54 protein-coding genes and 1 riboswitch (1 of these 55 only partly in view) are annotated in these 56,061 nt (G+C 70.1%); of the genes, 26 read left to right on the top strand and 28 right to left on the bottom strand.

Annotated elements, in window-relative coordinates:
• A protein-coding gene (locus tag GUY59_RS16870) for a GNAT family N-acetyltransferase (protein WP_138200667.1) crosses the window boundary here: on the bottom strand, window positions 1-346 show its 5' portion. It extends 146 nt beyond the left edge of the window; 346 of the gene's 492 nt are visible here — the first part of the coding sequence; it begins with the start codon at window positions 344-346; its stop codon lies beyond the left edge, outside the window.
• A gap of 80 nt (window positions 347-426) precedes the next feature.
• On the opposite strand from GUY59_RS16870, the gene GUY59_RS16865 reads away from it, so the two are divergent.
• Window positions 427-1,080, top strand: coding sequence for a class I SAM-dependent DNA methyltransferase (locus GUY59_RS16865; RefSeq protein ID WP_138200668.1), 654 nt, complete (start codon window positions 427-429; stop codon window positions 1,078-1,080).
• 139 nt (window positions 1,081-1,219) lie between these two features.
• Here the strand turns inward: GUY59_RS16865 and GUY59_RS16860 are convergent, their stop codons facing one another.
• On the bottom strand, window positions 1,220-1,627 hold the full coding sequence (locus GUY59_RS16860; RefSeq protein WP_138200669.1) for a RidA family protein: 408 nt from the start codon (window positions 1,625-1,627) through the stop codon (window positions 1,220-1,222).
• Between the two features lie 78 nt (window positions 1,628-1,705).
• Here GUY59_RS16860 and GUY59_RS16855 point away from each other — a divergent pair, with 78 nt between their 5' ends.
• Complete coding sequence (locus tag GUY59_RS16855; RefSeq protein WP_138200670.1) at window positions 1,706-2,317, top strand: TetR/AcrR family transcriptional regulator; 612 nt, start codon at window positions 1,706-1,708, stop codon at window positions 2,315-2,317.
• 118 nt (window positions 2,318-2,435) lie between these two features.
• On the opposite strand, the gene GUY59_RS16850 is transcribed toward GUY59_RS16855, so the two are convergent.
• Entirely contained in the window at window positions 2,436-3,200 is a 765-nt protein-coding gene (locus GUY59_RS16850; protein ID WP_138200716.1) for a PhzF family phenazine biosynthesis protein, read from the bottom strand.
• A 168-nt stretch (window positions 3,201-3,368) separates the two neighbouring features.
• On the opposite strand from GUY59_RS16850, the gene GUY59_RS16845 reads away from it, so the two are divergent.
• On the top strand, window positions 3,369-3,752 hold the full coding sequence (locus GUY59_RS16845; RefSeq protein WP_132331033.1) for a cell division protein SepF: 384 nt from the start codon (window positions 3,369-3,371) through the stop codon (window positions 3,750-3,752).
• A 504-nt stretch (window positions 3,753-4,256) separates the two neighbouring features.
• On the opposite strand, the gene GUY59_RS16840 is transcribed toward GUY59_RS16845, so the two are convergent.
• The 5 genes from GUY59_RS16840 to GUY59_RS16820 all read right to left on the bottom strand — a co-directional run bounded on the left by GUY59_RS16840 (window position 4,257) and on the right by GUY59_RS16820 (window position 11,560).
• Window positions 4,257-5,546 (bottom strand): hypothetical protein, encoded by a 1,290-nt coding sequence (locus GUY59_RS16840; protein WP_138200671.1) that lies wholly within the window; start codon window positions 5,544-5,546, stop codon window positions 4,257-4,259.
• Between the two features lie 161 nt (window positions 5,547-5,707).
• Window positions 5,708-7,435, bottom strand: a complete 1,728-nt coding sequence (gene argS / locus GUY59_RS16835) for an arginine--tRNA ligase (protein ID WP_132331037.1) — start codon at window positions 7,433-7,435, stop codon at window positions 5,708-5,710.
• Entirely contained in the window at window positions 7,432-9,744 is a 2,313-nt protein-coding gene (locus GUY59_RS16830; protein ID WP_330849170.1) for an HAD-IC family P-type ATPase, read from the bottom strand. Before GUY59_RS16830 ends, argS begins: the two co-directional genes overlap by 4 nt.
• Before the next feature lie 42 nt (window positions 9,745-9,786).
• Window positions 9,787-10,806 (bottom strand): phosphate acyltransferase PlsX, encoded by a 1,020-nt coding sequence (gene plsX / locus GUY59_RS16825; RefSeq protein WP_138200673.1) that lies wholly within the window; start codon window positions 10,804-10,806, stop codon window positions 9,787-9,789.
• Between the two features lie 190 nt (window positions 10,807-10,996).
• A complete protein-coding gene (locus GUY59_RS16820) occupies window positions 10,997-11,560 on the bottom strand; it encodes a DUF1707 SHOCT-like domain-containing protein (protein WP_138200674.1) in 564 nt (187 codons plus the stop codon).
• Window positions 11,561-11,731: 171 nt separating this feature from the next.
• Here GUY59_RS16820 and GUY59_RS16815 point away from each other — a divergent pair, with 171 nt between their 5' ends.
• Both GUY59_RS16815 and GUY59_RS16810 read left to right on the top strand, forming a co-directional pair.
• On the top strand, window positions 11,732-13,048 hold the full coding sequence (locus tag GUY59_RS16815; RefSeq protein ID WP_138200676.1) for a KamA family radical SAM protein: 1,317 nt from the start codon (window positions 11,732-11,734) through the stop codon (window positions 13,046-13,048).
• 447 nt (window positions 13,049-13,495) lie between these two features.
• On the top strand, window positions 13,496-14,365 hold the full coding sequence (locus tag GUY59_RS16810) for a hypothetical protein (protein WP_138200678.1): 870 nt from the start codon (window positions 13,496-13,498) through the stop codon (window positions 14,363-14,365).
• Window positions 14,366-15,171: 806 nt separating this feature from the next.
• Here the strand turns inward: GUY59_RS16810 and GUY59_RS47500 are convergent.
• The 3 genes from GUY59_RS47500 to GUY59_RS16800 form a co-directional block, all read right to left on the bottom strand.
• A complete protein-coding gene (locus GUY59_RS47500; RefSeq protein ID WP_165959494.1) occupies window positions 15,172-15,327 on the bottom strand; it encodes a hypothetical protein in 156 nt (51 codons plus the stop codon).
• 174 nt (window positions 15,328-15,501) lie between these two features.
• A complete protein-coding gene (locus GUY59_RS16805; protein WP_171055365.1) occupies window positions 15,502-16,368 on the bottom strand; it encodes an ABC transporter ATP-binding protein in 867 nt (288 codons plus the stop codon).
• The gene (locus GUY59_RS16800; RefSeq protein ID WP_132331047.1) at window positions 16,361-17,296 is read right to left on the bottom strand and encodes an ABC transporter permease; all 936 of its coding nucleotides are present in this window, start codon (window positions 17,294-17,296) and stop codon (window positions 16,361-16,363) included. The genes GUY59_RS16805 and GUY59_RS16800 overlap by 8 nt, the downstream gene beginning before the upstream one ends.
• A 603-nt stretch (window positions 17,297-17,899) precedes the next feature.
• Between GUY59_RS16800 and GUY59_RS16795 the strand changes: the two genes are divergently transcribed.
• From GUY59_RS16795 to GUY59_RS16775, 5 genes are all read left to right on the top strand, one after another.
• Window positions 17,900-19,408 carry a peptide ABC transporter substrate-binding protein gene (locus GUY59_RS16795; protein WP_236667215.1) on the top strand — a complete coding sequence of 503 codons (1,509 nt, stop codon included), beginning with the start codon at window positions 17,900-17,902 and terminating at the stop codon, window positions 19,406-19,408.
• Window positions 19,409-19,534: 126 nt separating this feature from the next.
• A complete protein-coding gene (locus tag GUY59_RS16790; RefSeq protein ID WP_132331051.1) occupies window positions 19,535-20,479 on the top strand; it encodes an ABC transporter permease in 945 nt (314 codons plus the stop codon).
• The gene (locus GUY59_RS16785) at window positions 20,472-21,440 is read left to right on the top strand and encodes an ABC transporter permease (RefSeq protein WP_132331053.1); all 969 of its coding nucleotides are present in this window, start codon (window positions 20,472-20,474) and stop codon (window positions 21,438-21,440) included. Before GUY59_RS16790 ends, GUY59_RS16785 begins: the two co-directional genes overlap by 8 nt.
• A 13-nt stretch (window positions 21,441-21,453) precedes the next feature.
• Window positions 21,454-22,500 (top strand): ABC transporter ATP-binding protein, encoded by a 1,047-nt coding sequence (locus GUY59_RS16780; RefSeq protein WP_138200681.1) that lies wholly within the window; start codon window positions 21,454-21,456, stop codon window positions 22,498-22,500.
• The gene (locus GUY59_RS16775) at window positions 22,484-23,500 is read left to right on the top strand and encodes an ABC transporter ATP-binding protein (protein WP_138200682.1); all 1,017 of its coding nucleotides are present in this window, start codon (window positions 22,484-22,486) and stop codon (window positions 23,498-23,500) included. Before GUY59_RS16780 ends, GUY59_RS16775 begins: the two co-directional genes overlap by 17 nt.
• Window positions 23,501-23,553: 53 nt before the next feature.
• On the opposite strand, the gene GUY59_RS16770 is transcribed toward GUY59_RS16775, so the two are convergent.
• The 5 genes from GUY59_RS16770 to GUY59_RS16750 all read right to left on the bottom strand — a co-directional run bounded on the left by GUY59_RS16770 (window position 23,554) and on the right by GUY59_RS16750 (window position 27,786).
• Entirely contained in the window at window positions 23,554-24,738 is a 1,185-nt protein-coding gene (locus GUY59_RS16770) for a lipid-transfer protein (RefSeq protein ID WP_138200684.1), read from the bottom strand.
• Entirely contained in the window at window positions 24,735-25,139 is a 405-nt protein-coding gene (locus GUY59_RS16765; RefSeq protein WP_138200686.1) for a Zn-ribbon domain-containing OB-fold protein, read from the bottom strand. The genes GUY59_RS16770 and GUY59_RS16765 overlap by 4 nt, the downstream gene beginning before the upstream one ends.
• Before the next feature lie 25 nt (window positions 25,140-25,164).
• Window positions 25,165-26,316 (bottom strand): S8 family peptidase, encoded by a 1,152-nt coding sequence (locus tag GUY59_RS16760; protein WP_138200687.1) that lies wholly within the window; start codon window positions 26,314-26,316, stop codon window positions 25,165-25,167.
• Window positions 26,313-26,897, bottom strand: a complete 585-nt coding sequence (locus tag GUY59_RS16755; protein WP_138200689.1) for a hypothetical protein — start codon at window positions 26,895-26,897, stop codon at window positions 26,313-26,315. Before GUY59_RS16755 ends, GUY59_RS16760 begins: the two co-directional genes overlap by 4 nt.
• Before the next feature lie 82 nt (window positions 26,898-26,979).
• On the bottom strand, window positions 26,980-27,786 hold the full coding sequence (locus tag GUY59_RS16750; protein WP_138200690.1) for an SAM hydrolase/SAM-dependent halogenase family protein: 807 nt from the start codon (window positions 27,784-27,786) through the stop codon (window positions 26,980-26,982).
• 117 nt (window positions 27,787-27,903) lie between these two features.
• Between GUY59_RS16750 and GUY59_RS16745 the strand changes: the two genes are divergently transcribed.
• On the top strand, window positions 27,904-28,206 hold the full coding sequence (locus tag GUY59_RS16745; protein ID WP_132331069.1) for a DUF3263 domain-containing protein: 303 nt from the start codon (window positions 27,904-27,906) through the stop codon (window positions 28,204-28,206).
• Between the two features lie 39 nt (window positions 28,207-28,245).
• The gene (otsB, locus tag GUY59_RS16740) at window positions 28,246-29,016 is read left to right on the top strand and encodes a trehalose-phosphatase (RefSeq protein ID WP_171055366.1); all 771 of its coding nucleotides are present in this window, start codon (window positions 28,246-28,248) and stop codon (window positions 29,014-29,016) included.
• A gap of 295 nt (window positions 29,017-29,311) precedes the next feature.
• On the opposite strand, the gene GUY59_RS16735 is transcribed toward otsB, so the two are convergent.
• Entirely contained in the window at window positions 29,312-30,736 is a 1,425-nt protein-coding gene (locus tag GUY59_RS16735) for an alpha,alpha-trehalose-phosphate synthase (UDP-forming) (RefSeq protein ID WP_138200691.1), read from the bottom strand.
• Window positions 30,737-30,914: 178 nt separating this feature from the next.
• Here GUY59_RS16735 and GUY59_RS16730 point away from each other — a divergent pair, with 178 nt between their 5' ends.
• The 6 genes from GUY59_RS16730 (at window position 30,915) to GUY59_RS16705 (ending at window position 36,015) form a co-directional block, all read left to right on the top strand.
• Window positions 30,915-31,469, top strand: coding sequence for an RNA polymerase sigma factor (locus tag GUY59_RS16730; RefSeq protein ID WP_132331073.1), 555 nt, complete (start codon window positions 30,915-30,917; stop codon window positions 31,467-31,469).
• A 79-nt stretch (window positions 31,470-31,548) separates the two neighbouring features.
• A riboswitch (SAM riboswitch) is annotated at window positions 31,549-31,690 on the top strand.
• A gap of 13 nt (window positions 31,691-31,703) precedes the next feature.
• On the top strand, window positions 31,704-32,936 hold the full coding sequence (gene thrC, locus GUY59_RS16725; RefSeq protein WP_138200693.1) for a threonine synthase: 1,233 nt from the start codon (window positions 31,704-31,706) through the stop codon (window positions 32,934-32,936).
• Window positions 32,937-32,961: 25 nt separating this feature from the next.
• The gene (locus GUY59_RS16720; RefSeq protein ID WP_138200694.1) at window positions 32,962-33,237 is read left to right on the top strand and encodes a MoaD/ThiS family protein; all 276 of its coding nucleotides are present in this window, start codon (window positions 32,962-32,964) and stop codon (window positions 33,235-33,237) included.
• 240 nt (window positions 33,238-33,477) lie between these two features.
• Window positions 33,478-33,678 (top strand): cold-shock protein, encoded by a 201-nt coding sequence (locus GUY59_RS16715; protein ID WP_106250594.1) that lies wholly within the window; start codon window positions 33,478-33,480, stop codon window positions 33,676-33,678.
• 353 nt (window positions 33,679-34,031) lie between these two features.
• Complete coding sequence (gene groL / locus GUY59_RS16710; RefSeq protein WP_132331079.1) at window positions 34,032-35,660, top strand: chaperonin GroEL; 1,629 nt, start codon at window positions 34,032-34,034, stop codon at window positions 35,658-35,660.
• A gap of 151 nt (window positions 35,661-35,811) precedes the next feature.
• Window positions 35,812-36,015 carry a hypothetical protein gene (locus GUY59_RS16705; protein WP_138200695.1) on the top strand — a complete coding sequence of 68 codons (204 nt, stop codon included), beginning with the start codon at window positions 35,812-35,814 and terminating at the stop codon, window positions 36,013-36,015.
• Between the two features lie 48 nt (window positions 36,016-36,063).
• Here the strand turns inward: GUY59_RS16705 and GUY59_RS16700 are convergent, their stop codons facing one another.
• Together GUY59_RS16700 and GUY59_RS16695 are read right to left on the bottom strand one after the other, a co-directional pair.
• Window positions 36,064-36,594: a YbhB/YbcL family Raf kinase inhibitor-like protein gene (locus GUY59_RS16700; RefSeq protein ID WP_138200697.1), complete on the bottom strand. Its 531-nt coding sequence runs from the start codon at window positions 36,592-36,594 to the stop codon at window positions 36,064-36,066.
• Between the two features lie 66 nt (window positions 36,595-36,660).
• Entirely contained in the window at window positions 36,661-38,676 is a 2,016-nt protein-coding gene (locus tag GUY59_RS16695) for a HelD family protein (protein ID WP_138200698.1), read from the bottom strand.
• Window positions 38,677-38,795: 119 nt separating this feature from the next.
• Between GUY59_RS16695 and GUY59_RS16690 the strand changes: the two genes are divergently transcribed.
• The gene (locus GUY59_RS16690; RefSeq protein WP_138200700.1) at window positions 38,796-39,131 is read left to right on the top strand and encodes a hypothetical protein; all 336 of its coding nucleotides are present in this window, start codon (window positions 38,796-38,798) and stop codon (window positions 39,129-39,131) included.
• Window positions 39,132-39,352: 221 nt separating this feature from the next.
• Here the strand turns inward: GUY59_RS16690 and GUY59_RS16685 are convergent, their stop codons facing one another.
• The 3 genes from GUY59_RS16685 to GUY59_RS50020 form a co-directional block, all read right to left on the bottom strand.
• On the bottom strand, window positions 39,353-40,999 hold the full coding sequence (locus tag GUY59_RS16685) for a DNA repair helicase XPB (RefSeq protein WP_138200702.1): 1,647 nt from the start codon (window positions 40,997-40,999) through the stop codon (window positions 39,353-39,355).
• A 129-nt stretch (window positions 41,000-41,128) separates the two neighbouring features.
• Window positions 41,129-41,311: a hypothetical protein gene (locus tag GUY59_RS16680; RefSeq protein WP_138200704.1), complete on the bottom strand. Its 183-nt coding sequence runs from the start codon at window positions 41,309-41,311 to the stop codon at window positions 41,129-41,131.
• Between the two features lie 97 nt (window positions 41,312-41,408).
• Window positions 41,409-41,531 (bottom strand): hypothetical protein, encoded by a 123-nt coding sequence (locus GUY59_RS50020; protein ID WP_269128812.1) that lies wholly within the window; start codon window positions 41,529-41,531, stop codon window positions 41,409-41,411.
• Between the two features lie 56 nt (window positions 41,532-41,587).
• On the opposite strand from GUY59_RS50020, the gene GUY59_RS16675 reads away from it, so the two are divergent.
• A complete protein-coding gene (locus GUY59_RS16675) occupies window positions 41,588-41,821 on the top strand; it encodes a hypothetical protein (RefSeq protein WP_138200705.1) in 234 nt (77 codons plus the stop codon).
• On the opposite strand, the gene GUY59_RS16670 is transcribed toward GUY59_RS16675, so the two are convergent.
• On the bottom strand, window positions 41,818-42,177 hold the full coding sequence (locus GUY59_RS16670; protein ID WP_138200706.1) for a DUF4190 domain-containing protein: 360 nt from the start codon (window positions 42,175-42,177) through the stop codon (window positions 41,818-41,820). The genes GUY59_RS16675 and GUY59_RS16670 overlap by 4 nt on opposite strands.
• 96 nt (window positions 42,178-42,273) lie before the next feature.
• Complete coding sequence (locus GUY59_RS16665) at window positions 42,274-43,752, bottom strand: AMP-binding protein (protein WP_138200707.1); 1,479 nt, start codon at window positions 43,750-43,752, stop codon at window positions 42,274-42,276.
• A 341-nt stretch (window positions 43,753-44,093) separates the two neighbouring features.
• Between GUY59_RS16665 and GUY59_RS16660 the strand changes: the two genes are divergently transcribed.
• Complete coding sequence (locus tag GUY59_RS16660; protein WP_138200708.1) at window positions 44,094-44,774, top strand: hypothetical protein; 681 nt, start codon at window positions 44,094-44,096, stop codon at window positions 44,772-44,774.
• A 4-nt stretch (window positions 44,775-44,778) separates the two neighbouring features.
• Here the strand turns inward: GUY59_RS16660 and GUY59_RS16655 are convergent, their stop codons facing one another.
• Entirely contained in the window at window positions 44,779-47,166 is a 2,388-nt protein-coding gene (locus GUY59_RS16655) for a helicase-associated domain-containing protein (protein WP_138200709.1), read from the bottom strand.
• A gap of 45 nt (window positions 47,167-47,211) precedes the next feature.
• On the opposite strand from GUY59_RS16655, the gene GUY59_RS16650 reads away from it, so the two are divergent.
• Window positions 47,212-48,171 (top strand): hypothetical protein, encoded by a 960-nt coding sequence (locus GUY59_RS16650; protein ID WP_138200710.1) that lies wholly within the window; start codon window positions 47,212-47,214, stop codon window positions 48,169-48,171.
• Here the strand turns inward: GUY59_RS16650 and GUY59_RS16645 are convergent.
• Window positions 48,164-48,781 carry a TetR/AcrR family transcriptional regulator gene (locus tag GUY59_RS16645; protein ID WP_132331099.1) on the bottom strand — a complete coding sequence of 206 codons (618 nt, stop codon included), beginning with the start codon at window positions 48,779-48,781 and terminating at the stop codon, window positions 48,164-48,166. The genes GUY59_RS16650 and GUY59_RS16645 overlap by 8 nt on opposite strands.
• A gap of 61 nt (window positions 48,782-48,842) precedes the next feature.
• Entirely contained in the window at window positions 48,843-49,238 is a 396-nt protein-coding gene (locus GUY59_RS16640; RefSeq protein WP_138200711.1) for a hypothetical protein, read from the bottom strand.
• Between the two features lie 101 nt (window positions 49,239-49,339).
• Between GUY59_RS16640 and GUY59_RS16635 the strand changes: the two genes are divergently transcribed.
• Together GUY59_RS16635 and GUY59_RS16630 are read left to right on the top strand one after the other, a co-directional pair.
• Window positions 49,340-49,960: an HAD family hydrolase gene (locus GUY59_RS16635; RefSeq protein WP_138200712.1), complete on the top strand. Its 621-nt coding sequence runs from the start codon at window positions 49,340-49,342 to the stop codon at window positions 49,958-49,960.
• A 90-nt stretch (window positions 49,961-50,050) separates the two neighbouring features.
• Window positions 50,051-50,446: a cold-shock protein gene (locus tag GUY59_RS16630; RefSeq protein ID WP_132331104.1), complete on the top strand. Its 396-nt coding sequence runs from the start codon at window positions 50,051-50,053 to the stop codon at window positions 50,444-50,446.
• Between the two features lie 5 nt (window positions 50,447-50,451).
• On the opposite strand, the gene GUY59_RS16625 is transcribed toward GUY59_RS16630, so the two are convergent.
• Window positions 50,452-51,987 (bottom strand): MFS transporter, encoded by a 1,536-nt coding sequence (locus GUY59_RS16625; protein ID WP_138200713.1) that lies wholly within the window; start codon window positions 51,985-51,987, stop codon window positions 50,452-50,454.
• A 125-nt stretch (window positions 51,988-52,112) separates the two neighbouring features.
• Between GUY59_RS16625 and GUY59_RS16620 the strand changes: the two genes are divergently transcribed.
• Window positions 52,113-52,913 (top strand): DUF3027 domain-containing protein, encoded by an 801-nt coding sequence (locus GUY59_RS16620; RefSeq protein ID WP_132331108.1) that lies wholly within the window; start codon window positions 52,113-52,115, stop codon window positions 52,911-52,913.
• Between the two features lie 113 nt (window positions 52,914-53,026).
• On the top strand, window positions 53,027-56,059 hold the full coding sequence (locus GUY59_RS16615) for a sacsin N-terminal ATP-binding-like domain-containing protein (RefSeq protein ID WP_138200714.1): 3,033 nt from the start codon (window positions 53,027-53,029) through the stop codon (window positions 56,057-56,059).
• Window positions 56,060-56,061: the final 2 nt, after the last annotated feature.

The raw sequence follows: 56,061 nt of genomic DNA, 5'->3' as shown, positions 1-56,061 counted from the left end.
GGTGGTCGGTGCCGAAGGTGACCACCTCAACGCTGCCTGGGCCGCGTACGAACCTGTGCATCGCCTCTGCCAGCAGTGCCCGGCCGACCCCCTGACCCCGTGCCTGCTCCGAGACGACGAGCCAACGGATGTGGTAGGTCGGCGGACGCGTGGTTCCGAACATCAGCCCGCCGAGAAGCCCCGGGCCTGACGAGGTCGCGACCAGCGCCGTCGAACGGAGGAGATTCTTGCGCACGGCGTCATGGAAGCCCGGTTCGGAGACCATGGGGCCGAACCACTGTTCGACCTCGGCTGCCAAGTGCAGGAAACCGGTGAAGTCCTGCTCGACTGCGACTCTGACCTTCATTCGGGCAGTGTGCCACTGAACGGGGTGCGCGTCGTCGAGGGGAAGCGACACGCCGGCGCCAGGCTCTAGCATGGCTGTCCATGACAGAGCCGGACCTTATTACCGCAACCCGAGAGGCGTACGACGCCGTCGCCGCTCGCTATGCCGAGGACATCCCTGAGCGGTACCATGCTGAGCCGCTCAACCACGCGATGATCCCCGTCTTCGTCGAGCTCATCCGGACCCACGGCGGAGGTTTGGTGGCTGACGTGGGATGCGGCCCCGGCCATGTCACCGCGCATCTGCATGCACTCGGCCTGAGCGTGTTCGGGGTTGACCTTTCGCCGGAAATGATCGTGCTCGCTCGGAGCCGGCATCCGGAACTGCGCTTCGAGGTTGGAGCGATGGAAGCTCTCAAGGTCGATGACGCTGCTCTGGCCGGGGTGCTCGCCAACTACTCCATCATCCACACCCCGCCCGAACGGCTTCCCGAGGCGTTCGCGGAGTTTCACCGCGTGCTCGCGCCCGGAGGCCACCTGCTGCTCGGCTTCCAGGCGCACGACGACGCCACCGAGGTGGCCGAATCGTTCGACCACCTCGTGTCACTCGCCTACAGATATTCGCCCGACCACATCGCCGGACTGCTCCTCAGCGCCGGGCTCACGGAGGTGGCCCGGTTGGTGATCTCTCCGGAGGAGGATCCCAGGCGGGGCTTCCCGCAGGCGTACCTTCTCGCCCGCCGCGCGGTGAACTGAGTTTCCGACGCGGTACGGCCAGGACCAAGTGGCGGGCTCGACGTTGGTGGCTCCGCCCGCTGTCTCTGTTGACATGTGCGGACATCTCAACGGTCTCGAGCCCCACGCTTGTCGAGGGCCGGGTGCGGGGGGTCGCGGCTCAGTCGATGACGGCGGTGGCCTCGACTTCTACCAGCAGGTCGGGTTCGCCCAGCGCCGCAACGCCCAGCAAGGTGATCGGCTTGACCGGGTCGACCCCCAGCTTGGCCGCCGCCCGAGCGACGCCCTCTCCCAGCAGCGGCATCTTGTCGGGTGTCCAGTCGACGACGTAGATGGTCAGTTTGGCCACGTCATCGAAGGATCCGCCGATTCCGGCGAGGGCGGTGCCGATATTGAGGTAAGCCTGCTCGACCTGAGCGGCCAGATCCCCCTCACCGACCGGCCGGCCCTCGGCATCGCGAGCCACCTGGCCGGCCAGGAACACCAGTTTCGATCCGGTGGCGATCGACAGCTGGCGGTAGACGTCGGGTTTCGGCAGCCCGTCGGGGTTGACCAGGGTCACGGTCATGTCCGCTCCTTGCTCGCTCATCGGCACAGCCCGTTCGGTGCCTGTCGAGAACATAGCAAAGCTATGTATTGTGGTGCCATGGTGAGGACGAAGGACCCGGCGGTCCGCTCCCTGCTGATCGACCGAGCGGCACAGATGCTCGCCGCCCGGCAGCCGGTCACGCTTCGCTCGCTGGTGGCCGGCACCGGGGTGTCCACCATGGCCGTCTACACCTACTTCGACGGCATGGACGGTCTGTGGACAGCGATGCGACAGGAAGGTTTCACCCGCCTGGCCGCTCATCTCGCCGCGGTCGCGCCATCGAAGGATCCGGTGCGGGACCTGGCCGCCCTCGGCGCCGCGTACCTGTCCAACGCCCTGGCCAGTCCGGATCTCTACCAGGTCATGTTCGACGCCGGGTTCGAACTGGAGGACGCCACGGCCGCGGATGACACGCTGCACTGTCTCGTACGGGCCGTCGAACGGGCGACTGACGTCGGCCGCTTCCGCGACGACGTCGACCCGCTGGAACTGGCCACGCAGAGCTGGACCATCGGCCATGGACTGGCATCGCTCGTCGTCACCGGTCCTCTGCCCCGTCAGTCGCTGGACCATGGCGTGCCGCTGCTGACCGCCCTGTTCACCAGCGCGGGCGACGACCCCGACCAGTGCCGTCGGTCGGTCGAACGAGGCTGGCGCCCTGACCTCTGATCGCCGCTTCACGTTGTCTCGCAGCGATGGTGACTGTTCATCCACCTCAGCGTCTCGAACCGCCGCGAGCACAGTCACCGCCTGGCCGCTTCCGTTCGCACCTCGTGGGATGCGGCCTTCAGAGGTGCAGGGTGCCGGAGAACACCGTGACGGCCCGGCCGGCCAGATGGACGCGGTCACCGTCGTGGGTCACGTGGACGAGGCCCCCTCTGGCCGACACCTGGGCTCCCACCAAGGACGGGCGGCCGAGGCGGGACGACCAGTACGGAGAGAGCGCGCAGTGGGCCGAGCCCGTCACCGGGTCCTCCGGGACGCCGACATTGGGGGCGAAGAAGCGGGAGACGAAGTCGGTCTCCGTGCCCCGCGCGGTGACGATCACGCCTCTCGCGTCGACGGCGGCCAGGGCTGGAATATCGGGGGTCAGCGACCGTACCGATTCCTCTGAGTCGAGCTCGACGAGCAGGTCGAGGTGGCTTTTTCCGACCTGAACCGGGGTCGCCCCGAGCGCTTTCTCGAGGGCGGCGGGAACGCCGGAGGGGGTCACCTCCTTCGCCGGGAAATCCATGGTGATCATGGCGTCGGAGCGGCGATTCACGGTAAGCGTGCCGCTGGCCGTCGTGAATTCGACCCGGCCGCTCGCCGCCCCGGTCGAATACAGGACGTGAGCGGTCGCGAGGGTGGCGTGGCCACAGAGTGTGACCTCGACCGCAGGCGTGAACCAGCGCAGAGAATCTCCGAGCAGGAAAGCGGTCTCGGAGAGGTTCATCTCGGCGGCTACGCTCTGCATCCATCGGTCAGTAACCGGAGAGTCCAGCAGGCAGACCGCTGCGGGATTACCCTTGAAAGCTGTGTCCGTGAAGGCGTCCACAGTGAAGAGGCGCATGTGCTCGATGCTATCCAGGGGTCGGATATCCAGCTGCAACCGGGCTGCAAGCCGTACAAAATGGAATTAGTCCTGGGCGTGTCGCGTGGCGAATGCGGAATCGTCGGTTACCGTCCAATGTGTAGGGACGTGCCGATTACGGTGAGTTCCTGAGGAAAGGACAAGCCGATGGGGGCAGTGCGCAAGGTGGTGAGCTACCTTGGCCTGGGCGGAATCGACCAATACGACGAGGGCTACGACGACGACGGGCACTACGAGGACGAATACGTGCCCGCTACGGAGCGTGCCGCCAGGCGGTGGCGCGCGAACGTCGACTCGTCACGCATCGTGATGGTCCAGCCGCTCAAGTACAACGACGCGCCGATGATCGGTCAGCACTTCCGTGACGGGCAGACGGTCATCATGGACGTCACGGGCATGCCCATGCCCGAGGCGACAAGGATGGTCGACTTCGCCGCAGGGCTGGCCTTCGGGTGTGAGGGAAGGATCGAGCGCATCGCCGACCGCGTCTTCCTGCTCGCACCGGCACACGTGGAGATCGAGGTTTCGTAGGAGACCCGCTGTGATGCGGGCCGCGGGTCTCCTGACGGGACTAGAGCTTCTTGTCGCGTGCGGGCGCGACGGGACGGCGGCCGGGTCACTCCGGGAACGGGCTGCGGCGGTGTGTTCGCCCCTCCAGCCCAGCAGGTCAGGCCGCGACAGCGAGCCGGTGAACGCCCCACGTGTGCGGGCCATGACCCACGTGCGGGTAGAGAATCCCCAGTACGAACCCGGTGGATACCCGGGTCGGGGAAGCCGTTGATTCCACTGCGGACAGGGATTCCGTATTTCAGATCCAGGCGGGGTCGGGTTCTGGGGCCCGCTGCTGGTGGGTAAGCCGGTGCGGGTACGAAGTCCGCCGCGGGCGGGTGAGCCGGTAGGTTCCGCAGTTCACTGCGCGGGGCCGCCGTGGGCGCGACAGTCAGGTGCCGGCCCTGACGCCATCCCGGACGGGTCGGCCCGCAAGCCTGGCATGGTGGTGGTGCCGTTGTACGCGCCTGTGCGGGGACAGGAGGGTCAGCCCGCGCGTGGGCCGCGGCGGATCAGCCGGGTCAGTTCCACGGCGTCGTCGGCGGCCTGCGTGGCGCGTGCGTCGGCTTCGCGGGCGTAGGCGTGCAGAGCCCACACCGCCCCCTCGGCCAGCTCTTTCAGCTCGCTCACCTGGGCCGTCACGAAGCGGGCGTCGGCTTCGACGAGTTTGCGGCGCAGCCAGAGTTGCCAGCCGGCCAAGCCGATCATCGCCACGGCGGCCGCGACGAGCAGGTTGTTGAGGAAGGCGGCGCCGATGAGACAGGCGACGCCGGCGACGATCAGCACCATGGCGGCCCACGGCCGGCCGCGGGGAACGACTCCGTCGGCGACGATGGCGTCCTCGGCGGCGGCCATCGATTGCTGGTCGGGACCCTCGGGACGCAGGTGGATGCGGTGGCCGAGCAGCGGAACCGTCAGCGTCTCCGGCGGCTCCAGGCGGCTGTCGGCCTCCAGTTCCTCGCAGACTCCCCTCAGGATGGGCGCTGCCACGTGCAGGGCGATCGCCGCCAGGTGCGGGTCGGCGCCGGGGCGCAGGTCGTCGAGCAGGTGTGAGCTGAGCGAGGCCATCGGGCCGGCCGGTCCGCTCTGGCCGATCAGTGAGCGCAGCACGGCGAGTGGTTCGTCCTCGGCCCACGACGTGGCGGGGCTGCCGGTGCTGTTGTCGAGCGGAGCGGAGGAGTCGTGGTCGGACTGGCGGGCCGAGGTGATCTCGGCGACCCGGCCGCGCAACCGCGCCAGGCGGGCGGCGGCCATCGCGGGCCTGGCCAGTTCGGGGAGTTCGGCCATTTCGGGGAAGTCGACGAGGGACGGCGGCACCACGACCGACGGCTCGTCGGGGACCAGCGCCTGCACCCACTGCTTCGGGTCGGCGTGTTCCTGCACGGCCAGCACGTCGAGCTTGCGCAGGACGAAGATCTTGCCGGCGGGGCCGTAGGCGCCTCTGGCAGCGGCCAGCCAGAGCGAGCGTTGTCCGTGGGTGACCGGCCGGTCGAGGGACAACTCGCCGAAGGCGGTGCCGAGCCATGAGGCGTGGATGCGGCTGCCCTGCCCGGACACGGCCAGGGCCAGGCAGAGGAAGAGCGCGGTCTGTTGCTGGTCGCGCCCGGCCGCCCTGCTCAGCGGCTCAAGGGGGTCATCGCCGGCGAGGATGGCGACCAGCGCCTCGACGGCAGGTGGCAGCCAGTAGCCGGGGACGTCGCGGAAGCCCGGGGCGGCGGGAGGTGCGGAGCCGTTGGCGGCGAGGTGCGTGAGCAACGCCTCCGCGTAGCGATGCACCTCCGTCGCTGCCTGGGGGCTCGCAGTCAGGTCCGTGCTCAAGGCAGAGAACTCCCCCATTTCGGCCTCAGTTCATGACCGCGTAAAGCCTAGCCGCTGGGGCGCGCCAACGAGGTGAAGGCGCGCCCACGACGGAACGGGAGCTTTGCGTCAACTGCCTGTTACATGCGCTCGGGGACAGGGACGCCCAGAAGGTCGAGCCCGGTTTCCAGCACGGCCGTGGTCAGCGCGCACAGGGCGAGGCGGGAGACGCGCGTCTCCGGCGGGACGTCCGGCCGCAGCACCGGGCACTGCTCGTAGAACGTGCTCAGGAGGCTGGCCGTCTCGTAGAGGAAGGCGCACAGCCGGTGGGGCTCGGACTGCTCGGCCACCTGCTCGACGAGCGAGCCGAAGCCGAGCAGGTGGAGAGCCAGGGCACGCTCGGCGGGGTCGCCCAGCAGAATCGGGCCCTTCGCGTCGGACGTCTCGATGCCGGCCCGGCGGAAGATGGAGCGGATCCGGGCCGTGGCGTACTGCATGTAGGGGCCGGTGTTGCCGGTGAAGGCGAGCATGCGGTCGAAGTCGAAGACGTATTCGCTGTCGTGGCTGACCGACAGGTCGGCGTATTTCACTGCGCCCATGCCGACGGCCCGCGCGATCTCGCTCTTGGTGGCCTCGTCGTAGCCCCGGTCGGAGATCGCCGCCGTGGCCCGGTCGACGGCCTCCTGCAGCAGGTCCACCAGTTTGATGGACTCGCCGGAACGGGTCTTGAACCGGCGGCCGTCCTTGCCGAGCATCATGCCGATCTGGACGTGCTCGGCCGAGACCGTGTCGGGCAGCCAGCCCGCCACCCGCGCCGCCGCGAACACCATGCGGAAGTGCAGCGCCTGGTCGGAGCCCACGACGTAGAGGATGCGGTCGGCCTTGAGGTCGTGGACGCGGTAGCGGATGGCCGCCATGTCGGTGGAGGCGTAGCCGTAGCCCCCGTCGCTCTTCCTGACGATGAGCGGCAGGGGCTTGTCGTCGGAGCCGGTGAAGCCGGGCGGGAACACGCAGAGCGCGCCGTCGCTGACGACCGCCGTCCCCGAGGCCTCCAGGTCGTCGCACGTCTTCTGGAGCATGGGGTTGTACATGCTCTCACCGGCGATGTCGGCGTCGGTCAGCGTGACGCCGAGCAGCTCGTAGATCTTGTTGAAGTAGCGGACGGTGGCGTCCATGAACACGTGCCAGAGCCGCATCGTGTCGGGGTCGCCGGACTGCAGCGTGGTCACCCGCACCCGGGCCCGCTGCTTGAAGCCCTCGTCGTTTTCGAACTTGACCCGCGCCGCCTGGTAGAACTCCGTGCCCATGCCGGCTTCGAGCTGCTCGACGGCGGCCCCCTCGCCGATGTCGAGCAGGTGCTCGATGAGCATGCCGAACGGGGTGCCCCAGTCGCCCAGGTGGTTCTGCCTGATCACGGTGTTGCCGAGATGCTCGTGCAGGCGGGCCAGCGAGTCGCCGACGATCGTCGTGCGCAGGTGGCCGACGTGCATCTCCTTGGCCGCGTTGGGCGCGGAGTAGTCGATCACCACGGTCTGCGAGGGGGCGGTCGAGCCGACGCCGAGCCGGGGGTCGGCGAGCATCCGCCGGGCCTCGGACTCGATCCACGAGTCGTCGAGCGTGATGTTGAGGAAGCCGGGGCCGCTGACCTCGACCGTGCCGGGGAAGTCGGACAGCGCGCCCTCGATCGCCTCCGCGACCTCCCGCGGCGCCCGTCGCAGCCGCTTGGCCAGGCTCATCGCGACGTTCGCCTGGAAGTCGGCGAACTGGGAGGGCCGGATCAGCGGGTCTGCGTCGGCGTGCTCGGGGCCGAACGCGTGCGCCAGCGCCTGCTGGACGCGCTCGGTGAGCACAATCTGCGGGTCGGTCATGTTCTAAGGGTACCGGCGAGCCTGACCGCGATACTGATCGCCGCGGCCGCCACGACGGCGATGCCGACGGCCGTCAGATCCCTGGCCACGTCGCCCGGCCGGAGCGCGAAGAACTCCCTGACGAAGGGCAGCGTCAGGCTGACGGCGAACAGCACGGCCATGGAGCCGACGAGGACCGTACGCCACCAGTTGAGCGGCCTGGCGATCAGCACGAGCACCCACCACGTGGTGAGGAAGAGGGCGAGCACCGCGGACGTCTGGGTCTCGACGAGCGTGGAGGTGCTGTCGTGCGCGGACCAGAACGCCAGTATCACCGCCGCCGCGCACACCACCCCGGCGGGTACGGCGAAGCGCAGCACCCTGGGCACGAACCCCGGTCGCGGGCGTTCGAGCGTGGGCGTGAGCGCGAGGAAGAGGACGGGGATGCCGATGGTCAGGGCGTTCGTCAGGGTCGAGTGGCGCGGCGCGAACGGGAACATCGTCCCCGAAAGCCCGACGAGCACCGACAACACGATCGCGTAGAAGCTCTTGACGAGGAACAGGTGGGAGACGCGTTCGATGTTGGCCAGCACCCGGCGGCCCTCGCCCACGAGGTGCGGCAACGTGGCGAACCTGTCGTCGAGCAGCACCACCTGGGCGACCGCCTTGGTGGCCGGACTGCCCGCGCCCATCGCGATGCCGAGGTCGGCGTCCTTCAGCGCGAGCACGTCGTTGACGCCGTCGCCGGTCATGGCCACGGTGTGGCCGCGGGCCTGGAGCGCGGCGACGAACGCACGTTTCTGCCGCGGGGTGACCCGGCCGAACACCGTGTGGGTGTCGAGCAGCTCGCCGAGCTCGGCGGGGTCGTCGTGCGGCAACGTCCTGGCGTCGATCGAGTGTTCGCCGCCGGGGATGCCGAGGCCGGTCGCGATCGCCGAGACCGCGTCGGGGTTGTCGCCGGATATGATCTTGACCGTCACGCCCTGCTCCTCGAAGTAGCGCAGGGTGTCGCGCGCGTCCGGCCTGATCCGCTGAGTGAAGGTGACGAGCGCGACGGGCTCCGGCCGCGCCGGGATCGCGCCCGCAGGAAGGCCGTCCGTACGGCACAGCAGCAGCACGCGGGTGCCGGCGGCGGCCAGCTCGGCGGCGCGGTCGTGACACTCGCCCGCGTCGAGCAGCACGTCGGGAGCCCCCAGCACCCAGGTGCCGCGCTCGCCGAAGTCGGCGCCGCTCCACTTGCGCGCGGAGGAGAACGGCACGGTGGCGCGGGCGGCCCACCCGTCCTCGACCTGCGGGTAGCGGGCGCGGATGGCCTGGGCGGTGGCGTTGGGCCGCTGGCCGAGGTGGGCCAGGGCGGCCAGCGCCGCCTCGGTCGGCTGGTCGTCGCGCAGCGGCAGCACCTGTCCGAGGTCCATCCCGCCGGAGGTGAGGGTGCCGGTCTTGTCCAGGCATAGCACGTCGACCCTGGCCAGCCCCTCGATCGCGGGCAGCTCCTGGACCAGGCACTTGCGCCGCCCGAGGCGGACGACGCCGACGGCGAAGGCGATCGAGGTCATCAGCACCAGCCCCTCAGGGATCATGGTGACGATGCCCGCGACCGCGCCGGTGACGGCGGTGCCGATGTCGGCGGAGTTGCTGAGCTGGCTGTAGAGCAGCAGGCCGCCGACCGGGACGAGCAGCCAGGTGACGTACTTGATGAAGCCGGCGATGCCGTCGCGCAGCTCGGATCGGGCGAGGTGGAACGTGCTGGCCTCCTCGGCCAGGCGCACGGCGTACGCGTCGGTGCCGACCTTCGTGGCCACGAACGAGCCGGAGCCCGCCACCGCGAAGCTGCCCGACAGGACCCCGTCACCCGGGCGTTTGCGCACGGGGTCGGCCTCGCCGGTCAGCAGGGACTCGTCCACCTCCAGCCCGTCGGACTCGACGACCTCGCCGTCGACCAGCAGGCGCTCGCCGGGGCCGAGCAGGACGAGGTCGCCCAGCACGATGTCGCGGGCCTCGATCCGCTCCTCCCGGCCGGCGCGGCGGACGCGTACGGGCGCCTCGTTGATCACGGCGAGACGGTCGAGCGTGCGCTTGGCGCGCAGCTCCTGGACGATGCCGATCAGCGCGTTGGCCACGATGATCAGCCCGAACATGACGTCCTGCCACTCGCCGAAGACGAGCACGAGGACGCTGAGCACGCCGATGACCAGGTTGAAGAGGGTCAGGACGTTGGCTCTGAGAATCGCGCTCAGCGACCTGCTCGAGCGGCGCGGGACTTCGTTGGTCCGCGCCCGCGCCACCTGAGCCGGAGTCAGGCCCCGCATCGTTGAGGCAAGACCGTCCACCTATCCCCCTGTTGCTGTGGATCGGTCTCACACCCTAAAGGGTCACCACAATCGGTGGGAGCGATGTGTGGCGGCGACCCGCTCCCCGACCTCGGTCACGACGCCGCTCCAAGCAAGGTCGGCCGCGAGCCGGCAGGCCGCGCTGACGCCCTGGGCCTTGGACGAGCCGTGGGCGATGACGACGGTGCCGTTGAGCCCGAGCAGAACGGCTCCGCCGTACGCCTCCGCGTCGAGGCGACGGCGCAGCTCGCGCAGGCGCGAGCGCTGCATGGCGGCGCCGAGCCTGGCCAGCCTGCTGTCGCCGATGCTCCCCTGCAGCTCGGTGAACGCGTAGCGGACCGCGCCCTCCATGGTCTTGAGCGCCACGTTGCCGGTGAAGCCGTCGGTGGTGATCACGTCGGCCCTGCCTGTCAGCAGGTCGTAGCCCTCGACGTTGCCGGTGAAATGCAGGCCGGGCGAGGATTGCAGCAGCTCGTGGGCACGCTTCACGAGCTTGTTTCCCTTCTCGGCCTCGCTGCCGATGGTGAGCAGGCCGACCCTGGGCTGCTCGACGCCGTGGGCCAGCTCGGCGTAGGCGGAGCCGAGATGGGCGAACTGGACCAGCATCTCCGGCTTTGCCTCGGCGTTGGCCCCGGCGTCGAGGAGCAGGGTGGGGTGGGGGAGCGTGGGCAGGGCGACGGCTATGGCCGGCCTGAGCACACCCTGCTGGCCCTTGAGGCGCAGCCTGCCGGTCGCCACGATGCCCGCGGTGGAGCCGGCGGAGACCACCGCGCCGGCGTCGCCGCGGCGTACGAGGTGGCAGGCGACCGCGAGGCTGGAGCGGGGGCGGCGCAGGCTGGCCAGCGCGCCCTCGTCCATGGTCAGGGCCTCCTCGGCGCGGACGATGGGGATCTCCTGGGTCGCGTCGTGGTCGGCGAGCGCTTCGTAGAGCACGCGCGGCGAGCCGACGAGCACAATGCGCAGGCCGCGCTCGCGTACGGCGTGGACCGCTCCCGCCACAATTTCGTGGGGTGCGTGGTCGCCGCCCATCGCGTCGAGCGCGATGGGCCTGCTGTCGGACAATGATCACCTCGTACGGCTTCGAGCCCGCCGTCATGGCTTTGGCCGGAACGCGGGCTCGGACGTCCGCATCGCAGGCACGGCAGGTGCCAGGTTAACCGGCGGGTAGGCCCTCCTGGTTCCCGCATGGGCGGGTTCCAGTCGTGCCCGGCCTCGGAGGGGTCGCGCGCGGAAGATCAGGGGCGGGACGCGGTCAGCGCAGATTCCAGTCGGAGACCCCGCGCGACACGATGACCTTGGAGAACTTCGACGCACCCGTGACGCGGATCAGCGGACCGTCGGCCTCGGAGCCGCCGGTCACGTTACGTTTGCCGAACACGGAGCTGCCCTCGTCGATCACGTGGGCGTTCTCTGGGACGCGCACGATCATCTTGCTGAACCAGGCGTTCGTCTCGATCGTGATCTCGCGGCCGGGCAGCACGGCGTCGGACAGGTCGATGATCAGGGCGCCGAACCGCGCGGACAGCCTGGTGTTCCTGGAGGCGACCCAGCGGCCCTTGCGTATGACCTTGCTGAACTTCGAGTCGATGACCTGCTGTTCGATGGCGGTCGGCACGTTCCCCGCGGACACGTCGGGCAGGTCCTTGGTGATGGGGGCGAGCTCTCCGACCGTCTTCGCCGTGTAGGCGAGGTCGAGCCGGTCGGCGTGCTCCACACTGGTGAGTCTTCCTGCGGCGAGCGCCTCCGAGAGCACGGCGGCCACGCGGTCGCGGTCGGCGTCGGAAGCGCGGAGGTCCGGAGAGTCGGTCACGGACATGAGTGTAGGCCTATTCGCGATATGTCGCGAATGTCGGCAAACCTCCAGAGAAACTTGGAGCCCGGTGGAACCAGTGACGCGACTGGGAGCGTCCGGGTATTAAGAACCGTAGACGCGCGACAAGGTCGTGAGGTTTACATCAGATCGAACAAAAAAGATGGGACAGGCCTAGTGATCTTGAACCAGGCAGGCACCCGACGCTTCAAGGCGTACACGTCCAAGCATCTCGACGAGTTCCTCCAGCGTGCGGGGCTCGGCGACGAGGAGCGGCTCAAGGTTCGCGCCGTGGCCACGGTGCTGCCGTTCCGGACGAACGCCTACGTCGTCGAGGAACTCATAGATTGGTCGGCCGCGCCCGACGACCCGATATACCGGCTCGTCTTCCCGCAGGAGGACATGCTGCCCGCCGAAGACGTCGCCCGGCTCGCCGACCTGCTCAAGGCCGAGGCGCCCAATGCCGAGATCCAGGCTGAGGCCAATCGCGTCCGCGCACAGCTCAACCCGCATCCCGCGGGGCAGAAAGAGCTCAACGTCCCGAAGATCGACGACGAGCCCGTACCTGGCCTGCAGCACAAATATCCCGAGACTGTGTTGATCTTCCCCAAGCAGGGGCAGACCTGTCACGCCTACTGCACCTACTGCTTCAGGTGGGCGCAGTTCGTCGGTGACGCGGACCTCAAGTTCGCCTCTGACGACATCGGCCAGATGGTGAGCTACATCCGCAGCCATCCCGAGGTCACCAGCGTCCTGATCACCGGCGGCGACGCCATGATCATGGGCGAGCCCGTCATCAGGCGATATATCGAGCCGCTCCTGGAGCTGGAGCAGCTCGAGTCCATCCGCATCGGCACCAAGGCGCTTGCCTACTGGCCGCAGCGCTTCGCCACCGACCCCGACGCCGACGCCACGCTCGGCCTGTTCGAGGAGGTCACGAACGCCGGCAAGAACCTCGCGTTCATGGCTCACTTCTCGCACCCGCGCGAGCTGGAGTCGCCGCTGGTGGAGTCGGCGGTCAAGCGCATCCTCGGCAGCGGCGCCACGATCCGCACCCAGGCGCCGCTGATCAGGTCGATCAACGACGACCCCGCCGTGTGGGCGCGCATGTGGCGGCGTCAGCTCAGGATGGGGCTGATTCCGTACTACATGTTCGTCGAGCGCGACACCGGTCCTCAGGACTACTTCGCGGTGCCGCTGGCCCGTGCGTACGAGATCTTCCGGGACGCCTACGCGTCCGTCTCAGGGCTCTGCCGCACGGTCCGCGGTCCGTCCATGTCGGCCACGCCGGGCAAGGTGTGCGTCGACGGCGTCACGGAGATCGCCGGGGAGCGGGTCTTCGTGCTGCACCTCATCCAGGCGCGCGACCCCTCACTCGTGGGGCGGCCGTTCTTCGCGCGCTACGACCCGTCCGCGGTGTGGCTGAGCGACCTCCGCCCGGCCTTCGCCGACCGTTTTCCGTTCGAGCAGGAGGAAGCCCTGCTGCCCGCCTGAGGGTCGCGCGCGTCCGGCGCGACAGTCGTCCAACGCGACAGGAAAATTACACCCCGGCCCGTGACATTTGTATTCGCGAACCATTGTTCACGGGCCGGAGGGTGGTGATAGGGAGGCCCGAGCGAGGGCGCGCACTATCAGAAACTAGGCCCTCCTATTTCCCGTTTTGTCTTCCCGCTCAACGCTCCCCCCTCACTCGGTAACCGAGCTGCAAACCCCTTCTACATGGGCATTCATGAGCCTGCGGCCGATCACAGCGAGTGATAGAACTGCTGGCGTAGCTCAGCCGTGACGGCACGCCCGATGTGGTGCCCATAGCGCGTACGCCACGGCATTCGGGGGTTATCGATTCGCATTTCCACCGCATTCGAGAGCGATCGATCACGAGCCGGGAAGGCAATCATGAATCGAGTAGTCAAGGCGGCTGTAGCCGTCACAACATTTGGCTTGGCGGCGGCTTTGGCCGGGCCCGTCCAAGCGGAAGTCCTGGACAGCCGGGGCGGAGGCACCACCACCGCGACCAGCCCGCTCGGCGGGATCCTCGGCGGCGGGGTCGCCGCCGGCCTGGTGGGCGCGCTGTTCGGCGCCCCGGCCCAGCCGGAGGCCCTGACGGAGGCCGAGAAGGACGCCCTGGCAGAGGCCAGGAGGAGGGCCGACAACCAGCGTCGGACCGTGGGCACGGCCAACTCGGCCGAGGACGTCGTCAAGGACGGCGACCCGCTGGCCGAGCTGTCGCCGATCGTCGGCGGGTTCTCTCCGCTCGGCAACGGCCGCGGCAGCGTGACGTCGTCGCTGCCCCTGCTGTCGGGCGCGGCCCGCATGGCGGAGACCGCGACGCCGTCGGTCAAGACCTTCAATCAGGGCCGCAGCGAGGTCGCCACCCAGTCCGCGGGCGTGCACGGCGTCGTCGCCGCCATGGCGGGCCTGGCCGAGTCGTCCTTCGGCACCACGCTGGGCAAGCTGCCGACCAGCGGTGGCGCACCCGTCAAGGGCATCGAGTCCCTGTCGGCCGAGGCCTCCATGACCGGTCTCACGCAGGCGGCCAAGAACGCGCTGCCCGGCATTCCCGGCGGACGGCTGTCCACGGTCCTCGGCAAGGTCGCGCCCGCCGAGGCGGCTCCCGTCGCCGAGGCGCTGCCCGGCCTCACGCAGGCCGCCACGCTGGACGGGGTCGCCCCCGTCGTCGAGGAGGTCGCCGGCACCGTCGAGAGCAGCGGCGCCAAGGCCGCCGCGTCCTACCGCGACGTGGTGACCGCTCTGGGGTGGTCCACCAGCGCGCTGACCAGCTCGGTGCGGCAGTCCTGGGACCGCGACTAGCCACGACGGAGGCGCCGGCGAGCGTGGCTCGCCGAGGGCCGGCATGAGGGTTCGCGGGCGTCACAGGTGCCGACGCCGGGAACCGTATCGTGCCGGTGACGCGTACGCCGTCCCGCGGCCGGAGCAAACGACCTCCGGCGGGGACAGCGCCGTCCACGGAACGGTGTCTCACCGTGGCCGGGACGCCGCCGCACCGACCTGCCGGACCATGAGGGGCGCTCACAGGTGCCGAGCGCTCCGGGTCCGCCGGGCGGTGGTTCGCCCGCAGGTGCCGGGCGGCCCGCTGGCGTGGATTGCTCGCAGGTGCCGGGCGGTTCCGGGTGTGGCGAGGCGTCGTGCGTACGGGCCGCGCACGCGGGTGGTCTCACGACGGGCCAGGGCGGACGCGCCCCGAGCCCGTGGCGAGCTCGCGCACCGCGCCGCCACTGCAGGGCGGCGGCGCCGCACGAGCCCGCCCGCCGCCGACCCCACTCCGGGGTCGGCGGCATGCTTTTCCCACTATGTACGGCACCGCCACCGTCCCCCCACCCCCGCACACGGCCGGAGGCCTCCAGGGTGACGCCTTCTGACAGAGATGATGTAGGTGAGCACCTCCCGCCAGGGTCTGACCCACCCTCTGACAGACACGGGGCGGGCCGCCGACACGCGCGCACAGTGGGCCGTCCAAGGCCGGACGTGCCGGCCCGCACGAGCCCCCCGAGCATGGCCCACGTGACGGACGTGGGAGAGCCGGCGGGCGGCGAGCACGGCAGGCGGGCGCGTGACGTGGTGGAACGATCGGGTCGCCCGGACGGCGTGTCGCGATGTCAGAGGAGACGGACGCCGGTGCGGCGGGCTATCTGTGCCTGGAGCCTGGCCATCTGCCAGTGGAGCTCCAACAGCTGCTCGGCCAGCTGCAGCCGCGGGATCTCGGACACGTCTTCGGTGGCCAGGTGGTCAATCGCGGCCGAAAGCTCTCCCATCGCGCGCTCCCACTCCATCGCCGTTCCCCAGATCGAATTGGCGTTCGAATTCTATCGGAACGGCAGGCTCGCTGTCAGTCATTAGCCCCTCGCGTCGCGCGAGTTTCGCACACACGGTCGATTTCGGGCATGACAAAAGGCGCCGCACGGCGACGGCGTCGGTGCGGCGGGGGATCAGCCCTTGTTGTAGGCGGCGATGACCTCTTTGGGGTCGCCGTCCATCTTGATCTTGCCCTTGTGCAGCCAGATGACGCGGTTGCAGGTCTCCTCGATGACCTTGTGGTCGTGGGCGACGAGGAAGACGGTGCCGGCCGACTCGCGGATCTGGCGGATGCGCTCCTGGCTCTTCTTGCGGAACTCGCGGTCGCCGGTCGCCAGGGCCTCGTCGATGAGCAGCACGTCGTGCGTCTTGGCGGAGGAGATGGCGAAACGCAGGCGGGCACCCATGCCGGAGGAGTAGGTGGACATGGGCAGCTGGACGAACTCGTCGATGCCGGAGAAGTCGACGATCTCCTGGTATTTCTCGCGCACCTCGGTGGGCGTCATGCCCATGGCGTAGCAGCCGAGGACGATGTTGCGCTCGCCGGTCAGCTCACGCATGAGAGCCGCGTTGACGCCGAGCAGCGACGGCTGGCCGTCGGTGTAGACGGCCCCTTTGTGCGGCGGCAGCAGACCCGCGATCGCCCGCAGCAGCGTGGACTTGCCCGAGCCGTTGCGCCCCACGATGCCGATGGCGTCGCCGTGGTAGGCCACGAACGTCACGCCTTTGACCGCGTGGACCTCTTTCATCTGCGGGCGTCCCTGGCGCTTCAGAAGGCGCGTCAGGGCGTTGACCGCGTTGCCCTTCTCGGCCTCCGAGGCCGCGCCGTAGACGCGGTAGACGATGTGGAGGTCGTCGACGATGACGGTGGGAGTGCCCGTGGGGACGTCAAGAGGCCGCTTGCCCGAGGGCTCCGGGTTGGGATGCACCCTGACATCCTTGCCCGGGACGGCGGGCTTCTCGCCCTTCACCTGTGACAGCTCCTTGGTCAGTTCAGCCACGCCCGTACCTCTCCTCGGACCGCCAGAAGTACCAGAAGCCGAAGCCGAGTGCGAACACCGCCCAGAATACGCAAGAGAGCACCACCGTCGCCGGGGGGTGGTGGCCGTACCCGGGGTTGTGGGTCCCCATGAGGATCTCGCGCATCCACTCGATGTAGGAGGCGGCGGGGTTGAGGTACATCACGTCCGCCACCCACTGCGGCAGCCCGGCCGTCCCGACGACCTTGTTCTGGATCGAGAAGAACACGCCCGAGGCGTAGAGCCAGGTGCGCGAGATGAACGGCAGCAACTGGTTGAGGTCACGCATCTGCGCGCCGAGCCGGGCGACCACCAGGCCCATCCCGACGTTGAACATCGTCTGGAGCAGGAGCACGACCGGGATCATCAGCCAGTACCAGGTCGGCCACTCGCCTGTCGCCCACACGATGGTGAGGAGCACGCCCATGGAGATGGCGAGTTGCTGGAGCTCCTGGATCGTGTAGGCGAGCGGCAGCGAGGCCCTGGGGAAGTGCAGGGCCCGGATCATCGACAGGTTGCCGGAGATCGACTTGGCGCCGGCGGTGACCGTGCGCTGCGTGTAGGTGAAGATGAACATCCCGGTCAGCAGGAACGCCGGGTAGTTGTCGATGCCGTCTCTGCCGCCGAGGACCACGCCGAACATCACGTAGTAGATGGCGGCGTTGAGCAGGGGAGTCAGCACCTGCCACAGCTGGCCGAGCGCCGAACTCGAGTATTTCGAGACGTTGCGCGAGGTCGCGTATGTCAGGATGAAGTGGCGGCGCTGCCACAACTGGCGCAGGTAGACAGGGAACCTCGGCCGCGCGATGGCACGGCGAAGCCCATATCGCTTGGCGAGCTTGGCCAGCGGCTCCTGCCCGCTTCGGCCGCCCGCCTGGGCGTCCGCGACAGCGGATTCCGGCTGGCTCATGGCAAGGACTCTATTGGATCCCGGTCGGTGGAGTGCCTGTCGCGCGGGTCGGCGACAGTCAGTTGGACGGAGTCTCGGGACGCTGGGTTCCAAGGCGTCGTCAAGACCTGCTCAACCGTAGCCCAGCCGGGCGGGGCGTGGCGGCAAGGGCACGAGCACCGTCATGTAGGGGGTAATTTTCATCGACTGTTCACGTCCATGCAGGGCCTGCTTGGGATGTTTTGTACCGTTGCATACCGATAGCGATAAATGTCTGTGACGGTGGATAGGCGTACGTGTGACCGAACTGCAACGCGCCAGAGACGTCCTGGTGGCAAGTAGTGAGGGATAGTCGCGATCGACTGGCAGGGCGTCGGCTGGTTTGACCATGTCAGCCAAACCCGGGGGAAACCAGGAACCCCCCGTCAGGCTGCTCACGATCACCGCAGCTCAGCGCTTACGCCCACCTGTAGAGGGAGGATTTCTTTCACCATGCGTGTTACTAAGGGCGCACAGATCGTCGCCGGTACCGCGCTGCTCGCCCTCGCGGTTGCCGCGTGTGGCGGCGGTGCCTCGGACAGCGGTGGCACTGCCGCGGGCGGCGGGGACACCACGCCGGTCCGCATGGAAGTCGGTGAGCCTCAGGAGCTCCTGGTTCCGCAGAACACCACGGAGACCGAAGGCTCCGAGGTTCTCGCCGCGCTTTTCTCTCCGCTCGTCGGCTATGACGAGAACAAGCAGCCAGTCGAGGAGGCCGCCGAGTCGATCACGACGGAGGACAGCAAGGTCTGGACGATCAAGCTGAAGTCCGGCTACACGTGGCACGACGGCACCGCCGTGACGGCAGCCGACTACGCGCGCGCGTGGAACTATGCGGCGCTGCAGGACAACGCCATGAGCGCGTCCTACTTCTTCGGCCGCATCGACGGTTACGAGGACGTCCACCCGGGCGAGGGCAAGAAGCCGACGGCCAAGGAGATGAAGGGTCTCAAGGTCGTCGACGACCTCACGCTCGAGGTCACGCTCGCGGCGCCGTTCTCGCAGTTCAAGACCATGCTGGGTTACACCGCCTTCTATCCGATGCCCGAGTCGGCCATCGGCCCCGACGGCAAGGTGACCCAGGCCTACGGTGAGCAGCCGATCGGTCAGGGCCTGTTCAAGCTGGACAAGCCCTACAAGAAGGGCACCGACGCGACCATCGAGGCGTCGGTGTACGACAAGTATCCGGGCAAGAAGCCCTCGAACTGGACGAAGCTCCAGTTCAAGGTCTACACCAGCTCCGAGACCGCGTACAACGACCTCCAGGCCGAGAACCTCGACGTCCACGACTCGCTGCCTCCCTCCGCGATCGCCAGCGCCAAGGCCGCGCTCGGTGACCGCTACTTCGACGAGCCCGACGCCTCCATCGGCTACATCGGCGTTCCGCTGAAGTACAACCCCGACTTCCAGGACGTGCAGGTCCGCCGGGCCATCTCGCTGGCCATCGACAGGAAGACCATCGCCGAGACGGTCTTCTCCGGCACCCGCGCGCCCGCCGACGACTTCATCAACCCGGCCATCCCCGGCTACCGCCAGGGTGCGTGCGACGCCTGCACGTACAACCCGGCCGAGGCCAAGAAGCTGTACGACGAGGCGGGTGGCCCGAAGACCATCGAGATCGGCTACAACGCGGACGGCGGCCACAAGGAGTGGATCGAGGCTGTCGCCAACAACCTCCGCGCCAACCTGGGCATCGATGTCACGCCCAAGCCGTTCGAGAAGTTCCAGGGCATCCTGGACGCGCTGGACAGCAAGGAGTACAAGGGCCTGTTCCGGATGGGCTGGGCGATCGACTACCCGGCGGCCGAGAACTACCTGACCCCGATCTTCGCCACCGGGGCCATCGCGTCCGGCTCCAACTACGGCGGCTACTCCAACAAGGAGTTCGACGAGCTGCTGAAGAAGGGTGACCAGGCGACCGACGCCGCCGAGGGCCTGAAGTTCTACCAGCAGGCCGATGACATCCTGATCAAGGAACTGCCGTACATCCCGGTCTACTTCTACCGGAGCAACTTCGGGCACTCCACTAAGGTGAAGAACGTCAAGCTCAACCTGCTCAACCAGATTGACTGGGCAGACGTCGAGAAGGCCTGACGTCGTTCGCCGGGGTGGACGGCCGCGCCGTCCACCCGTCGGAGGGCTGAACTTGGAGGCAGCCTCTCGAGCCGGGTAACCCACGGACTCCGAGGGCTGCCTCCAGGTGTGTACCGGAGGGCTTGAATGGGCCGTTATGTCATCAGGCGCTTGATCCAGGCGATCCCCGTCCTGTTCGGCGCCACGCTACTGATCTTCTGCATCGTCTTCGCGCTGCCCGGTGACCCCATCGCGGCGATGTTCGGGGACAAACGCCCCGACCCCGCGATCGCCGAGGTCCTGCGCGAGCAATATCACCTGAACGATCCGCTGCTGCTGCAGTACTGGTACTACATCAGCGGTGTGCTCTTCCAGGGCGACTTCGGCGTCAACTTCGCCGACGTGCCCGTGTCCCAGATCATGGCGGGCAAGTTTCAGGTCACCCTGAACCTCGCACTGACCGCGCTGGTGATGGAGGCCGTCATCGGCGTCGGGCTCGGCCTGTGGGCCGCGCTGCGCCGGGGCAAGGCCACCGACACCATGATCCTCGCCTCGACGCTGCTGTTCATCTCCGTCCCCACGCTGGTGACGGGGTTCGTGCTGCAGCTGTTGCTCGGCGTGAAACTCAAACAGTGGACGGGCGCGGACATCTTCCCCGTCGCCGGCACGTTCGCGGGCTGGCGCAGCTATCTGCTGCCCGGCTTCGTGCTGGCGGGCACGTCCATCGCCTATCTGACCAGGCTCACCAGGACCAGCCTCGCCGAGACCCTGCGGGCCGACTACATCCGCACAGCCACGGCCAAGGGCCTGTCGAGACGCCGCGTCATCGGCAGGCACGGGTTGCGCAACGCGCTGATCCCGCTGGTCACCTTCCTGGGCGCCGACCTCGGTAACCTGATGGGCGGCGCGGTCATCACCGAGACGATCTTCAACCTGCAAGGGATTGGAAATCAGCTCTTCCAGTCGGTTTACTTGCGGGAACAACCGGTGGTCGTGGGCATCGTCACCGTCCTGGTGCTGATCTACATCCTGGCCAACCTGGTCGTCGACATGTTGTACGCCCTGCTCGACCCGAGGATCCGCTATGAGTAACCCAACCCCGCCGGTCGGGACCGGGCTCCCGGATACGCAGACCTTGGTCACCGAGCCCACCCAGGCGCCGGAGCGCGGAGGCAAGAAGGCCAAGGACGGCAAGCCCGCCAGCCTGTGGACCGACGCCTGGTACGACCTCAGGCGACGGCCGATGTTCATCATCTCGGTGATCATCATCTTCGTCCTGCTGGTCATGTCGTTCTGGCCGTCGTTGTTCACCTCGATCGACCCGTTCAACGCCAGGAGCTGCGACCTGTCGACGGCGCGGCAGGGGCCGAGCCCCGGCCACCTGTTCGGCCGGGACAACCTGGGTTGTGACCTCTACTCCAGGACGATCTACGGCGCCCGCAACTCGATCATCATCGGCGTGTTCACCACGATCGTCACCACGTTGGTCGGCAGCCTGCTCGGCATCGTCGCCGGCTACCGGGGCGGCGCCGTCGACGCGGTGTCATCGCGGTTCACGGAGATCTTCTTCGCCATCCCCGCGATCCTCGGCGCGCTGCTGATCGCGGCCACCTTCCGCGGCAAGGCCAACAGCATCCTGCTGGTCATCGTCGCACTCGGGGTGCTCGGCTGGCCGATGACGTACCGCATCATGAGAGCGGCGGTGATCACCGCGAAGAGCCAGGACTTCGTGGTGGCCGCCAGGGCGCTGGGCGCCGGAGCGGGACGGATCATGTTCCGCCACCTGCTGCCCAACTCGCTCGCGCCGGTCATCGTCGTGGCCACGATCAACCTGGGCGGCTTCATCGCCGCCGAGGCCGCGCTGTCGTTCCTGGGCGTCGGCGTGTTGTCCCCGGACATCTCGTGGGGTCTGATGATCGCCGACGCGCGCAACCGGTTCCTGGAGGCACCGCTGCCGCTGGTGTTCCCCGCCGCGTTCCTGTGCGTCACCGTGCTCGCGTTCATCATGATGGGCGACGCGGTGCGCGACGCGCTCGACCCGAAGCTCAGGTAGAAGGGGGGATCACGTGAAGAAGACGTCAGCGGACGTGCTGCCTGGGCTCTCCGAAGGAGGGGCGCCGGGCGACCACCCACTGCTCGCGGTCGACAACCTGCACGTGGAGTTCCAGACCCGTGCCGGGGTCGTACGCGCGGTCAACGGGGTGAGCTACACCGTCGGCCCCGGCGAGACGCTCGCGGTGCTGGGCGAGTCGGGTTCCGGCAAGTCCGTGACCGCGCAGGCGATCATGGGCATTCTCGACATGCCGCCCGCGGTGATCCCCAAGGGGGAGATCCGCTTCAAGGGCACCAACCTGCTCAAGCTGTCGGAGGAGGCCCGCACGCAGGTGCGCGGCCAGCGGATCGCGATGATCTTCCAGGACGCGCTCTCCGCGCTCAACCCGGTGTTCACCGTGGGCTGGCAGATCAGCGAGATGTTCCGGGTGCACCGCGGCATGTCCAAGGCCGACGGGCTGAAGAAGGCCATCGAGCTGATGGACCGCGTACGCATCCCGGCCGCCAGGCAGCGCGTCCACGACTATCCGCACCAGTTCTCCGGGGGCATGCGGCAGCGCATCATGATCGCCATGTCGATCGCGCTGGACCCCGAGGTGCTGATCGCGGACGAGCCGACCACGGCGCTCGACGTGACCGTCCAGGCGCAGATCATGGAGCTGCTGGCCGAGCTGCAGCGCGAGAGCCAGATGGGTCTCATCCTGATCACGCACGACCTGGGCGTGGTCGCCGACGTGGCCGACAAGATCGCCGTCATGTACGCGGGGCGCATCGTGGAGAACGCCCCCGTGCACGACATCTACAAGGGGCCCGCGCACCCGTACACGAAGGGGCTGCTGGAGTCGATCCCCCGGGTCGACCTCAAGGGCCACGAGCTGTACGCGATCAAGGGCCTGCCGCCCAACCTGCTCGACCTGCCGACGGGCTGCGCCTTCCACCCCCGGTGCCCGTACCGGCAGGACAACTGCGTGACCGACGCGCCACCGCTCCACGACGTCAGCGGCACGCGGAACAGCGCCTGCCACTACTGGAGGGAGGTCCTCGATGGCGAGCACCAGTGAGCGCATCCTCGAGGTGCGCGACCTGGTCAAGCACTTCCCGCTCACCCAGGGCATCGTGGTCAAGAGGCAGATCGGCGCCATCAAGGCCGTCGACGGCGTCTCGTTCGACCTGCACAAGGGCGAGACGCTGGGCATCGTCGGCGAGTCGGGCTGCGGCAAGTCCACGCTCGCCAAGGTCCTCATGGCGCTGGAGCGGCCCACGTCGGGCTCGGTCAAGATCAACGGCCGCGACATCGCCCACGCCAAGGGCAGCGAGCTCAAGCGGATGCGGCGCAACATCCAGATGGTGATGCAGGACCCCTACACCTCGCTGAACCCCCGGATGACCGTCGGCGACATCATCGGCGAGCCGTACGAGATCCACACCGAGGTGGCGCCCAAGGGCGACCGCCGCACGAAGGTGCAGGAGCTGCTGGAGGTCGTGGGTCTCAACCCCGACCACATCAACCGCTACCCGCACCAGTTCTCCGGCGGTCAGCGGCAGCGCATCGGCATCGCCCGCGGGCTGGCGCTGCAGCCGGAGATCATCGTCTGCGACGAGCCGGTGTCGGCGCTCGACGTGTCGATCCAGGCGCAGGTCATCAACCTGCTGGAGCGGCTGCAGAACGAGTTCGACCTGGCGTACATCTTCATCGCCCACGACCTGTCGGTGGTGCGCCACATCTCCGACCGGGTCGGGGTGATGTACCTCGGCAAGTTCGTGGAACTCGGCAAGGACACCGAGATCTACGACCGGCCCGCGCACCCGTACACGCAGGCGCTGCTGTCGGCGGTGCCGGTGCCCGACCCCGATGGGCGGGAGCAGCGCGAGCGCATCATCCTCCAGGGTGACCCGCCCTCGCCGGCCAACCCGCCGTCGGGGTGCCGGTTCCGTACGCGGTGCTGGAAGGCGCAGGAGATCTGCGCCGAGGAGGAGCCGTTGTTGCAGATCCGGCCCGGCACGGCGCACGAGAGCGCCTGCCACTTCGCCGAGACGCACGACGTGGTCCACGTCGGCTGAACCGCCCGCACGGCACGTGCCCTCCGAGCCCGGCTCGGGGGGCACCTGCCCGTTCAGAGGGTGGCGACCAGGGCGGAGCCGTGCCCGAACAGGCCCTGGTTGACGGCCAGGCCGACCCGGGGGCCCGGCACCTGCCGGGGGCCCGCGCGTCCGCGCAGCTGGGTGACGAGCTCACAGAGCTGGGCGATGGCCTGGGCGGGGATCGCCTCGCCGAACGAGGCCAGGCCGCCCGACGGGTTGACGGGGACGCGGCCGCCGAGTGCCGTCACGCCGTCGCGCAGCAGCTTGTCGGCCTGCCCCGGCGGGCACAGGCCGATGTCCTCCATCCAGTCGAGCTCCAGCGCCGTGGACAGGTCGTACACCTCCGCCAGCGAGACGTCCTCGGGGCCCACCCCCGCCTCCTCGTAGGCCGCGTACGCGATCGCCGCCCTGAACGGCTTCTCGGGCGGCGGCGCGGCGGCCCAGGAGTCGGTGGCGAAGTTCGGCAGTTCGAGGACGGTACTGGGGAAGGACGGGGTGACGGCGGAGACGGCGGCCAGGCGTACGAGGGGGGTCGCGCCGCGGCGGCGGGCGTACTCCTCGGAGGCGAGCACCACGGCGGCGCCCCCGTCGGAGGTGGCGCAGATGTCCATCAGCCGCAAGGGGTCGGCGACCATGGGGGAGGCCAGCACCTCGTCCACGGTGACGGGCCTGCGGTAGCGGGCCATGGGATTGAGCGAGCCGGCCCGCGCGTTCTTGACCTTGACGGCGGCGAAGTCGGCTTGGGTCGAGCCGTGCACGGCCATGCGCCTGCGCGCGTAGAGGCCGAAGTAGGCGGGGTTGGTGGCGCCGAGGAGGCGGAAGCGCAGCCAGTCGGGGTCGTCGGGCCGGTCTCCGCCCACCGGCGTGAAGAAACCCTTGGGGGTGGAGTCAGCGCCCACGACCAGGGCGACCTCGCACAGGCCCGCCAGGATGCGGGTGCGCGCGATGTCGACGGCCTGGGCGCCCGAGGCGCAGGCGGCGTAGCAGGAGGCGATCCTGGCGCCCGACCAGCCGAGCGCCTGGGCGTAGGTGGCGCCGGCGACGAAGCCGGGGTAGCCGTTCCTGATGGTGTCGGCGCCGACGAGGTAGTCCACGTCGGTCCAGGCCACGCCGGCGTCGTCGAGTGCCGCGCGGGCGGCCGCGACGCCGTACTCGACGAAGGGCCTGCCCCACTTGCCCCAGGGGTGCATGCCCGTGCCCAGCACAACGACGCTCATGACGCCCGCCGCCACATCCACATCTGCGGCCCGTCGGCCAGGGGGCCCGAGGTGAGCTCCAGTTCCATGCCCACCTCCAGGTCCTCCACCGTCAGGCCCGTGACCTGGCCGAGCACGACGATCCCGGCCTCCTCCAGCTCGACCGCGGCCAGGGTCACCGGCTCGTACGGTTCCGCCGCCACGTACGGCGCGGGCGGCGGGTAGCAGGCGTTCGTGTACGACCAGACGCGTCCACGTCCCGGCAGCCTGCATGCGCGCAGCTCGGTGCCGCCGCAGCGAGGGTCGGGGCAGAGGCCGTGCCGCGGCGGGAAGCAGACGGTGCCGCAGCCGGCGCACCGGGTGCCGATGAGGCGGACGCCGTCGTGGTCGATGGCGAACCAGCCGTCGATGGCAAACGTCATAGCCGGAGTATCACACAAGCGCTTGCTAGGTTACACCCCTCCGTCGCCGCCGCCGCTGCGTCACCAGCACCCGTGCCGACATCGCCGCCACCAGCACCACCATGCCCGCCACCACCGGCCCCCTGGAGGACGGCGACGCCTGGCAGGAGTACCGCTCCGGCGCCGCCGCCCCGGACGGAGGCACGTCCAGCCGGGCGGCCGCCCGCAGAGTCCGCGCCGCGTCGACCACCCCGTGCCCGTAGGCGGGGCTGTGGCCGTCGGCCGGCCGCTTCCTCGTGCCGAGCTCGATGGCCTGTCGCACGTGGTAAGGGGACAGGCTCGGGTACGCCGACCTGACCAGGGCCGCGACGCCCGCCACCAGGGCCGCCGCCGAGCTGGTGCCGTCGCCGATCACGTACGAGCCGCGTTCGTCGGCCGTCACGATCTCCGTGCCCGGCGCGACCACCGAGACGTAGTCCTGCCGGTTGGAGAACCCGGCCACCGTGAGCCGCCGGTTCACGGCGCCGACGGCGATCACGCCTGGGTAGGCGGCGGGGAAGTTCTTCCTGTTGGCGGAGGCGCCGTCGTTGCCCGACGAGGCCACGAGCACGGCGCCCCTGGAGATCGCGTACTGGACGGCCTCCTCCTCCGGGGCCGAGCCCTCCCAGGCGCCACTGCCGCCGCCGAGCGACATGCTGATCACTCCGGCGCCGTGGTCGGCCGCGTAGCGGATGCCCCTGGCCAGCGCGTTGCGCCCGCCGGAACGCAGCTTCACGCGCTGCGGGTCGCCGTTGTCGAGCGTGACCCTGACGGACAGCACCTTGGCCCTCGGCGCCACCCCGAGGACGCCGCCCTCCTGCTCGTCGCCGTGCCCGCGGCCGGCGATCAGGCTGGCCATGGCGGTGCCGTGGCGTCCCCACCGGTGCGGGCTCGCGTCCACGCCGGTCAGGTCGGGCCCCTGGATCACGGCGCCCGCCAGGTCGGGGTGGCGGGCGTTGACGCCCGTGTCGAGCACGGCCACGACGACGCCGGCGCCCTTGCTCGTACGCCAGGCCTGGGGCAGCCGCAACGCGCCGAGCTGCCACTGCCCGGCCCGCGCGACGCGGCTGACGTCGTCGGAGGCGCTCGGAGCGGCGGCCCCCAGCACTGTGCCCACCGCCAGCGCAGTCACCAGGGCAGGCACGAGGAGCCTGCTCATCCGGTCAGTGCCCGGTGCAGCGCCGTGACGAGCTGGCTCGCGGCGGCGCGCAGCCGCGGCTCGACCGCCTCACCCGGCTGGTACGCCCGCCCGTCGGCGTAGCCCGCGGCCGCCGCCACCACGTAGCGCCCGCCGGGCCGCAGGACCACCCCGGTGACGTACTGGCGGTCGCCGAACCGCTCGGCCGGGCCCCCGGGGAAGGCCACGGGCCGCACGGTCGCCGGCCGTCCGGTACTGGAGGGGGTGAGCTGCGGGCCGTCGAGCACGGCGATGCCCACGGTGGCGACGTAGGTGCCCGTGCTGTCGGCGTACGTCGCGCGTAAGGCGGTGCGGCAGCCGGGCCCCACGGCCGAGGGCTGGAACGCGGCCGGGCACGTCGCCTCGGGCGCGACCCCGGCCAGCATGTACGTGACCCGCGCGCCCGACGGGCTGACGCCCGGCACGGCGAAGGGGAAGACCCTGGGCTCGGGCAGGCGAGGCTCGGGGGCGGGCAGGAGCGTGGACAACATCGACAGCAGGACAACAGGAAGCTGGTACACGTCGACCTCGAAGGGGAGGGGGAGGGGACGTTTGACCCGCATTCTGACACGCGACCGCCGAGTCAGCCCGACCCTTCAGTAAACAGACCGATACGCGGAGTAATTCCGATCTGTGGCTTTCGCCCTAAGAAAGAGGAGAAAGCCGGACATGGGCACCGGGCGGGAGCCCCAGCCGCTGCGCCGCGTCACCGCAGTTGACCGCGATCGCCACCAGCCCCGCCGAGTCCGCGAACGCCACCAGCTCACCCGGCGGCACCGCCGAGAACGTCTCCCGGTAGGGCAGCGAGAGCTGCCGCCGCCCCAGCCGCACTCCCAGCGTGTCGCCCACCCGCACGCCCAGCGCCTGCAGGTCGCGCGCCGCGATCGACAACTGCGTGTTGCCGTAGCGGTCGACCGAGACGACCTCGCCCTCGACCGAGCCCTCACGCAGCTGGGAGGTCGGCTCCGGCAGCGAGACCAGCCTGCCGACCGGGATCTCCGGCCCCAGCTCGGCCGTGCTCAGCCCGCCGGAGACCTTGGCGGCGACCGGCGCGAACACGTCGCGCCCCGGGAACGTGGGCGAGACCGGCCGCAGGAAGTGCTGCTCGTTGCTGATCTCGTGAGCCGACTGGGCGCCGCCGCCGGCGTGCACGGCCCACGACAGCAGCCCGTTGTCGGGCCCGATGAACACCCGGCCGCCCGCCTCCACGGCCACCGCGCGCCTGGACGCGCCCGCCCCCGGATCGACCGCGGCGATGTGCACGCCCGCGGGCAGGTAGGGGATGGTCTGGGCGAGCACGGCCGCGCCGCGCCGTACGTCGCCCGCCGGGATCAGATGGCACACGTCGATCACCCTGGCCTCGGGCGCGATCCCGGCGATCACGCCATGGCAGGCCGCCACGTAGCCGTCCTCGAGCCCATAGTCCGTGAGCAGCGTGATTACTGAGGTCACATCTGGTGACTGTACGTCTGTCGAACCGCCATGAACAGCAGCGCGCCGCACATTACGATGGCCACGGGCCGTGTGCGTGCGACGTGACCGTCACACGCCCCTTTCGAGGAGGACACCATGGGAGCACCGCTCAGCGGTGACAATGCTGCCCAGGAGCCGTCCGGCCGGCAACCACTCTCACAACGCGATCACGAGCTCCTCGCCTTCGAACGCCAGTGGTGGCGCCACGCGGGCGCGAAGGAGCAGGCCATCAAGGAGACCTTCGGGTTCTCCGCCACCCGCTACTACCAGCTGCTCGGCGAGCTGATCGACAGACCCGAGGCGCTCGAGCAGGACCCCATGCTGGTCAAGAGGCTGCGCAGGTTACGCTCCACCCGTCAGCGTGACCGCGCCGCCAGACGGCTTGGCATGCGCCCCTGACCGGCTGGGTACGGCAGCCGCGTGAGGAACATCCCTGGAATGGAAGCGATCCTGAGCGATCCGGCGGGCGCCGTGATCGGGCTCGACTTCGACGGCACGCTGTCGCCGATCGTGCCCGATCCCGCCGAGGCCGTGATCCACCCGAAGGCGGCCGAAGTTCTCGCCGACCTGGGCGCCCACGTGCTCGCGGTGGTCATCGTGACCGGCAGGCCACCGGCCACCGTGCTGGAACTGGGGCCGGGGCTGAGCGACGTGCCGGGGCTGGTCGTGCTCGGACACTACGGGTTCGAACGCTGGGAGCACGGCCGCGTCTCCGCGCCCCCGCCCCCCGCCGGCGTGCCGCGCACCGAGGCCGAGCTGCCGTTGCTGCTCGACTCGCTCGGCGTCGAAGGCGTGACCGTCGAGGACAAGGGCCGCGCCGTGGCCGTGCACACCCGGCGCAGCCCCGACCCCGACGGCGCCCTCGCCAAGCTCCGCGAGCCGCTGGCCAAGCTGGCCGAGAAGCACAGCCTGGTGGTCGAGCCCGGCCGCTACGTCCTCGAACTGCGCCCGCCGGGCATGGACAAGGGCCAGGCACTCAGCCTCTTCCTGGCCGAGCGGGCCGCGAGGTCCGTCCTGTTCGCCGGCGACGACCTCGGCGACCTGGCCGCGTACGACGCCGTCGAGGCGTCCAACCTGCCCGGCGTGACCGTGTGCAGCGGCTCCGCCGAGGTGACGGCGCTGGCCGAGCGGGCCGACATCGTGGTGGACGGCCCCGAGGGAGTCGTGGCTCTGCTCGGCGAGCTGGCGTCCGCGTTCAGCCGTCCGTAAGCGGTCACCTTCATCGGGCGGCCCGACCCTTCCGCCGCCGCCTGGACCCGCGTGGTGACCGTGAGGGCAGAGGCTCGGCGCGGCGAGGAAGAAGGGCCTGCGCCAGGTCGGGCCGGGCCACCTGGCCGCGTGCCGCGAGTGGGCGGCCGCCTGTGTCTCGTACGCGGGCGGCCGGGTGAGGTCGCGTTTCGTGCAGCGCGAGTGGTACCTGCCGACGACGAAGGTGCTGGTCGTCGACCAGTGGAGCACGCGGGGGCCGTCCGGCTGCTCAGGCGCGCCCGCTGGAGCTGAGCACTCAGGCCAGGGCGTCGAGCTGGGCTGCCAGCCACTTCTGCGGCGGCAGGGCGGTGGCCGCCGCGTGCAGCCTGTCGCGGCGCGCCCGCCGCTCCTGCTCCGGCATGACGAGCGCGTCGTGCAGGGCGGCGGCCGTGCCACTGATGTCGTAGGGGTTGACGAGCAGCGCGTGAGGGCCCAGCTCGGCCGCCGCGCCCGCCTCACGCGACAGCACGAGCGCGCACCGGGGTGAGAGCACGGGGCCCTCCTTGGCCACCAGGTTCATGCCGTCGCGGATGGGGTTGACCAGCAGCACGTCGGCCATCCGGTACGCGGCCAGCGAGCGCGGGTAGTCGTCGTTGACGTTGAGGATGAGGGGGTCCCAGTCCTCCGTGGCGTATTCGTCCTCGATCTGCTGGGCGCAGCGCTGCACCGACGCGGTGTATTCGCGATATTCGGGCAGGTCGTGCCGGCTCGGGTAGGCGAAGGCCAGGTGCACGACCTTCCCGTGCCACTCGGGGTGGGCGCCGAGGAACTCGCCGTAGGCGACCAGGCCGCGCACGATGTTCTTCGACAGCTCGGTGCGGTCGATGCGGACGATCAGCCTGCGGTCGCCGACCTGCTCCTTCAGAGCGGTCATGTGCGACTCGACGTCGGGCTCGCAGGCCCGCTCCCACAGGGCTGCGCCGTCGACGCCGAGGCTGTGCACGCCGATGCGGGTCGTCCTGCCGTCGTGGGTGACGCTGCGCCCGACGCGGTCGGCCTCCGCGCCCAGCAGCGCCTCGCAGCAGTCCATGAACGACTGCGCCCACCTGTCGGTGAGGAACCCGGCGTGATCGGCCCCCAGGATGCCTTCCAGGACCTCCCTCGCCACCTCGTCGGGCAGCAGGGAGAAGTATTCGGGCGGCGCCCACGGCGTGTGGCTGAAGTGGGCGATGCGCAGGTCGGGCCGCTCGGCACGGAGCATCGCCGGGGTCAGCGTGAGGTGGTAGTCCTGCACCATCACCCTGGCCTCGTGGCCGGCCTCCTCGGCCAGGGCCAGCGCGAACGCGCCGTTGTAGTCGCGGTAGGACTCCCACTCGCGCCCGAACTTGGTGCCGAAGAGCGGCGCGTTGGGGATGTCGTAGAGCAGGTGGTTGACGAACCACAGCGTGGAGTTGGCCACGGCGTTGTAGGCGCGGTGGAAGGTGGCGGGCGGGATGTCGAGCATGCGCAGCGGGCCGGTGTCGTAGCCGGCATGGTCGATGCGGCCGCCGGGCGCCAGGCGCACCGCGCTGCGGTCGCCGTCGGACAACGCCGCGCAGACCCACAGGACACCGTCGTCCTTGGCCACGCCGGACAATCCCGACACCAGGCCGCCCCCGCCGCGGCGCAGGGTCAGCTCGCCGTCGTCGGAGACGGTGAAGGAGACAGGGCCGCGGTTGGAGGCCACCAGGACGTTGTTCACCGCGCCCGCTCCAGCCGCGCGGGCCGCCGGCAGGGCGGTGAGCTGGTGTGAGACCTCAAGGTGACTCCTTCCGGCTGGCGTGTCGGTGCAGACGGGACCACACTGATCATCGTGGTGAACGGCCCATCGGAAAAGGAAGGATGCCAACAAGGCTCCCTATGACCCTAGGATCCCAGGCATGGCGCTTGATGAGCTAACCGAGGAACTCGCCCGCTCCGCCGCGGCCGGAGACCACCGCGCTCTTGGTGAGCTGCTGCGGCGGATCGAGCCCGATGTCATGCGTCATTGCGCCCGCATACTGCCCTACCACCAGGACGCCGAGGAGGCCTCCCAGGACACCCTGCTGGCCGTGGCGCGCAACATCGGGCGCTTCGAGGGACGGGCCAGGTTCAGCACCTGGCTGCACATTGTGACGGCCAACTGCGCGCGGACCACGTACCGCTCGCTCAAGCGCAGGGCGGCCGAGCAGAGCTCCGACGAGCTGCCGATGCAGAAGCCCGACGTGCGCCGCGTCAGCGTGATCGCGGGCTCGCGGCTCGACCTGCTCGACGCCATGGAGGCGCTGGAGGCCGACAAACCCGACCTGGCGCAGGCGCTGGTCCTGCGCGACATCGTCCAGCTCGACTACAACGAGGTGGCCGACCAGCTCGGCATCCCGCTCGGCACCGCCAAGTCGCGCATCCACCAGGCGCGCAAATATGTCCAGGGCGTGCTGGGGGAGGACTATCGCTGAGATCGCGCGTCTCAAACTCTGAGACGGAAGGACGTTTCCGCCACGTGGGCGGGTAGAGTCCGACTCGACAACTGAATATTGCTCATCCAGAGGGGTGGAGGGACCGGCCCTGCGAAGCCCCGGCAACCCTCCCGGCTTGTGACTCGCGACCTGGCGAGGCCGACCGGGACAAGGTGCCAATTCCGGTCTGTGGTCAAGGTGGCCGTAGACGAAGATGAGGGAAGGCCTCGCTTCATGTCGCTCGATTTTGGTCCCGCCGTCGGTCTGTCCTGCCGCGAGTGCGGCGCACGCTACCCGCTCGGTCCGAGCTTCGCCTGCCAGGAATGTTTCGGGCCGCTCGAAGCGGCTTACGAGTTCGGCGCGGTGACCCGCGCGGCGATCGAGTCGGGACCCGCCAACATCTGGCGTTACCGGTCGCTGCTGCCCGTGCCGGCCGACGTCGCCGACAAGCCCAACATGAACCCGGGATGGACCAAGCTGGTCAGGGCCGGCAACCTCGGGCGGGCGCTCGGCATCAGGTCCCTGCACGTCAAGGACGACTCGGGCAACCCCACCCACTCCTTCAAGGACCGCGTGGTCGCCATGGCCGTCGAGGCGGCCCGCAACTTCGGCTTCCACACGCTCTCCTGCTCCTCCACGGGCAACCTCGCGGGCGCGGTCACGGCCGCCGCCGCGCGTGCCGGGCTGGAGGCGTGCGTGTTCATCCCGGCCAACCTCGAACAGGCCAAGATCGCCATGGCCCGGGTCTTCGGCGGCCGGCTGATCGGCATCGAGGGCACCTACGACGACGTCAACAGGTTCTGCTCGGAGCTGATCGGCGACCCGCTCGGCGACAAGTGGGGGTTCACCAACATCAACCTGCGGCCCTACTATGCCGAGGGCTCCAAGACGCTCGCGTACGAGATCGCCGAGCAGCTCGGGTGGCGGCTGCCCGAGCAGATCATCGTCCCCATCGCCTCGGGCTCGCAGCTCACGAAGATCGACAAGGGCTTCAAGGAACTGGTCGCGCTCGGGCTGGTCGAGGACACGCCGTACAAGATCTTCGGGGCGCAGGCGGCCGGGTGCTCGCCCGTGTCGACCGCCTACAAGGCGGGCCACGACGTCGTGCAGCCCGTACGGCCCGACACCATCGCCAAGTCGCTGGCCATCGGGAACCCCGCCGACGGCCCGTACGTGCTGGACATCGCGCGGCGGACCGGCGGGGGCGTCGAGGACGTCACGGACGACGAGATCGTGGCCGCCATCAAGCTCCTGGCCTCGACGGAGGGCATCTTCGCCGAGACCGCGGGCGGCGTGACCGTGGGCGTGCTGAAGAAGCTCACCGAGACCGGGCAGCTCGACCCGGAGGCCGAGACCGTGGTCCTGAACACCGGTGACGGCCTCAAGACGCTCGACGCGATCAGCGGCGACGCCAGGCCCACGGCCGTGATCCGGCCCTCTCTCGACGCGTTCCGCGCGACTGTCTGACAACCACGAAAGGGCGAGTGTAACCATGAGCGTTTCTGTGCGGATTCCCACCATTCTGCGCACCTACACCGGGGGCAACGCGGAAGTCAGTGGCGAGGGCGCGACTCTTCGTGACGTGCTGGCCAAGCTGGACTCTGACTACCCGGGTATCGGCGCAAGAATTCTGGATGAATCGGGCCAGATTCGGCGTTTCGTCAACGTTTATGTGGGGGAAGAGGACGTCCGATTTGCCCAGGGGCTGGACACTCCGGCGCCGGAGGGAACCCAGATCTCCATCATCCCCGCCGTCGCGGGCGGGTGAGTGCGGCAGATCACACTTCGGCGAAGGCGTCCCTTGTGGGCGCCTTCTTCTTTTCCCCGCAATTCAACGTTGAACCGCCGATGGAAGAAATGTGGTCTCTGCAGATTGACTCTGTTGCCAAACCCCTTGCCACAGGTATGGTCGAGGGCGATCGCCTGGCTGATTTTCTGTTATGTCGGGCGATTACGGGTCTCGCGGAGGAATGGGCGAGATCTGGGAGACCAGTAAGAGGAGTCGGAAGTGGCGCAGGGCACCGTCAAGTGGTTCAACGCGGACAAGGGCTACGGCTTCATCGCGGTAGACGGTGGTAAGGATGTATTCGTCCATTACTCAGCGATCATGATGGACGGGTATCGCTCTCTCGAACAGGGACAGCGTGTCGAGTTCGAGATCACGCAGGGCCAGAAGGGACCGCAGGCGGAGTCCGTCAGGACGGTCTGATTCACCGCACTGGTATGCACCGGCGGGATCGCGCGGCAGCGCAGTCCGTGCGAACCGTCACCTATCTTTCGTCGACCCCTGGTACGGCGAGTCGTGTGCGCGAACCGCGGCCAGCGGTGCGTCCACGGGCGGCTCGCCGGACAGACGACTGACCTGGGGAAAGGAACGGCCGCAGGTGAGTTCGCTTGCACTCGGCAGGGTAGAGTGCTAAACAGTTCGTTGGCACTCTGTGCAGCAGAGTGCCAACACCGGATCGGGACGATGGGGTCTGCCGAAGGAGATGCTGACCCATGCCGTCGCGGGCGTCGGCTCGGTCCACGACAAGCCACCCTGCATCTGGGAGGTCTAGCCTTATGGCAGCCAAGATGATCGCGTTTGACGAGGACGCCCGGCGCGGTCTCGAGCGCGGTATGAACCAGCTCGCCGACGCCGTCAAGGTGACCCTGGGCCCCAAGGGGCGCAACGTCGTGCTGGAGAAGAAGTGGGGCGCTCCCACGATCACCAACGATGGTGTGTCCATCGCCAAGGAGATCGAGCTCGAGGACGCGTGGGAGAAGATCGGCGCGGAGCTGGTCAAGGAGGTCGCCAAGAAGACGGACGACGTCGCCGGCGACGGCACCACGACCGCCACCGTGCTCGCCCAGGCGCTGGTGCGCGAGGGCCTGCGCAACGTGGCCGCGGGCGCCAACCCGATGGCTCTGAAGAAGGGCATCGAGGCGGCCGTGGAGCGGGTCAGCGAGGAGCTGTCCAAGCTGGCCAAGGACGTGGAGACCAAGGAGCAGATCGCTTCGACCGCCTCCATCTCCGCCGCCGACCCTGAGATCGGCGCGCTCATCGCCGAGGCGATGGACAAGGTCGGCAAGGAAGGCGTCATCACCGTCGAGGAGAGCAACACCTTCGGCCTCGAGCTCGAGCTCACCGAGGGCATGCGCTTCGACAAGGGCATGACGTCGATGTACTTCGTCACCGACTCCGACCGCATGGAGGCCGTGCTCGAAGACCCCTACATCCTGATCGTCAACGGCAAGGTCTCCGCCAACAAGGACCTGCTGCCGCTGCTCGACAAGGTCGTGCAGTCCGGCAAGCCGCTGCTGATCATCGCCGAGGACGTCGAGGGCGAGGCCCTGGCGACCCTGGTGGTCAACAAGATCCGCGGCCTGTTCCGCTCGGTGGCCGTCAAGGCCCCGGGCTTCGGCGACCGCCGCAAGGCCATGCTCAACGACATCGCGATCCTGACCGGTGGTCAGGTCATCGCCGAGGAGGTCGGCCTCAAGCTCGAGACCGCCACCCTCGACCTGCTGGGCCGTGCCCGCAAGGTGGTCGTGACCAAGGACGAGACGACGATCGTCGACGGCGCCGGTGACGCCGAGCAGATCTCCGGCCGGGTCAACGAGATCCGCGCCGAGATCGAGCGCACCGACTCCGACTACGACCGCGAGAAGCTGCAGGAGCGGCTGGCCAAGCTGGCCGGCGGCGTGGCCGTCATCAAGGCGGGCGCGGCGACCGAGGTCGAGCTCAAGGAGCGCAAGCACCGCATCGAGGACGCCGTCCGCAACGCCAAGGCGGCCGTCGAGGAGGGCATCGTCCCCGGTGGTGGCGTGGCTCTGCTGCAGGCCGGCGCCAAGGCGTTCGACAAGCTGGAGCTCAACGGCGACGAGGCCACCGGCGCGGCGATCGTGAAGAAGGCTCTGGAGGAGCCGCTCAAGCAGATCGCGGTCAACGCCGGTCTCGAGGGCGGCGTCGTGGTCGAGCGCGTGCGCAACCTCACCCCGGGTGAGGGCCTCAACGCCGCGTCGGGCGAATACGTCAACATGTTCGAGGCCGGCATTCTCGACCCGGCCAAGGTGACGCGGTCGGCGCTGCAGAACGCCGCCTCGATCGCGGCGCTCTTCCTGACCACCGAGGCCGTCATCGCCGAGAAGCCGGAGAAGACCCCGGCCGCTCCCGCCGGCATGCCCGGCGGCGGCGACATGGACTTCTAGGTCCTGTTCGCGGCGCACGTCCCAAAAAGAGCGGCCCGGTTTTTCCGGGCCGCTCTTGTTTTCGTTTCGCTGCCATTACGTTTCGCGATTGAACTGCTACTTGGAGTGAGAAAGGGTTGTCTGCACATCGCCTCACCAAAGGAGCAGAGAAATGTTCTCCCGCAGCAAGCGCATGCTGAGCGTCGCCGTTCTCGGCCTCGCCGCCGTCACCCTCACGGCTGTTCCCGCGCATGCCGTCAACGACCCCGGGGTCGTCGTCAGCGGCGCCGTGACCGAGGGGACGCCGCTGTGCGAGCTACGGCGGTGGGTGCCGCTGCTCGGCAACCTGCAGCCGCTCGACGAGATCTGCGACTAGACCCCACGGAAAGGGGCCCCACCGACGTGCGGTGGGGCACCTTCGTCGTCAGACGCCGTAGTGGGGAATGAGGTGGCCGCGGGCCAGCGAGTTGGCGGTGATGTTGAAGCCCACCACCGCCGGGCTGGTGTCGCTGCTGAGACCGAGTGACTCGACCCCCAACGCGTGGACGGTGAAGACATAGCGGTGCGGGTCGCCGGGAGGCGGAGCGGCGCCGCCGTAGTCCTTGCTGCCGTAGTCGTTGCGGGCGTGCACCGCGCCCCCGGGCAGGCCCTTGAACTCCGGGGCCGTGCCCGCGCCCGTCGGCAGCTCGGTCACCGAGGCGGGGATATCGAACAGCACCCAGTGCCAGAAGCCGCTGCCCGTGGGGGCATCGGGGTCGAAGCAGGTCACGGCGTAGGAGCGGGTCTCCGCCGGAGCGCCGGACCAGCGCAGGTGGGGCGAGAGGTTCTGGCCCGTCATGCCCCAGTCGTTGAAGACGTGGACATCGTTGAGCCGCTCACCGTCCTGGAGATCGTCGCTCTCGACCACGAGCGCGGTAACCGAGGGCAGGTGTTCATGGGGAAGGGGTGCTGGCACGGCATCCTCCTAGGTCTAGAGCTCCTTGCCCAGCCATCCTAGAAGCGGCCGTGCCGCAGGCCCCTGTCAGCTCGCCAGCTGTGGCGGCAGCGGCTTGCCGTGCAGGACCGTCAGCGAGGTCACCGCCCGGGTCAGGACCACGTAGAGCCTGGCCAGGCCGCGGGGCTCGGCCGCGACGATGTCGGCGGGCTCGACGACGACGACGTGGTCGTACTCCAGGCCCTTGGCGAGGGTCGCGGGCACGATCAGCAGGCGGTGTTCCTCGGTCGAGTCGGGGTCGAGAACGGCGTAGGGCAGGCCGGCGAGCGACTCGGAGACCGCGGCCACCATCGCGTCGGGGACGATGACGCCGATCGAGCCCTCCTTGGCCAGGGCCTCCTCGGCGGCCTGCGCCACCGAGCCGCCCTCGCGCACGGTGAGCGAGCCCGCGCCCGGCCGCAGCGACTGCGGGGCTGCCAGGCCCGGGGCGATCGAGGGCAGCAGGCGGGCCGCGTAGTCGAGGACCTCCCTCGGCACGCGGAAGCCGAGGGTCAGCTCCGTGACCTCGCCCTCGCGCTGGCCCAGGTGTTCGAGGACCGACGTCCACGAACGGGTCGACCAGGGGGTGGTGCCCTGGGCGAGGTCGCCGAGCACGGTGGCGGAGCCGTTGCGGCAGCGGCGGCCGAGGGCGCGCAACTGCATCTCGGACAGGTCCTGGGCCTCGTCGACCACCAGGTGGCCGAGCGACGGCGTACGTTCCATCAGGTCGCGCAACTCGTCGAGGAGCGCGGCGTCGGCGGCCGACCATTTGGCCGACTTCCAGCTCCGGTACGGCTTGCGCCACAGGAGCAATTCCTGCTCTTCAGGCGACAAATCTGATTTAGCGGCCCGCGCCAGGAATTCGGCATCTGACAGCAGACGGTGGAGAACCAGTTCGGGTGTCAGTTTGGGCCAGACCGCGTCCACGAGTTGTTTCACCGGCTTGGAACGGGCCACCGCGTCCTGGACCCGGTCGTCGGGTGACTCGCCGCGCTGCTCCATGCGTACGAGGACCATGTGGGCCAGCCGCTGCGCCAGCGCCGCCCGGCCGGGGTTGTAGCGGGTGGTGCCGCGCAGGGAGGCCACGATCTCGCGTACTTCGTGGTCGGCCACCCGGTGCCGGTAGGCGCCCTTGGTGTAGACGAGGCCCTCCTCCGGTTTCACGATGTGCAGCCAGAGAGCCCGGTCGAGCACCGCCGCCATCCTGGCGTCGCCCTTCACCGCGGCCACGGCCGGGTCTTCGGACGCGGCGTGTTCCCCGAGCAGGCCCGCCACCGTGGTCTGGTCGACCTTGACCTCGCCGAGCGCGGGCAGCACCGAGGAGATGTAGGACAGGAACGCCCGGTTGGGTCCGACGATCATCACGCCCGACCTGGCCAGCCGCTCGCGGTGGGTGAACAGCAGGTAGGCGGCGCGGTGCAGGCCGACCGCGGTCTTCCCGGTGCCGGGGGCGCCCTGCACGCACACCGTCTGGGCGAGGGTGGAGCGCACGATCTCGTCCTGGTCGGGCTGGATCGTGGCGACGATGTCACGCATCGGGCCGGTGCGGGGGCGTTCGATCTCCTGGGTCAGGATCCTGGACGGGCCGAGCTCGACGCCCTCGCCGAGTGGTTCGTCCTCGAACGCGGTCAGCGCCCCGCCGTGGTAGCCGAAGCGGCGCCGGAGCACGATTCCCATGGGGTCGGCGGGACTGGCCTGGTAGAACGCGCGGGACACCGGTGCGCGCCAGTCGATGACCAGCGGCCTGCTGTTGCCGTCGTGCACGTGGCGGCGCCCGACGTGGATCGTGCCGGGCAGGGCGTCGGGCTCGTCCTCCTGAGCGGTGGCGCGGTCGAGGCGGCCGAAGAACAGCGGGGTGTCGGGATGGTCGGCCAGCGCGGCCACCCGCTGGTCGAGCAGCGACTGGAGGATCTGCTGCGAGACCCAGTCGCCGGCCGCGTCGGACGAGAGCGACTGGGCGTGGGCGCGCATGGCCTTGAGCGCGGCTCTGGACTCGGCCAGGTGAGCCTGCTCGGCGGCGAGCACGTCGGAGGGTATGTCGGGGGCCAGTTGGTGTGCGGGCATGCGAAAGCGCCTCCCTGGGATGAACGACGGAGGTGGTTGAAGGCAGCGAATCCATCAGCTTAGTCGCCACGATTCCCGGCTTCCAAAGCATTTAGCTCGGGCGGCCTGGGTACGCATAGGTGGTGGTGCGGGTCCGGCTGCGTTTCTCGCCGATCATCCCCACGGTCGCGAGCTGCCTTCTTGCGGCGCTGTGGGGTCTGTCGGTGTTCGCGGGGTGGGGGCTGCAGGCGTTCTGTGCGGGTGGCGAGTCGACGGCGGCCTGCTCGGAGCGGCTGGGCGCGGTCTCCACGCTGTCGGGTGCGTTCGCGGTGGTCGCCGCGTGCTGCACGGTGGCGGCCTGGCTGCCGTGGTCGCGGCACGACCCGCGGACGTTCGGTCAGCTCATGGGCGCCGGCGTGCTGTTCTGGATCGTCGCGGAGGGCGTGCTCTTCGTCGGCGGTCTGCTGGTCAGGTAGGGGGTAGATCCGCCCTCAAGGGATCAAGCTCGGAATACCGAAAAATTCGGGCATATCAGGTGGGTTTGTCGGATCATGGGGGTATGTCGCAGGCGGCGTGATAGTACGCAGGTGAGGGGGGTGGTTGGATTGTCTTCGACCCGCGGAGTCTCGTGGACGTGAAGCCACGCTGATGCCCGGCCGCTCGGGCGAGCGGCTGGGCATGACCGCCGGCATCCCCGTCACACACCGCCGAGCACGTCGTCGGCATCGATGATCTGGTACGCGTACCCCTGCTCGGCCAGGAACCGCTGCCGGTGCGCCGCGAACTCCTGGTCGACCGTGTCGCGGCTGACCACCGTGTAGAACCGGGCGCCCCCGCCGTCGGCCTTGGGCCGCAGCACACGCCCGAGCCGCTGCGCCTCCTCCTGACGCGAGCCGAACGTCCCCGACACCTGGATCGCGATGGCAGCCTCCGGCAGGTCGATGGAGAAGTTGGCCACCTTCGACACCACCAGGACCTGGATCTCCTTGTCGCGGAAGGCCTGGTAGAGGCGCTCGCGCTCCTTGACCCGAGTCTCGCCCTTGATCACCGGCGCGTTGAGGTGCTCGCCGAGCTCGTCGAGCTGGTCGATGTACTGGCCGATGACGAGCACCTGCTCGCCCAGATGGCGGCGTACCAGCGCCTCGGTCACCTGCGTCTTGGACGGCGTGGTCGCGCAGAACCGGTAGCGCTCCTCCGACTCGGCCATCGCGTACGCCAGCCGCTCCTCGTCCGTGAGCGTCACCCGCACCTCGACGCAGTCGGCGGGCGCGATCCAGCCCTGGTTCTCCATCTCCTTCCACGGCGCGTCGTAACGCTTGGGACCGATCAGCGAGAACACGTCGCCCTCGCGGCCGTCCTCGCGCACCAGCGTCGCGGTCAGCCCGACCCGCCTGCGGGCCTGCAGGTGGGCGGTCATGCGGAAGATCGGGGCGGGCAGCAGGTGCACCTCGTCGTAGACGATCAGGCCCCAGTCGCGGGCGTCGAACAACTCCAGGTGGCTGTAGACGCCCTTCCGCCTGGTCGTCATCACCTGGTAGGTGGCGATGGTGACCGGGCGGATCTCCTTCTTCGTGCCGGAGTATTCGCCGATCTCGTCCTCGGTCAGCGACGTGCGCTTGAGCAGCTCGGTCTTCCACTGGTGAGCGGAGACCGTGTTCGTCACCAGGATCAGCGTGGTGGCCTGGGCGTGCGCCATCGCGGCCGCGCCGACGAGCGTCTTGCCCGCGCCGCACGGCAGCACGACCACGCCCGAGCCGCCGTGCCAGAAGGCGTCGGCGGCCTCCTGCTGGTAGGGGCGCAGCGTCCAGTCGTCCTGCCGCAACGCGATCGGATGCTGCTCGCCGTCGACGTAGCCGGCCAGGTCTTCGGCCGGCCAGCCGAGCTTGAGCAGGGCCTGCTTGACGTTGCCCCGGTCGCTCGGGTGCACGATCACGGAGTCGGGGCCGAGCCGCTCGCCCAGCATCGGCTGGATCTTCTTGGAGCGCAGCACCTCCTCCAGCACGGCCCGGTCGGTGGAGGTCAGCACCAGGCCGTTGGCCGGGTCCTTCTCCAGGCGCAGCCGGCCGTAGCGGGCCATGGTCTCGGCGATGTCGACGAGCAGGGCGTGGGGCACCGGGTAGCGGCTGAAGCTGATCAGCGCGTCGATGACCTGCTCGGCGTCGTGCCCGGCCGCACGGGCGTTCCACAACGCCAGCGGGGTGACGCGGTAGGTGTGCACGTGTTCGGGGGCGCGCTCAAGCTCGGCGAACGGCGCGATCGCCTTGCGGCACGCGTCGGCCCGCTCGTGGTCGACCTCGAGCAGCAGCGTCTTGTCCGATTGGACGATCAGCGGTCCATCGCTCACTGGCTTGTCTCCGTGGGGTTGGTGCGGGGGCCCGGCAGGACCATCGTCTCCTGATCCCGGCTCGGCCGCTCCAGTGTGCAACATTCAGGGCGCCCGGATTAGTCCGGACGCCCTGGACGCGCCGCCGTGTCAGGAACTGCTCGGCTCCCAGCGGAAGTGTTCGCGGGCGATGAGCACGCCCAAGACGCTCCACGCCACGATCAGCAGCAGCCGCGGCCCCGCGGCCACCCACGACTCGGCGAAGGACACCGCCGGATGCGGTGCGGCCTGCGTGAAGTCCTCGCCGAAATGGCCAGCGACCGTCCCAGCCACAACCGCGCCGCCCTGCCGCGCTTGACCAGGTTCGCGTACGGCTCCGCCTCGGACATCCGCCCCGGCTGACCAGGCAAGATCACCGATACGAGGCTCATCACGTCTCCAGAGGCAGGTGCGGCGAGGTGCGGTGACGGTACGGCGCTGCGGGATCGACCCCACCCCGCAACAGGGACGCGAGGACGGCCGGCTCCGGAGGCACGCCCTCCGTGGCGCTCATGACCAGCCCTTTCCGCGATCACCCGCGAACGGTGCTCGCCGAAGCTCGGCAACCGCATGCCGATCGCGCAGTTCTGGCGCTGCTACCGCGACAGCGTCGCCGGCCCTGACGAGGGCCTGGCCGAACGGGCCACGGCGTACGCGGGCCGGCACCTGCTCGACCGGCTGCCGGCGACCGCGGGGACCCAGACCCGGCTGCGCGCCATCGACCTGGCCGCGGCCGGCATCGGCAGGACGGCGCTGCTGAACCCCGGGAAGTTCACCGGGACGCTGGGACTTGGCCCCGCCTAGTCGTCGAGGTAGCCGTTGAAGCCCAGGAACAGGAACGTGCCGATGCCCAGCACGAAGCCCGTGCCGAACAGGACCCAGCTCCAGATCACCATCGTGCGGGCGGTCTGCGGCTCGTTGCGCGACTTGCTCAGCGCCAGGCCCGCGAGGATGGCGCCCGGCAGCCCAAGGACGTTGCAGCAGGAGACGAGCGCGAGAAGGTTGAGCACGAGCGAGACGATCGCGTTGGCCATCGGTCCGTCGTTGCGCGGCGGGGGCGGCGGATAACCGTAGCCGTAGCCGTATTGTGGCGGCGGCTGGTCGCCGTAGGGCGCGCCGTACGGTTGGTACGGATAGCCCGAGGGGTTCTCCTGGCTCATGTTCACCTCCAGACAGGTCAACACTTATCACGGAATTGAGGCGCGTCTGACCGCGGTTCGTGTACTCGGGTGCGGCCGTGACGGGTTCGCTGCCGTTCAGCCGAGCAGCGCGCGCAGCGCCTTGCGGTCGAGCTTGAGCACGCTCGTGACCGGGATCGAGTCGGCGAACCTCACCTCGCGCGGATATTTCACCCTGCCCACCCGGTCGCGGGCCCACGCGATCAGCTCCTCGGCCCCGACCTCGGCGCCCTTCCTGAGCTGAACGAACGCCACGACCTCCTCGCCGACGCGCGGATCCGGACGGCCGACGACGCCCGACATCACCACGTCAGGGTGCTGGTTGAGCGCGTCCTCCACGTCGCGGGGGAACACGTTGAAGCCGCCGCGGATGATCAGGTCCTTCTTCCTGTCGACGACGTAGAGATAGCCGTCGTCGTCCACGCAGCCGATGTCGCCCGTACGCAGTTCCCCGCCGACCAGCGCCGTGTCCTCGGGGTCGGGCTCGTGCTCGCCCCAGTAGCCGAGCATCAGCGACTCGCCGGAGACGCAGATCTCGCCGATGTCCCCGGTCTCCGCCGCCTCGCCCTCGTTGTCGCGGATGGTGATCGTGTAGCCGGGCAGCGGCAGGCCGACGCTGCCGGCCTTGCGCCGGCCCGGAGGGTTGAAGGTCGTCACGGCGCTGGTCTCGGTCAGCCCGTAACCCTCCAGGATCTGCACGCCCGGCATCCTGCGCTCGAACTCCGCCAGCGTCTGCCGGCCGAGCGGGGCCGCTCCGCACGTGAGGAAGGCGAGGTCGGGCAGCGGATGCGACTCCAGCGGCTCGGCGAGGAGCATCTGGATCATGGATGGTACGACGGTGCCGTACTGGACGCGCTGCTCGGCGGCCAGCGACAGGAACGCCTTCGGCTCGAACCAGCGCATCAGCACCGCCTGTTGCGGCTCCGTGGCGTGCATCGAGGCGACCGAGATGATCAGCCCGTACGCGTGGGACAGCGGCACGGGCATCAGGGCGCGGTTCTTGCCCTCCTGCCGGGACAGCTCGTAGACGGCCTTGCCCACCTGCCACAGTCCCCGGTGGCTCAGCATGACGCCCTTGGCCTTGCCCGTGGTGCCGCCGGTGTACATGAGGGCGGCCAGGTCGTCGGGGTCCCTGTGCACGAACCCCCGCTCGGGGGCTTGCTCCAGCTCGGCCGTGTTCACGAGGACCGGGATGTCGACGGCGGCGGCGCGTACGGTCTCCTCCAGCTCGGGCGAGGTGACGATCGCGCGGGCGCCGCTGTCGAGCAGGATGTGCCGCAGCTCCTCGGCGCCCACCAGGAACACCACCGGCGTCACCACCGCGCCCGCCGCCCACAACGCCTGGTAGAGCAGCGGCACCTCGGGCGAGGTCGCCATCATCACGGCCACCCGGTCGCCCGGCCTGATGCCGGCTGCGACGAATCCGCCGCACATGCGGCGCGCGCGTAGGGAGAGCGCGTGACTACGCAGCCACGCCCCCTCGTAGAAGATCGCGTCGTGGTCGTCGAAGCGGCTCCATGACTCCTCGGCGAGTCTGCCCAGCGTCTGCTCGGTCACAAGCCCAACCTGATGCGAATGACGTTGTGCCGTCAACCCTTGATGTCGCGCCCGGCCCCCTCGACCTGTCAATGCCGGTGATAGTCGCCGACCCCGTAAAACGATATGGAACACCGGCCGGCGGCCATTTTCGTTTTCTGCTCGACCTCGATCGCGCCATGGTGGAAGATCTAGGGCGGAGGGAGTGGTCGACGTGTCCCCATAATGCCGAGAAGTCGCACGTATGGCCAGGTCAGAGCGGTAATGTTACGCTCCGTATTGCCTTCGTGGAAAAAGAAGAAAGTCTTTGATCTTCCATCTTTTCTGTAGACAACTTTCCAGTCAATCACCGAGGTGGCTTCGTGACCGACACGCCTGAACCAGGCGAGATCGACCTCGACACCATAACGCTCAGTCAGAGCGTCATCGCCGTCAATGACCGGCCTCGCGCCGCGGCCGATCCGGCCCCGCGAGAACTCAGCCGGCGAGAGGCCGACATCCTGCTCCGCTCCTACCGCGAGCCCGGCGGCTTCTCCGAGGCCGTGCGCCGACTGGCCATGCGGCACCTGCTGGTCCTCGTGGGCGCGGAGGAGACCGGCAAACGATTAGGGGCCATCGCCCTGCTCTCGCGCATGTCACTGGCCGAGAGCACGATCAGGGTGCTGTCCCCGGCCGCCACCCCCCTCGACCTGCTCTCCGCCACCTACAAGCCCGGGCGGGCGTACGTGCTGCACGACTGGATCGCCGCCCGCGCCGAACGCATCGAGCTGGTCAACCTCGCCCGCAAGCTCGCCGAGCTGGGCTCGTACCTCGTCATCACCAGGAACGGCGCGCCCTCCCAGGCGGTCGAAGTGGAGCAGTCATGGCACGCCCCCGACCCCGGCGAGCTGTTCGACCTCTGCCTGAGCACCTACGGGGCCCGCGCGGGCACCGGCGCCGAGCAACTGGCCGCCGCCAGAAAACGGGCGCTCGCCCTGCCGACACCGGCCGAGGTGGTCCGCCTGGCCGCGCAGTTGGTCCGCGACGCCGAGCCGGCGCGCTGATCGCCTACAGGCCGGTCACGCCCGTGATGCGGTGGAGGGCGAAACGGTGCACGGCCGCGCGGGTCTCGTCGTAGGCCGTCAGATAGCCGCCCTCCATGCGGGCCGGCTCCAGGATGCGAGAGGTCGCGTTGCCCTGGGAGTCGAGATAGCCGATCCACACGCGTACACCTTGTTTGATCGCCTCCTGCAGGGCCGAGACCGTGGCGGTGGCGGGCCCGCGCGGCACCTGACCGTTGGGCGCGTCGACGGGCTCGCGCCGCGCCAGGTGCGCCGCGTCGCCGGCCCGCAACGCGCGTACCGCCGCCGCCGCCACCTCGGGGTCGAGGCCGTTCGCCGACGCGACCGTGCGCACCGGCGCCGCGCCCTCGGTGCGGCGGCTGTCGAACTGGGAGATGATCACGTCGCCCTCGATCGACTCCGCGACCGGGGCGTACCCCATGGCGCGCAGCGAGTCGACCAGCGCCGCCCGCGACGAGCGGGAGGCGATGACGGTGGGGGCGAGCCGGCGCAGCCGCAGCGCGGCGGAGCGGCGGTCGGCGGTGATCTGGTCGAGCAGCGCCGGATCGTCACACCGGATGTACGCGCTCGCGGTGCCCACCCGGATGCGGCCGTGCCGCCTGGCCACGTCGGTCACCAGGTAGGACAGCGCCTGCGGCACCGGGGTCGCCGAGTGGCGGCCGAGTACCGACAGCAGCTCTTCCGCGCCGTGCCCCGCGTCGAGCGCCCGGCGTACGGAGCCCTCGCTGAACCGGTAGACCGTGGCGCCGCCCTTCGACTCGACGTCGGCGGTGAGCGCCATCCACCGGTTGAGCTCGCTGGTCAGCGGGCCCGGCGCGACGGCGGTGAGGTCGGCCTGGAGCAGCACGTGGTCGACGGGCTCCGGCAGCAGCGGCGCGAGCATCGCGGCCGCGTCGTCGCCGTCGACCAGCGCCCGCCCGTGCCCGGACAGCGCGCCCAGCCCGGTCACGCCCACCTGCTCGGCCTCCCGCAGCGCGAACTCCGTGAGCTGCTCGCGCATCGGCCCCCGGCGGCGCGGCTGCTCCCACGCGAGCCGTTCGAGCACGGAGTCGCGCTCGGGCGCGAGCCCGGGGGCGGAGGCCAGCACCCGCAGCGTGGCCTGCCTGACCGCGGCGGCGGACGAGCGGCGCAGGTCGGTGTGCAGGGCGTTGAACGGCCTGTCACGCTCGTCGCCGCGCCTCCCGCCCGCTTCGCCGTTCGCCCCTTTGTCCCCGCGACTCCGTTCGCCGACGAGTCCGGGCACGCGGTCCATGCGCAGCCAGGTGGACGCCAGCGCCAGCCACCGGTCGGCGGCCGACCTGACCCGCCACAGGTCGTAGCCGGGGGTCGGCAGCCACTCGCCGTCGACGCCGCCGCCGGCCGCTATCAGGCCGGCCGCGTAGGCCACCTCGACGACCAGCGCCGTCACCCATTCGGGCAGGTCGAGCTCGCCCGCCGTACGTTTCAGGTCGCGTACGCCGAGCCCGCCGGTGCGCAGCACACCCGGCGGCTCGACGCTCCACCGTTCGCACAGCTCCTCCACGGCCCTGACGAACGTGAACGCCTGCCCGGCCGCCGTCCGGTCGGCCAGCCCGGGGTCGCGAGCGGTCCCTTCGAGCGCCGGCGGAGTGGCCAGCAGGTCGCGGTGCACCCGGCCGCCGCGCAGGTAGAGGCCCACCTCGCGGGGCAATGTCACGCTGTCCTCGCCGGTGGCCGCCAGCAGGCCGCGCGCCAGCAGCTCCTCGATGGGCGAACGTGCCGACGCCACGCGCACCTCGCGTCTGGCGTTGGGCACCCGCCCGGTCGGCGGGCCCCAGGCGAGCTGGTCGAGCGCGCCCCTGGCCTCGGCGGAGACGGCGCCGACGAGCTCGGCCGGCTCGGCCAGCGCCGCCGCCAGCCGCTCCTTGCCCGGCCCTTCGCCGCCGGGGGCGACGTCGTCGGCCATCTCCTCCAGGTGCTCGGGCGCGTGGTGCCGGAACGCGTCGACGGCTCTCGGGCCGAGCCCCGCCGGGTCTTCGAGCACCTTGCGTACGCCGGGGCCCAGGTCGAGTGCGTCGTCGGGGCCGTAGACCAGGGCGAGCTCGCACAACTTGGCGAGCGCCTCCGACAGCGCGGGCTCCGGGTCCTTCTCCTGGTCGTCCGCCAGGGCCGCGCGAATGAGGTCGCGCAGCCGCTTCCTGGCGACCGGCCCCGGCTGGACGGCGAGCGTCTCGACGACCGCCAGCGTGAACCGGTCGAGCCGGTCGAGCACCCTGCCGATCGCCGAAGGACTGGCCGCCCGCGACGCCAGGCCCTCCAGGTGAGCGGGCACCGGAGTGATCAGTTCCGGACGCGCGGACACGAGCGCCCGCAGCTGCCCGTCGGTGCGTCCCCTGATCCACTCCGTGAACTCCATCGTTGCCATGGTATGTCCACCCTGATTGAGGCAGCATTGCTTGACGTGATTGAGCGAGCCGACCAGCAGGTGCTGAACTACGTCTCCAAGGCGGCCGACGCCGCCCACGGCGTGCTCAGAGCCGACCAGCGGCTCGACTTCGCCAAGCGGCTGCGGGCCAGGATCGAGGTCGAGCTGGGCGGCGGCCGCAAGCCCCGCGAGGTGGCGAAGGTGCTGGCCGGGTTCGGGGATCCGGCCGCGCTGGTCGAGCGCGAGGCCCGCCGGCTGGCCGCGGCGGGTGTCCCGACGCTGCGCTCCGGACCGCCGACGACCCCCACGACCGCGCCCGTGGCGCCGGGCACGCCCGCCCCGGGCACCTCTGCGCCGGGCACCTCCACCTCAGGCACCTCCACCTCAGGCACCCCCGCGTCGGGTTCCCGCACGGTCGGCGGTTCGCCGCCGGGGGAGGAAGCCGACGCCACGCTGCGCTTCGCCGCCGTCGCCGACGACCGTGACCTGCCGCCCGGCATACGCGAGCACCGCATGATCGCCCAGGAGCACCTGAACCGGCGGCCCGGCGTGGACCTGCCGTTCGCGGGGCTGCGCAAGGTCGCCATGTTTAGCGCCAACCCGCTGGCCACCGACGGCAGGGACGCCAGGACCATCGTCAAGGAACATCCGCGCGACGCCGCCGCGATGGTGATCCTGGTGGTGGCGGCGCTGCTGGTGCCGTTCGACCTGCCGCCGCTGGCGATCTTCCAGGTGCCCGTCGTGGTATGGGCGCTCGGCGCCGCGCTGGTGCTGTGGAGCGACACCTGGACGATCCGCGACAAGGTGCTCGGTATCGGCGCGCCGTTGCTCGGCTATTCGGTGGGCGGAGTGCTGATCGGCGGCCTGCGGGTCGGTACGGAGGCCGGGCTGGCGGCGTTCGTGACGCAGTTCTTCGACGTCAGCGGAACCATGTTCATGATCGGTACGGGGCTCGGCGTGGTGTGGCTGGCCTACCGGCTGCTCGACGTCACCTGACGGGCGCCGGGGCGGGGAGCAGGCCGACGGCCAGGCGTACCCAGGCGGTGACGAACTGGTCCTTCTCCGCGTGCCCGGGGAGCTCGCCCACGGTCTCCTGGAACAGCCGGTAGTGCACGACCGAGCCGCCGAGCACGGCCGCGATGCCCGCCCAGTCGAGTTCCACGTCCCGATATTCCGGCTGCGCCCTGAACCAGGTGACGATCGCGTCGAACATGGGCTGCAGCAGCCCCTGCCGTACCACGGCGACCAGTTCGGGGAACTGGCTCAGGTCGCGGAAGAACACCCGGGTCAGCTCCGACTCCTCGCGTACCTTGGCCAGCCCGGCGCGGCACATGTGGGCCAGGCGCTCCTCCAGGTCGGCGGAGGACTCCATGGCGCTCAGCTCGGCCAGGCTCTCCGCCACCTGGCTCCTGGTGCGCGCGGCGTGCTGGTTGATCGCGGCAGCGAGCACCTCGTACTTGGACTTGAAATGCCGGTAGAGCCCTCCGGCGCCGGGTGACAGCCCTGAGGCGGCCTCGATCTCGGCCACGGACGTGGCGGCGTAACCCCGCTCGGCGAACAGCCGCAGAGCCTCGTCGACGATCCGCTCACGGGTCGATCTGGTCATGTCTATCCTGATACCTCCGATAAGGAGCGTAGCCGTTGCCCGGAACGGCTCACCGTCGCCCTCACGGAGCGGCGCGCCGGATCAGGCCGGCCAGCGCGGAGCCGGTGATCAGCCACACGACCGCGGCGAGGCCGTAGTTGACGAGCGCCGTGTAGCGGGGGTCGTCGAGCTGGAACAGGCCGGCCAGGCCCAAGGACGCCCACGAGGCGAGCGATTCGACGAACCGGTACCAGATGTTGGCCGGGTTGGCCTCGAACACGGTGAACAACGCGTAGAGCAGCACGGAGAGCGCGGCCACCCTGGAGGCCACCTTCACCAGGTAGGCCACCGCCGACACCGCACGCTGCCACGGCGTCGCGATCCGGCCGCCGGGCATGGCGGGCCGGTGCGGACGCGGCGGGGCGGAGGAGGCGACGAGCCGGTCTCCGGCCTGCGGCGGTCTGGGGGTGTTGGTCACGGCCGCTCCTCTCCCATAAGTAATTCCTTTCTTCCCATTACCGGGGTTCCAGAACAAGGGCCCGTTACGTGGAGTAGGGCACTGTTTGGCATCCTGCTCTTGTGGTGACTTCGGTGGGGTTCGACCTTGACATGACTTTGGCCGACACGCGGGCGGGGATCGCGGCCACTTACGACGAGCTGGCCGTCCGTCTCGGCGTGCCCTTTGACAGTGCGGCGATCGTGCGCAGGCTGGGCCCTCCGCTGGAGAGGGAACTGGCCAACTGGCTGCCGCCTGAGGCGGTGCCCGCGGCAGCCGTTCTCTATCGTCAGATATATCCGGAATTGGGGGTTCCGGTGCACACGGCGATGGCGGGCGCGTACGACGCGATCGAGGCCGTGCGCGCGGCCGGCGGACGGGTCATCGTGGTCACCGGCAAGAACCTCAGGGACGCGATCGGCACTGTCAAGCTGCTCGGGCTGGCCGTGGACGAGGTGGTCGGCTCGCTGTTCGGCGCCCGGAAGGGATCGGCACTCGCGCGGTTCGGTGCGGCGGCTTATGTTGGTGACCATGTCGCGGACATCGAGGCGGCACGTGCGGGTGGCGCGGTGAGCGTGACCGTCGCGACGGGCCCCTACACGGCTGGAGAGCTGCAAGATCACGGAGCTGACGTGGCGCTGCCCGACCTGACCGATTTCGCCGCCTGGTTCGCCGACTGGCGCACACAAGCGGAACTCGGCTAATTCGCTGCCATTTACCCGGTCGCCCTGGCGCTCTTCGGGGCATAACCTACATCCATCCTTCTTTTTCGACTGTTTGAACGAGGTCCTCCTGTGCCGAGTGGCAAGGTCAAGTGGTACGACGCCGACAAGGGATTCGGCTTCCTCACCCGCGACGACGGTGGTGAGGTCTTCGTGCATTCATCCGCGCTGCCCACCGGCGCAGGCCCGCTCAAGCCCGGCCAGAAGGTCGAGTTCGGCGTGGCCGAGGGCCGCCGGGGCCAGCAGGCGCTCTCGGTCCGCATCCTTGAGCAGCCGCCGACGCTGGCCAAGGTCAAGCCCAAGGGCAAGCGGAAGAAGCCGGACGAGATGGTGGTCATCGTCGAAGACCTGATCAAGTTGCTCGACGGCGTGTCGACCTCCTACCAGCGGGGCAAGCACCCGGACGCGGCGCACGCCAAGAAGATCGCGCAGGTGCTGCGGGCGGTCGCCGACGACCTCGACGCGTAGGGCGTTCAGCCGTTGGGATTGGTCAGCGGCTTGGTCGGGTCGAGGTTGTCCTGACGCTGGTGCGGCTGGTGCGGCTGCTGGGCGGCGGCCTCGGCGCGCTGCCGGTGCAGCTTGGCGTCGGCGGCGCGGGCGTGCTTGATCCTGGAGACCAGCAGCCATGCGAGCGCGGCGGTCAGCGCGACCGCCAGCGTGACGAGCCCGGCGGTGCTGCTCTGCGACAGCGAGAGCACCAGCCCGGCCAGCCCGCCGAACACCCACGCGAGCTGAAGCACGGCCTCGACCACGCCGAACGTCGACGAGCGCACCTCCTCGCCGATCTCGCGCTGCACGATCGCGTCGAGCGCCAGCTTGCCCAGCTCCTGCGCGAACGCCGTGATCAGCGAGATCGCCAGCGCGGCCCACAGGCCGAAGAAGATCGCCGTCAGGACGGTGGTGACGCTGGTCACGGCCAGGGTGGCCAGCACGATGAGCTGCGGCGCGTGGTTGCGGGTCCAGTTGGCGACGGCGGCGCCCGCCAGCCCGCCCAGCCCGGCCGCCGCCGCGAGGAGCGCGATCGTCTTGGGGATGTCGAAGAACGGGTCGGCCGCCACCTGTGATCGCGTCGCCGCCAGCCACGGAACCGCGCGGTCCTGCACCAGGAACAGCAGGAAGAACAGCAGGAATCCGGAGAAGACCCGGACGGCCACGTTGGCCCACACCGCCTCGGCGACCGTGGGGCCCACCTTGAGCAGCGTGCGCCAGCGGGGTGCGGCGCCCTCCTCCTCCAGGTCGGGCGAGTCGATGTGCCGCGGCAGGCGTACGGCGGCGACCCCGAGCAGCAGGAAGGCCACCATCGCGATGCGCAGCACCGCCGCGCTGCCCAGCCACGCGGTCAGCCCCGCTCCGACCGGCACCACCACGCCCGCGGACACCAGCGTGAACAGCGCCACCCTCGCGTTGGCCGACACCAGCGTGATGTCGGCGGGCAGCACGCTCGGCATGATCGCCGCTCTGGACACGTTGTGCGCCTTCGACAACACCAGCACGCCCAGCGCCCCGATGAACAACGTCGGCAGGTCGCCCGGCCCCACCGCGGCGGCCATGGCGAAGCACAGCAGCCCCCGCCCGAACAGCGTGCCCGCGATCACGTAGCGCCGCCCCGACCTGAACCGGTCGAGGATCGGCCCGACGAACGGCGCGAGCAGCGCGAACGGCAACATCGTGATGACGAGGTAGAGGGCGACCGACCCGCGTGCCTCCCCGACGGGCACCCCGAAGAACACCGTGCTCGCCAGCGCCACCGTGACCAGCGCGTCGCTCGCGCTGTTGCCCGCCGACAGCTCGATCAGGCGGCCGAGCCCGGTGCGGCCGGCGCCGTCGGCGTGGGTGAGGCGGCGCGTGGCCCGGCCCACCTTCTGCGCGCCCTTCGCGGTGACCTTGCCCGCCCGCGCGGTGCCGCTGGCCGTGGCCTTGCTCGCGCGCAGGCTGGCACGGCCCGCGTCGGCGACGCCGTGCGCCATCCGCCGCGAGACCTCTCGGGCCCGCTCCCAGCCTCCCTGCACGCCTACCAGTCTTACCCGATTCGTCGGCGATCTCGGAGCGGGATCCCCCGTTGTGGGACTTCCAGGTCCCGCCATGGGTGAGAATGAAGTGTGAGCGAACAGCACCTTTCGGCGGAGGCGGTCCGATGAGCCGCACCAGGGCCCGCGTCTCCGCTCCCGACCAGGCTTGTGTCGCCGCGGTCGATCTGGCGCGCGCCGCGGCCGAGGAGCTGGCGCGTCCGGGCGAGCCGGGCGAGCACCTCGGTTACGAGGGCGAGGGCGACCGGATCGTCACCCACTACTTCGCCTGCCTCGACCGCGCCTATCGCGGCTGGCGCTGGGCCGTCACCGTCACGCGTGCCTCCCGCGCCAAGAAGGTCACGGTCAGCGAGGCGGTCCTGCTACCCGGTTCCGGGGCGCTGCTGGCGCCCGAGTGGCTGCCGTGGAGCGAGCGGCTGCGGCCGGGCGACCTCGGTGTGGGCGATCTGCTGCCGACCGCGGAAGACGACGACAGGCTGGCGCCGGGTTTCACCGAGACCGACGACGACACCGATCGCCAGATGGTTTTCGAATACGGCCTGGGCCGAGCCCGTGTGCTCTCGGCCATCGGCAGAGACCGGGCTGCCAGACGCTGGCACGCGGGCGAGCACGGGCCGCACACTCCGATCGCACACGCCGCTCCCGCGCAGTGCTCCACCTGCGGCTTCTACTGGTTGCTCGCGGGTGAGCTGAGGCTGTCGTTCGGCGTATGCGCCAACGAATACGCCCCCGACGACGGCAGGGTGGTGGCCGCCGACCACGGTTGCGGCGCCCACTCCGAGGCCGCCGTGCTGCCGGCACCCGTGGAGCAGGCCATCCCCATCCTCGACGACCTCGGTTACGACCTGATGGAGGAGGAGACGGGCTCGGTCGACGCGTCCGCCTCCGAGGAGCTCGGCCACTCCTGAGGGCGCATGCGCGACGCCGTGAGGGTAGGTGGGGCGCGAGACGCGCGCCTCACCTGTCGGTGAGGGCCGCTAACCTACGGTGGCCCCCTATCTTCACACCAGGATCGTGATAGATGAGCGACACCTACGGCACCGAACGGATGCGAGCGGCCGTGCTCTCCGCCTGGACGGCCTCGCCTGCCCGGTTCCGCGAAGACGCCAACGCGGAGGAGGACTTCGCGCTCGGCGGTTACCGCGACCGGCTGATCGTCGAGCTGGCACAGAACGCCGCCGACGCCGCGCTGCAGGCGGGCGTGCCAGGGGTGCTGCGGCTGACCCTCCAGGGCAGCGTGCTGACGGCCGCCAACACCGGCGCGCCCCTCGACGCCACGGGCGTCGAGGGCCTGTCGACGCTGCGGGTCTCCGGCAAGCGCGACGACGCCGGCGCGGCGGGGCGCTTCGGCGTCGGGTTCGCGGCGGTGGTCTCGGTCTGCGACGAGCCGGCCATCGGCTCGCGCGGCCTCGGCTCCGTGCGCTGGTCGCGCGCCGACACCTCCGCCGCGGTGGCGGAGATCCCCGAGCTCGCCTCCGAGCTGGCCGACCGTTCGGGCCACGTCCCGCTGCTGCGGCTGCCGTTCGACGCGCCGCCGCTCGACGTGCCCGACGGTTTCGACACCCTCGTCCGCCTTCCGCTGCGCGACCAGGCCGCCGTCGACGCGGTGCGGCGCATGCTCACCGAGACCAGCCCCGCGCTGCTGCTCGGCATGCCCGCGCTGGAGTCCATCGTGATCGATCTCGACGGGTCGGTCCGCACGGTCGTCGCCGACGGCTGGCACGTCGTGTCCGAGTCGGGCCAGTTCACGCCCGACGAGGTGAGCAGGCTCTTCGCCGACCGGCCCACCGAGGAGCGCGCCCGCCCCTACTGGTCGCTGCGCTGGGCGATCCCTGTCACCGGCACCGGCGAGCCGGGTGTGCTGCCCGACACGGTTCCGGCCGCCGTGCACGCGCCCACGCCCAGCGACGAGCCGCTCGACCTGCCCGCGCTGCTGATCGCGTCGTTCCCGATGGCCACCGACCGCCGCCACGTCGCCAAGGGCCCGCTCACCGACTTCCTGGTCGAGCGGGTGGCCGACGCCTACGTCCGGCTGCTCCAGGAGCTGCCGCGCACGTCCAGGCTGCTCGACCTGGTGCCGTCCCTCATGGGCAAGGGCGAGCTCGACGCCCGCGTCCGCAGGGCCGTGCTGGCCCGGCTGCCCGAGACGCCGCTGCTGCCCGCGCTGTCGGCGCCCGCGCCGGCCGTCCGGACCCCCTCGTTCGCCGAGGCCGAGGTCTACGAGCCCGACGCCGAGTGGCGGGTCGAACATCCGGCGGCCGAGCCGGGCGACGACGGATGGGTGGTCCCGGGCCGCGAGGCCGCCGTCGTGGCGGGCGCCTCCGCCGAGCTGCTCGCGACGGTCGCCGGCTTCGTCCCCGGGCTGCTGCCCGCGGGCTGGCCGGCCCGGCATCCGGCCATGACGTCGCTGGGCGTGCGCAGGGTCGAGCTGGCCGACGTCGTCGACCTGCTGTCGGGCGAGGCCGTGGAGGCGCGCGAGCCGTCGTGGTGGCGCTCGCTCTACGACGTGCTGCCCGTCGACGACCCCGAGTCGCTGGGGGCGTTGCCGGTGCCGCTCGCCGACGGGCGGCTCGTGCGAGGGCCGCGCGGCACGCTCATCCTGGCCGACGCAGGCGCGGGCCTCGACCTGACGCCGCTCGGGCTGCGCATCGTGCACCCGGAGGCCGCCCATCCCGCGCTGCTGCGGCTCGGCGCCGCCGAGGCCACGCCCCGTACGATCCTCGACGACCCGCTGACCAAGGCCGCCGTCGCGCAGTCGCTCGACAGCCCCGACCCCGAGCCGGTGGCGCGGGCCGTGCTGTCCCTGGTGGAGGCGTCAGGGCTGGCGCCCGGCGAGGCGCCGTGGCTGGCCGAGCTGGCCCTGCGCGGCACCGACGGCGAGCTCTACCCCGCGGGCGAGCTCATGCTGGCCGACGGGGCCCTGGCCGGGCTGGTCGAGCCCGGCACCCATCTCGGTGTGGCCGCCTCCGAGCTGGCCGAGACCTACGGCTCGCGCGTGCTCGCCGCCGCCGGCGTGCTCGACGGTTTCGCGCTCGTGCACGAGTCCGACGTGCTGCTCGACCACGACGAGTGCGACCACGACCTCGACGGCGAGGACGAATGGCTCGACCACGTGCTCGACCTGCTGCCCGAGCTCGACGTGCCGCCGCTGGTGCCCGAGTTCGTGGCGGTGCGCGACCTGGAGCTCGTGGCCGACTGGCCGGCCGCGCTCGCCCTGCTGACCAGGCCGCCGCTGCGCGCCGCCCTCCACCCGCTGCGCATCGAGGGGGTGGAGGTGCCCTCCTACACCGCGTGGTGGCTGGCCGGCCATCCCGTGCTCGGCGGGCGCAAGCCGCTTGAGCAGCGGCTCCCCGGCGCCGACCCGCTGCTGCAGGGCCTCTACGCCGACGCTCCCGCGGGTCTCGACGAGGGCGCGTTGTCCATGCTCGGCATACGCACCACGCTGTCCGCGCTGCTCGACTCCCACGGCGGGCCCGAGGAACTGCTCGACCTCATGGCCGACGAGTCGATCGAGGTCGACCGGGCGCAACTGCGCGCCCTGTGGGTCGCCCTGGCCGCCGTCGACCCCTCGCGGGTGGCACCGCCCTCCCGCCTGAGGGCGGTGCTGAAGGGCTCCATCGTGGTGGCGCCGGCCGACGACGTCGTGGTGGTCGAAGCCCCTGACCTGCTCCAGCTCGTCGCCGACCGGCCGCTGGTGCTGGCCCCCTACGATCTGGCCGAGGCGCTGTCGGAGCTGCTCGACCTGCCGCTGGCGGGAGAGCTCACCTCCGGTGAGGTGACCTCCCAGGGCGAGGTCATGCGGGTGCCGGGCGAGGTGCGGTCCCTGCTGCCGATGGCGCCGGAGACGTACGTCCAGCACGAGAAGCTGCTCGTGGACGGGGTCGAGTGCTCGTGGCGGTTCTTCGAGGGGTCGGTGCACTGCACGGGGGTCGACGGGCTGGCCAGAGGGCTGGCGTGGGCGACGGGGCAGTGGAACGACCGGCTCGCGGTGGCCGCCCTGCTGCGTGACCCCCAGGCGGTGCCCCTCCTGCTCGCCGAGGCCGACCTCTCCTGACC

The sequence above is a fragment of the Nonomuraea sp. K271 genome, from assembly GCF_009908215.1.
GTDB classification, from domain to species: Bacteria; Actinomycetota; Actinomycetes; order Streptosporangiales; family Streptosporangiaceae; genus Nonomuraea; species Nonomuraea longispora.
The sequence above is the reverse complement of the archived record's forward strand: the minus strand, read 5'-3'. Positions and strand labels throughout refer to the sequence as shown.

Coding starts and splice junctions, on each gene's coding strand:
- GUY59_RS16655 (WP_138200709.1), bottom strand. CDS start 47,166: ATGGAGTTCACGGAGTGGATCAGGGGACGCACCGACGGGCAGCTGCGG.
- GUY59_RS50020 (WP_269128812.1), bottom strand. CDS start 41,531: ATGAGCGCCACGGAGGGCGTGCCTCCGGAGCCGGCCGTCCTCGCGTCC.
- GUY59_RS16860 (WP_138200669.1), bottom strand. CDS start 1,627: ATGACCGTGACCCTGGTCAACCCCGACGGGCTGCCGAAACCCGACGTC.
- GUY59_RS16865 (WP_138200668.1), top strand. CDS start 427: ATGACAGAGCCGGACCTTATTACCGCAACCCGAGAGGCGTACGACGCC.
- groL (WP_132331079.1), top strand. CDS start 34,032: ATGGCAGCCAAGATGATCGCGTTTGACGAGGACGCCCGGCGCGGTCTC.
- GUY59_RS16845 (WP_132331033.1), top strand. CDS start 3,369: ATGGGGGCAGTGCGCAAGGTGGTGAGCTACCTTGGCCTGGGCGGAATC.
- GUY59_RS16855 (WP_138200670.1), top strand. CDS start 1,706: ATGGTGAGGACGAAGGACCCGGCGGTCCGCTCCCTGCTGATCGACCGA.
- GUY59_RS47500 (WP_165959494.1), bottom strand. CDS start 15,327: ATGGGAGAGCTTTCGGCCGCGATTGACCACCTGGCCACCGAAGACGTG.
- GUY59_RS16720 (WP_138200694.1), top strand. CDS start 32,962: ATGAGCGTTTCTGTGCGGATTCCCACCATTCTGCGCACCTACACCGGG.
- GUY59_RS16670 (WP_138200706.1), bottom strand. CDS start 42,177: ATGAGCCAGGAGAACCCCTCGGGCTATCCGTACCAACCGTACGGCGCG.
- GUY59_RS16770 (WP_138200684.1), bottom strand. CDS start 24,738: ATGAGCGTCGTTGTGCTGGGCACGGGCATGCACCCCTGGGGCAAGTGG.
- GUY59_RS16695 (WP_138200698.1), bottom strand. CDS start 38,676: ATGCCCGCACACCAACTGGCCCCCGACATACCCTCCGACGTGCTCGCC.
- GUY59_RS16745 (WP_132331069.1), top strand. CDS start 27,904: ATGGGAGCACCGCTCAGCGGTGACAATGCTGCCCAGGAGCCGTCCGGC.
- GUY59_RS16760 (WP_138200687.1), bottom strand. CDS start 26,316: ATGAGCAGGCTCCTCGTGCCTGCCCTGGTGACTGCGCTGGCGGTGGGC.
- GUY59_RS16615 (WP_138200714.1), top strand. CDS start 53,027: ATGAGCGACACCTACGGCACCGAACGGATGCGAGCGGCCGTGCTCTCC.
- GUY59_RS16675 (WP_138200705.1), top strand. CDS start 41,588: ATGCCGATCGCGCAGTTCTGGCGCTGCTACCGCGACAGCGTCGCCGGC.
- GUY59_RS16705 (WP_138200695.1), top strand. CDS start 35,812: ATGTTCTCCCGCAGCAAGCGCATGCTGAGCGTCGCCGTTCTCGGCCTC.
- GUY59_RS16730 (WP_132331073.1), top strand. CDS start 30,915: ATGGCGCTTGATGAGCTAACCGAGGAACTCGCCCGCTCCGCCGCGGCC.
- otsB (WP_171055366.1), top strand. CDS start 28,246: ATGGAAGCGATCCTGAGCGATCCGGCGGGCGCCGTGATCGGGCTCGAC.
- GUY59_RS16645 (WP_132331099.1), bottom strand. CDS start 48,781: ATGACCAGATCGACCCGTGAGCGGATCGTCGACGAGGCTCTGCGGCTG.
- GUY59_RS16775 (WP_138200682.1), top strand. CDS start 22,484: ATGGCGAGCACCAGTGAGCGCATCCTCGAGGTGCGCGACCTGGTCAAG.
- GUY59_RS16620 (WP_132331108.1), top strand. CDS start 52,113: ATGAGCCGCACCAGGGCCCGCGTCTCCGCTCCCGACCAGGCTTGTGTC.
- thrC (WP_138200693.1), top strand. CDS start 31,704: ATGTCGCTCGATTTTGGTCCCGCCGTCGGTCTGTCCTGCCGCGAGTGC.
- GUY59_RS16790 (WP_132331051.1), top strand. CDS start 19,535: ATGGGCCGTTATGTCATCAGGCGCTTGATCCAGGCGATCCCCGTCCTG.
- GUY59_RS16765 (WP_138200686.1), bottom strand. CDS start 25,139: ATGACGTTTGCCATCGACGGCTGGTTCGCCATCGACCACGACGGCGTC.
- GUY59_RS16795 (WP_236667215.1), top strand. CDS start 17,900: ATGGAAGTCGGTGAGCCTCAGGAGCTCCTGGTTCCGCAGAACACCACG.
- GUY59_RS16800 (WP_132331047.1), bottom strand. CDS start 17,296: ATGAGCCAGCCGGAATCCGCTGTCGCGGACGCCCAGGCGGGCGGCCGA.
- GUY59_RS16820 (WP_138200674.1), bottom strand. CDS start 11,560: ATGTCCGTGACCGACTCTCCGGACCTCCGCGCTTCCGACGCCGACCGC.
- argS (WP_132331037.1), bottom strand. CDS start 7,435: ATGACCGACCCGCAGATTGTGCTCACCGAGCGCGTCCAGCAGGCGCTG.
- GUY59_RS16850 (WP_138200716.1), bottom strand. CDS start 3,200: ATGCGCCTCTTCACTGTGGACGCCTTCACGGACACAGCTTTCAAGGGT.
- GUY59_RS16755 (WP_138200689.1), bottom strand. CDS start 26,897: ATGCGGGTCAAACGTCCCCTCCCCCTCCCCTTCGAGGTCGACGTGTAC.
- GUY59_RS16785 (WP_132331053.1), top strand. CDS start 20,472: ATGAGTAACCCAACCCCGCCGGTCGGGACCGGGCTCCCGGATACGCAG.